Below are 57,252 nucleotides of genomic sequence, written 5' to 3'. Positions count from 1 at the left end.
TCCACCTAGCATTTCATTGAGTCTTGCGGTTGCTTCTGCTGATCGCGCCCGTGCAATAAACATATCTTTTTTCGATTTGGCTTCGGATATTTTGCTTTCTAGCATCTGCATATCCTTTTTCATGCGACTGATGATCGCATTTTGTTGCTCGATTTGCGATTGCATGGCGCTGGCAGTTTCTTGATAAGACTTGCGTTTTGTTAAAGCTTCGCGGGCTAAGGTATCATTTCCTTGTTGCAGTGCTAGTTGCGCGCGGCGATACCATTCTTCGGCGGTAAATTGAGCTTGTTGTGCTTGACGTTCGGTACGTTTTTGTGTGGCGATCGCACTTGCTACCGCTTGCCTGAGTTGCACGAGTTCATCCTGCATCTGTGCGACTGTCTGCTCTAGAATTTTTTCTGGGTCTTCCGCATTACTGACTAAAGAATTGACATTCGATCTAAACACCCGCCCGATGCGGTCAATCAATCCCATGATGGCTCTCCGTTTGGTTACAAAAGCTGCACCTTGCCCGTTCCGACCGCAACGCACCAACTGGTAACATCTTAGTCGGAGTATTAAAATCATGGTATCGTACCTTCTCTGTCGCTAACCTCCCCTTTTGAGCACCTATCAAAAATGTCTTTCAAATCGCTTGAGCAACTTGTGGGTGCTTTTATTGAGCAGAACGCTTTGCACGAGCAACCGTTGCCACGGGTCGTTAAGTGTTGGGCTGATGTTGTTGGTGCTGCGGTGGCGGCGCATACGCACCCGCTTTCGATTCAACGTAATATTTTGTGGGTGGCAACATCGAGCGCGGCTTGGGCGCAAAATCTTACTTTTGAACGCCAGCGCATCTTAACGAAACTCAACCCTTATTTACCACCAAATAATCTCTTAGTTGATATTCGCTTCTCTACAGCAGGATGGCAGCGATCGCCAACGATTAACCAAGACAATACCCCAATAAAAAACGATCATCCTAGCTATATTGTCACAGCGGCGACGCGTAAAAATCACCTCCGCGCTGTGCCAGAAAATCCACGTGCGGCATTTCAACATTGGCAGAATACGACGCGATCGCGATCACGCGGGCTACCCCTTTGTCCGCAATGTCAATCTCCTACACCTCCAGGAGAACTACAGCGCTGGCAAGTCTGCTCGTTTTGTGCTGCTAAAAAATGGTAAGCACGATCGCCATTTTATTTATTCGTAATCGTTGATAAGTTCAACGCGTGCGCCCTAACAATTAATCCTGAGAACGTCATTATTGTACTTACTGAATAGCACATTCTACCTCACAATATTTGTCTAAAGCCATCCATGTTTATACTGATTTTTAAGAAAATCGCACTCAGTTTATAAAAGATTTTATTTTGTTTCTTGCTGATCCCTTGTTGGTTTTAGTCAAAATCTATAACTTTCACTCTTGCTTTTGTATCGTAATATAACAAGATTATAAAGAAAACATGAACTTTCTGTTTTAAAAAAATAGCTGAAAGCTATACCAATTAATCATTATGCTGGCTTTAAGGGATCTTTTACAAAGCGGCACAATAACAATCGATGGATAATTGCTACACAGCATTCCTATGAAAAATGTAAACTTTCCAACTTCAGCCTGTCGTTACTGTCGTTATTATCAACCAGAAGGACGGCGCGGCGGGTGTTGTCAATTGTTGGGAGTACCAGTTCAAGGAAGTTGGAAAGCTTGTGAATTATCGCTTCCAGCTTTTGCCCCGTCGTGGGATCTCAATAAAGTTATGATTGTGCCAGATGAGCCAGCGCTTGTACCTACACCATCTCCAGTGTTTTCTGAATCAAACCATACTTCGTTAGAACTAAGTCGGCATTCGCTTTCCCTCACCCCTTCTTAAGGTAGCCAAGGGTATTGACGAAAATCAGGTTTACGCTTTTCTAAGAAAGCCTGTTTTCCTTCGGCTCCTTCTTCAGTCATGTAGTAGAGTAAAGTTGCATTGCCGGCAAGTTCTTGTAAACCTGCTTGACCATCACAATCAGCATTGAATGCAGCTTTAAGACAGCGAATTGCGATCGGGCTTTTTTCTAAAATTTCGTTTGCCCATTGAATTCCTTCGGCCTCTAGTTGTTCTACAGGCACAACGCAATTAACTAGACCCATTTCTAAAGCTTGGGCTGCGGTGTATTGGCGACAGAGAAACCAAATTTCTCGCGCTTTTTTTTGCCCGACAATACGGGCAAGGTAACTTGCACCAAATCCACCATCAAAACTACCCACTTTAGGACCTGTTTGACCAAAAATTGCGTTATCCGCAGCAATTGTTAAGTCGCAAATCAAATGCAGTACATGTCCGCCGCCGATCGCATACCCAGCAACAAGCGCGATGACGACTTTCGGCATCGAACGAATTAACCGTTGTAAATCTAATACATTCAACCGAGGAACACCTTCATCATCAACATATCCCGCAGTTCCCCTCACACTTTGATCTCCCCCCGCACAAAATGCGTATTTACCATCTGTATGTGGTCCTGCACCTGTAAATAAAACAACACCAATACTCGTATCTTCACGAGCATCAACAAAAGCATCGTAAAGTTCAAAGACAGTTTTGGGACGAAACGCATTCCGCTTGTGCGGACGATTGATGGTAATTTTGGCAATACCGTCGGTTTTGTGATAGAGGATATCTTCGTAGGTTTTAGCCGTTTGCCAGTTTTGCATAAAGTGTGCGATCGCGCTTCCAGTTTGAGAATTTTAACTCAATGTCTAGTATGTGTGCTGAATAGCATAGCCAAGATGTCAGAAGGTTAAGGTGTAATCACTATGCCATTATGACAATAGAACTAAGACGCACAGTTGATTATGACGCAGATTGAGAGTAACACTGATGTAGAAAATGAGGATTTAAATGTCCTATCAGCAGACAACCCTCTTAAAAATCCAGAACATGATCGACTAGGATATGCACCCTTTGCGAAAAATCTTGCAGATAGTATTTGCAAGATGTCACCACCTCAAGGTTTCGTTACGGCAGTCTATGTGCTCCTTGGGGTTTAGGTAAATCAACACTGTTGAACTTCATCATTCACTATTGTTATTGAATCACTCCGTGTGTTTTGCTCGGCAATGTATAACATAATCCAGAAGAATCCTGAAGCGTTTATTGGATATTTTGATACTGGGAGTACTCACACCTCTACAAGCGAAGCAATAAAATCTCTTTATAACTCATGCCTTGCTACAGTTCAAGAAGAAGACAGAGAGACAGCCAAAAAGTTACTTCTACGCCTTTTTCCTAAGTTCCAATCTGTGTGGAGAAATAATACTATTTTTACTGTTGTAAAATCTGAGTCACTATGGCGTAAGAGACTTCGTATATGTAGCCCAGAGATCTTTCCAAGATATTTTCAGTTAGCAATACCAGGAGGTGATTTCTCAAACTTTGAGCTAAAAGAGATTCTTGCTTTAGTAGATGATGTAAAAAAATTTAAAGAAAAGCTTGTGGAACTTAGCAAGCAAAAACACCCAGATGGAATTACTAGAGCTAGACTATTTCTTGAGCGGCTTGAAGATTACACTACAGAAGAAATTCCTCTGGAAAGAATTCCTTTAATTGTACAAGCTTTATTTAATATAGGCGACCAGCTTCTACTTCCTGAAGATGACAAGTGCAGAATGTTTGATTTTGGGAATGAAACTAGAATTGGTCGTGTTATTTACCAGATGTTACGTAGGCTGGATGAACAAGAACGCTTTAGTATTTTGAAAAAGGCAATCGAGAACGGCAATGCTCTTTCAATAATTGAGTACGAAGTTATAACATATGGTCAAGCACATGGAAAGTATGGGGTAGACAAGCCATATCCAGAAGATAAATGGATTGTCAGCGAACAGCATCTTCAAGAACTAGAAAAAATTACTTTAGAAAAAGTAAGTTTTGCTGCACAGCACGATCTCCTACTGCAAACACCAAAGCTTGCAAGTATTTTATATCGTTGGCAAGATTGGGCTGGAGAGAAAGAAGTCAAGCAGTGGGTTGAAAAAGTCGTTAGCAAAGATGAAAGCCTAATTGTCTTTCTAGAGAAGTTCCTCCAAATAACATTTAGTATTGCTTCATCAGATGTAGTTTCAAGGAAATCTTATAGACTTAACCTGAAACAGCTTGAGCATTTCCTTGATTTATCTAAGATTATTGAGCGTGTTAGAAAACTCTCGAAAGATAATTGGTTAACAGCTAATCAAAAAAACTGTAATCAACGAGTTTAGGCGCGAATACGAAGTGATCAGCAACCAGGGAAATATATCAGATCAAGTAGATTGGTCTAAGCTAACAGCAGAGCAATTCTTTGCTGGATATGAGCAGTCAGATAGTATCTACGACACGCTTTAACTAATGCAAAGCTATGAGTCGGGAGATATAATCCTGCGATCATTCCCTTTTGCTAATGCTACTGAGTTAAAACATGGGGTAAGACGGTGTTTTAAAAGTAAAATAAGTTACTCGCTCTGCCCCCTAATCTCCCAAATTTGGGGGAGTTTGAATGGAGATTGGTTTGGAAACTCTCAGGACTGTGGAGTAGAGAAATAAACGTATGAAAACCTCTAAGAGAAATAAAGTCACATAGTAATCGCTGCAAGATTTCCTAAATTCTCTTTCCGCCATTTGGCATCAGATTTTCTATTTGTTTTTAATTCCAAGACTCTAATTCCTGTTGCAGGAAGGGGATTTAATTTTTGTTGCAATTGTTCCCAAGATTGAATTAACTCATGCTCTACATTATAGGTAGCACATAATTGAGCAAAATCTATATTTTGTGGGGTGGCAAAAAACTCCTCAAAAGGTGGTTCAAATTTGGAGATAGGTAACATTTCAAAAATACCACCGCCGTTATTATTAATCAGAACAATTGTTAAATGTCCAGTAAACTTATTAGTAATTAAAAAACCGTTTGTATCGTGTAATAAAGCCAAATCGCCAGTTAGTAACACACTGCTGTGATTGCGATGTGCGACTCCTAAGGCAGTTGACAATGTGCCATCAATACCATTTGCACCACGGTTAAAAAATGGGCGGATATTAGAATTACTCGGTTTCCAGAAAAACTCCATATCGCGCACGGGCATACTATTAGCAATAAATAAGGGGGTTTCTGGTGGGAGAATTTGCGACAGTAACCAGGCGGCTTTACCTTCAAATAAATGGTCAATTTCTGCCATTGTGCGATCGCACGCTGACCTTACTTTAGCTTCCACATCACACCATAATTGTAAATATGGAGTTGGTGCTTTCGGTGCAATCGATTGCGCTAGTTGTTCTACTGTGGTGCGTAGATGAATTGTTTTTCCGTGTAAAGGATCGAGATTATGATCGCAGGGGTCAATAATCCAGCGCTGGGGTTGAGTCACGCTTAGCCATTGACGCAGATCTTTACTTGTGGGCAGTTCCCCAATTTGAATTACGATGTTTGGTTGTAGCTGTTGTGCTAACTGAGGATTGCGGACAATCAAGTCGTAGGTAGAAATGAGATAAGGGTTAAGATCTGCAAAGTTTCTGACTGGGGAAAGTGCTTCAGCGAGTACGGGAAATTTGAGTGTTTTAGCAAGTTGGGCGATCGCACCACAATATTCGCGTGGTTGTTGCGGTTGGGCAAGTCCGGCGATGATGATTCCACGATCACATTGTTTCCATTCTTCGGGATGGGTAATGGGTAATTGGTAATGGGTAATTGGTAATTGGATGCTGTTGAAAAAATCTTGTGAATTAAATTGTGATTGGAATACGGCGATGGTGGAGTCGGGGATGGGTGCTAAAGGATCGCGAAAGGGGATGTTGAGATGCACAACTCCAGCAACAGGATAGCGCGATCGCTCCCATGCATAAATCAGCGTTTGGCGGAGGTACGCTAGCATCTCAATTTCTAACGAGGGTAGTGCTAATTCAGCGTACCAGTTGGCGTATGTGCCATACAACTTTACTTGGTCGATTGTTTGTCCTGAATGACAGTCACGTAATTCAGGGGGACGATCTGCGGTTAAGACAATCAAAGGAACTTGGCTTTCTCGCGCTTCGATAATTGCAGGGTAGAAATTTGCAGCGGCGGTTCCAGACGTGCAAACTAACACGACAGGGTGTTTGGTTTGACGAGCAATTCCCAAAGCAAAAAACGCTGCGGAACGTTCGTCTAAAATGGGTATGGCTTCGACTCGATCAGTTTGGGTAAAGGCGATCGCCAGTGGTGTAGACCGCGAACCTGGACAAATCACGGCGGTTTTTAACCCTAGCCGCCCAAAAGTCTCTGCGAGTATAGAACCCCAAACGGTATTAGTGTTGCGAAAATCAAGCATGAGCAAGCAATGAGCGATGAGCCATTAGCTAATGATAAGGAAAATTGTATGGACTGTTTTCATTTAACAGGAATTCGTTGCTACGGTTACACAGGTTATTTGCCCGAAGAACAAGTTTTAGGTCAATGGTTTGAGGTAGACTTAACGCTGTGGTTAGATCTATCCGTAGCAGGTAAGAGCGATGCGATTGAGGATACTCTCGATTACCGTAGCGTAATTAATGACGTGCAGCACTTGGTAAAAACCTCTAAGTATGCGTTGATCGAACGCTTGGTAGATGCGATCGCTACATCTATTCTAAAAGCTGACCGCGTCCAACAAGTCCAAGTCCGCCTCACAAAACTCGCCGCCCCCATTCCCGATTTTGGTGGCAAAATTACCGTTGAAATCACACGCAGCCGCTAAAATTTCTCGAAAATACTTGGAAAAGACCATCTGCACTGCTAACTTAAGTAAGGCATATTAGAGATTTCACGAATGAACCGTCGAGAATTTATCAGTTTGGTAGGAGCAAGTGCAAGTGTTAGCATTGCGGCTTGTAATTCGCAATCAGCAGATGTTGCTTCTGATGTTCGCTCTGACGGGTTTGAAGTAGTAGGATCCCTCAGCGAATTGGATAAAACCGGGCAACTTCTCAATGAAGATTTAGCAGATGGCAAAGCATTAGTAATCCGCGATCCGGCTAATCCAAATCAAGCGATCGCGGTTAATCCTACTTGTCCTCATGCTGGGTGTAACGTTGCTTGGCAACAAGCCGAAAAAGCCTTTGTTTGTCCTTGTCATAATTCTAAGTTTGCCAGTGATGGCAGCGTGCAAAATGGTCCGGCGAAGGAACCTCTCGCGACTTATTCCGCTAAGTTTGAGGGTGATTTGGTGTTAGTGAAAAGTCGTTGAGTGCAGTAACGTTGATATTACGAATTATGACTTTAAGTTTTCTAACCAAGATAACAGTTCCAAAAACACTCCATTTGTCCAGCCAAAACCAATTTCGTTGGAACTATAGCCAAAGAGAATTTCGTCAGAAACGTTGGCAGAACATTTAACAACATCGTATTTCTCGACAATTGCACCGTATTTTTCAAATTCTTGCACAACCAACGTGATAAATCTTTTGGCAATGTCTTCGGCTTGCGGGAGATAATGATAACGGCTTAAACCTTGTACAGCAATGAGATGTAAAGGTGCCCAACCAAACGGTGCATCCCATTGATTTCCTGTGACAATAGTACTTGTGAGTAAGCCGCCTGGCGCTAAAAATTTTGCTAAGTTTTTTACGACTTTTTCAGTTTGTTTTTGCGAAGCTATACCAGCCCATAAAGGATAGAATGTTGTGACAAATTCGTACTGACTGCGTTGATGCGTGACAAAGTTGTAATCAAAATAAAGTCCTACTTGTTCGTCCCACATTAACTGATTGATTGTTTGGCTGCGTTTTGTCGCGCGATCGCACCAAAGTCTTGAATCTTTACCTAAAATTTGATAAATTTGTGCTATGTCTTGCTCCATTTGATAGAGTAAAACATTCAAACACACAGGTAAATATTGTGTAATTTCAAGATTAAATAACCCGAAGCGATGCGAACAATCAAAGCCTGATTCGCGCATTGAGCGATCGCCTTGATAAAATAATTCGGTGAAGCCACTTGTTGAATCGTAATACGCATCTAATCCGTTGATTCCGTATGTGGTATAATACGTTAGAACTCGGTCATAATGAGTTCTTCCCGCGTCATCTTTTTCATCACTAATAACTTCGGGTGCAGGTCCTTCGCCAGAGTCAAAAAAGCGTGAAAGTCCTGTTTCTGGATGTAAATGTGGCTCTGTAGTCCAAAAAGTGTAATATTTTTCAATTGCTGGAATTATCGATTGCAACCATTGTTTGTTTTGTGTATGGGCAAACAACGCTAGTACCATTAATGTTAATACTGGAGGTTGCGATCGCGTTAAAAAATAGGTACGATTAGCGTTTAAAATTGTACCATAATGCTCAATTTCGTAGATAAGTTGGTTGACTAAGCTTTGGGCAAGTTCTAATTCTTGATCTTGTAGTAAGCCTAATAAAATAAAATAACTATCCCAGCCAAACATTTCATTAAACCGCCCTCCAGGAACAACGTAAGAACCTGGAAGGTAAAGTAATCCGTGTTCTTGAATTGTTGAAATATTTGCGGGTAAAGTTCTAATTTCTAACTTATTAAATTCTGCTTGGCTCAGTATTTGTTGTAACGATTGTTCAACTTTTAAACGGTTTTCTTTAGCAGAGACGTAAACTAACCAAGGAGAATTTTCACGACGCTCAAGCTTTGGGTCATAAGCTGCTGCTAAAATATCCGCAGGCGATCGCGACAAAGTTTTCCAACTTTGTTTAATATAGGCTCTGACATCTGCAATTTGTTGAGCTGAGGGAAATTGTATTGATAAATGTTGCTGCATCACAATAAAAGTAGCTAGAGAAACAAGTCGTTTGGATATTATTACTCTAGCCACTAACCAAAGCGCCACTAACTCATCGTTTGTACTCTTTGTCTTCCTACTAATGAATCTCCTGACTCAACATCGAACCAGTGGATATTTTGTGGTGGTAAAGCAAGCTTAATTTCTTCATTACTCCAAACTTGGTCTGTAGGTAACAAGGCACGTACTGTCTGCGGTTCTGACTCTGAATGCGCACCATTAACACGGACACTGACTAAGTTGTGCATCCCCAAGTGTTCAACCAAAAAGACTCTACCTTGGATGATGTATTCATCTTCTGGTCGGGCAACACGGACGTTTTCGGGGCGAATTCCTAAAACAATTTGTGGGGGAACTGTAGGGATATCTAGTAGTGGAATTTGAAAGTTTCCGAGTAGTGCGTAACGCCCGCGACAAGGTAAGGTAAGGAGATTCATTTGCGGACTACCAACAAATCCGGCAACAAATAAGTTAGCAGGATGACTGTAAATGCGATCTGGTGGTGCGAGTTGTTGAACATAGCCATTGTTCAACACCGCAACTTTAGAAGACAGTGTCATTGCTTCGGTTTGGTCGTGGGTAACATAAACCACTGGGGCTTTTTGAGTTGCAAAAATTTGTTTGAGATCTGCACGGACGCGTTCTCTCAATAATGCATCGAGGTTACTTAAAGGTTCGTCGAGTAAGAATACTTGGGCTTGACGCACCAAAGCGCGACCAACCGCAACCCGCTGGCGTTGTCCTCCAGACATTTGACCAGGTTTGCGGTTGAGTAACTCTTCTAAGCCAAGAAGTTGGGCGACTTCAGCAACACGCTGCTTAATTTCTGCGCGCGGTACATTTTTAAGCTTGAGTCCCGACGCCAGGTTTTCGGCGACAGTCATGTGAGGGTACAGCGCATAGCTTTGGAATACCATTGCCATATTGCGATCGCCTGGTCGTCTAAACGTGATCTCTTCACCTCCGAGGACAACTTGACCGCGTGTTGGTTCTTCTAACCCCGCAATCATCCGTAGCACTGTAGATTTACCACAACCGGAAGGACCGAGTAAGGTTAAAAATTCTCCATCTTCGACCGTTAAACTGATGTCTTTAACGGGAACGACTTTCGGAGAAAAGGTTTTATTTAAATTTTTGAGTTCGAGTCTAGCCATTTTATTAGGAAATAGAGATTAGTGATTAGTGATTAGCAACTAGCTGCCAATTACTAACCTTTAACAGCCCCAGCGGTAAGACCTTGAACGATCTTGCGTTGGAAGAAGAGAACAAGTAACACGAGCGGTAACGTCCCGAGAACTGTCGCCGCGGCGATTGGTCCATAGGGAATTTCAAACACCGATGCACCCCCCAACTGGGCTGCTGCAACTGGAATTGTTTTGAGTTCTTCGCGCGTCATGAAGGTCAATGCGAAGATGAATTCGTTCCAAGCAAAAATAAAGGTGAGAATTCCTGTTGTTACCAAAGCTGGAAGCGTCATCGGTAGTAAGATTTGCCACAGCATTTGAAATGTGTTGTAACCGTCCACTCTAGCGGAATCTTCCAAGTCTTTTGGTAATTGCTCAAAAAAGCTGCGCAGTACCAAAATTGTTAATGGCAAATTGATGGCAGTGTAGGGCACAATCAGTGCTAGGTAGTTGTTACCCCATCCTAATTGTTGAATAATTTCTAAAAGTCCAATGAATAACAAAATTCCTGGGAATAAGGTAACAATGAGAATTCCTGCCAAAATCACCTTACCACCCCAAGGACGCAATCGCGCCAGCGCGTAAGAAGCCGGTGCGCCCAGTGCTAAAGCTAGTGCAGTAGACACAATCGACACAAACGCACTATTGAGGATATAGCGCCAAAAGGGGCGGCGGACAAATAACTCGATATAGTGGTCTAACGTATAGCGCGTTGGGAAATACACCGTGGGAACAGCCGCAATATCTTCATTGACTTTGAATGAAGTTAAAACTTGCCACATCACTGGCGCTAAACAAAAAATGACAACGAAGATGACGGCGATGGTTGTTAAAATCTTCCGCCAAGGAATCTTTTTGGCGCCGCCGGTTTGTCTAGGAGTAATGGGAACGACTTCAGGAGTTGCAGTCATGATTTTGGATTATGAGTTAAGTTGTACCTGTTCGGGCGCGAGTTTTGTTGAGGAGGAGACTGGCGATCGCTACAGCCAACACCAGCAATAAAAATGTCACGACGACTAGTGCTGAGCCATAGCCAAAGTCGAGGTAACGCATGACAGTCGAATAGATGTATAGTGATACCACTTCGGTTGCACCCCCAGGCCCCCCGCCCGTCATCACCTGAATCAGGTCGAAAACACCAAACGCCTGCGCAAAGCGAAACAGCATCGCAATTAAAATTTGTGGTAGCAGTAAGGGTAAGGTAATCTGGCGGAAATTCTGCCAAGGTGTCGCGCCATCAATCGAGTGCGCTTCATATAAATCAGGTGAAATCGATTGCAAGCCTGCAAGTAGCAAAATACTGATGAATGGCGTCGTTTTCCAAACGTCAGCAAAAATGACCGCAAACATCGCTAGCGTCGGATCTCCTAGCCAGTTAATTCCGGTATTGATAATTCCTAACCGCAGTAAAATATCGTTGACTATCCCAAATTGGTCGTTAAAAATCCACGCCCAAGCTAAACCAATCAAAGCGGTTGGCAAAGCCCAGGGAATAATCGCGGATGTTCGTACTAAACCGCGTCCAAAAAACTTTTGGTTGAGAATCAGCGCGATCGCTAATCCTAAAAGTAACTCCAAGAGCACTGAAGAAACCGTAAAGATAATCGTTACCCAAAAGCTTTGCCAAAAACGACCATCCCCCGCCATTCGCGAATAGTTGTCGAACCCAGAGAAAACAGGTTGCAGTCGTGTTCCCAAGTTTTGTGTAAATAAACTCAGCCAAAAAGCACGAATAATAGGATATCCAAAAACAAACAATAGCATCAGCAAGGCTGGTATTGTCAAAATCCATGCTGTGCGTTGTTCGCGTCCCCGAATTGTCTTTGTATTAAACATCGAAGTTTGCAAAAAAGATTCTAGACTTTAAACTTATCTTTACAGCTAGCCCCGCGCCCCTAACCCCTACTGAGTAAGCGGCGAGTTTCATTTGCAGCAGCTTGCATTGCTCGCTCTGGTGTCATCCGATTCGTTAATGCACCACTGAGGTAACGTTGTAGAATATCAGACGCTTGTGCATACTGTGCGATCGGTGGACGTAGCACAGCTTGTTGGACAACTTCGAGTAATTGCGGATAGTGAGGGTATTCAGCAACAATATCGGGATCGGTGAATAGCGATCGCCGACTTGGAACAAAGCCTGCATTCAAAACGAAGTTCTTCTGTGCTTCTTCAGAAGTGAAAAATTGAATCGCCCTCCATGCTTCTTCTGGATGCCTTGTCGTCGCTGAAATTCCTAAACCCCAACCCCCAAGACACGCACCGCCAGTTCTTCCTGCACTACCAACCATTGGCTTAATCGCAATTCTGCCTTGAATTTGCGAACCTTCTTCTTGGGCTAAAGGCCAAACATAAGGCCAATTACGTAAAAACGCAGCTTGACCACTTTGGAAAAAGCGCCGTGTTTCTTCTTCTTGATATGTTGTTACTCCAGGCGGTGAAATTCCTTGCGCTACGGTGTCTTTCAAGAAATTGATCGCTTGCACTGTTTCCGGTCTATCTAATCCTACTTCTAAGTTTTCTGGATTAACCCAAAATCCGCCAAATCCTTCGAGAATCTCAATGAACATAGCGACAAGTCCTTCATATTGCCGCCCTTGCCAAACATAGCCCCAGTTAACTAAGTCTTTTTGTTGCAATGTTTGTGAAGCTTGAATTAATTCTGCAAAGGTTTCTGGTGGTTCCAATCCGGCTTGTTCGAGTAAATCGGTGCGGTAATATAACATCCCTACATCAGAACGCATCGGAATGCGATATAACCTACCTTCGTAGCGACTACCTTCAACGTCTGCATCTGAAAATGCTTCTAATTCCTCAGGAGACATCCGATCAGTAAGATCCATTAACCATCCCGCCGCTGCAAATTTAGGTGTCCAAATGACATCCATGTTAATCAGGTCATAGGGAGAATCACCTAAAATAAACGCCGAAGTATACAGATCTTCTAATAAGTTAGTCGCGTTGGGACCTTCAATAATATTGATCCGAATATCAGGATTCTTCGCCTCAAAGTCTCTCACAATTCCCTGTTGCCAAGGTTGCGCATCAGGAGCGGTCATTAGTAGATTGAGTGTTACTGGTTGCTGTGATAGTGCTATCCAGCTATAAAGTACGATGCCTAGGAAAAAAGTACTAAAAACCCCTACGCGCAAAAAACCTTGTTTTCTTAAAAATCTTTGCAGCTTGTTTAATAGTTTGCGGTACAACATTTTTCAATCAACATTCACGATCAACTCATGAGTAGAGAGATAAATTTAACTATCTGATTGAGCAAATTTCGGTGTTTGTTAGCAAATCTACTAGTTTTAAAAAAATAGTAAAAAAAGTTCAGCTAACTTAACAAAAATTATTTCAGATTGTAAACATCAACAACTTTGAAGTTTAGTTGCAAGTATTACAGTAGCTCTTGATTGCCTGAAGACACATTTTTTCGTGCCCAACAACAGGCGTCTATCGAATAGAATATACCAAATTACTGTAATATGTATAACTTAATATTTATTTGATTTACGCCACATCTTTCTAAAGATATAGCAAGTAGTCAAAAAATAAATTTGTACAAAAATTAAACTAATTTATTATATGAATGATACGATAACCAATGATAAAATGTTTTGCAGTCGCTCACATAAAGCACTGCAACTTTGCTAGAAAGTTACTGATTTTATTTTTTTATCAATAAGTATTGAACTATATTAGGTAAGCTTACTTAATAAAGCTAGCTTGCTATCAAACCATTCTTCGGTAAACTCGCCGTAAGGTAGAACTTCTTCTACGACAGCGCAAGCAATTCCCATCACCCAGATGTGTGCTACTTGTATAAAAATAGGAATCGCGTTAACTTCAGCTTGGCTCAACTGCCGGATTTTTTGATATCCTTGCATAAAAGATTTAGTAATATTGGCATCTAATTGCCAACGGTGGATTGTATGAATAAATTTGGCAATATCAAATGACCGCCAACCGTAGCCGCATTGGTCAAAATCAAATAATGTTGGTTGATTTCCTACAAAATGGGCGTTTTCTGAATGGACATCACCAATACAAATTCCATAAGAGGGCGATGTTTGAGGTAACGCTAAATTGACTAACTGAGCTTTGATTTGCGCACTTAATTTGAGGAAATAATTAATATCACTATTGCGATGCTGGAATAGTAGTGAAATTGCTGCCATTGCCCAATCTAAAAGATACGCGCAATCTAACTCTGGGCGGCTAAAACGACTCGTGAAATTATCTGTTGCTTGATGAATACTTGCAACAACTTCTCCTAATTGTTGACTTTGTTCAGAATTAATATTTTTACCGATCGCCTGACCTGGTGCATAGGAAAAAACAGCAGCATAGCGTTGTCCTTCTGGGGATGCGATCGCTTCTGTAAATTCACCTGTTATTTTAGCAATTGGGTAAGCAACAGGCAAATTGCAATTATGCAGATAATGTAATAGTTCTAGTTCAAAATTAATTGCATCCAAGGTTCGCCATCCGTGGCGGTAAACGCGCAAAATGTATTGATGATTTTGTTCGGCTTCGACTAAATAAGTATCATTAAGACCGCGTTTGTATATCTTACACTTTTGTGTCGCTATAGAATAATGGCATAACACCCTTTCTACTAAAGCCTTTCCTGAAGGCAGCGAATGAATAACAGGAATAAATGGAGAACTCATTATTAGTAGTTAACTATTAGCGATTAGCTATTAGCGTATTTCTTCGCTGTACTATTTAGTAAATAAAAATCACAAACTGTATCAGCAACTGCATTTACCACTACCACGTATATCAAATTATAAGATTAAACCGAAGTTAAGGTCGTCAAATTGGCAATATTAACTTTTATAAAAGATTGCAGTTGAGCTTGAGTTTAAGGGTGTAGATAACGACACGAGGAAATACAGGAAGAAAAATATGCTCAAATGGAGTTCCCTGCTGTTGAGTGCAGCACTGTTGGCGGCTCCGCTATCGGGTTGTAGTCGGTTTTTATATCCCCAATTATCTGCCCAAGAAGATGGTGCGGCATCAGGGGCAGTATTGAATCGGGTGAAAACCCGTGGCAGGTTATCTTGTGGCGTGAGTGGTAATTTGCCAGGATTTAGCTATGTGACTCAACAAGGTAAATATAACGGACTAGATGTTGATATTTGTCGGGCGATCGCTGCAGCAATGTTTGACGATCCGCAAGCGGTAGATTTTCGTAATCTCAATGCCAAAGAGCGATTTACTGCATTACAAGCAGGGGAAATCGATGTCCTCAGCCGCAACACCACCTGGACAATCAGCCGCGATACATCTATAGGTCTAGAGTTTGCACCGACAGTGTTGGTTTTGCGCGCGAAGTAGCTGATCGCATCGCCCTGATGGATAGCGGGGTTATTGTCGAAGAAGCGACACCCCAAGAATTCTTCCAGAACCCGAAAGAAGAACGCACGCGCAAGTTTTTATCTCAAATTTTATAATTCAGCATTGATGCGACTATCCGGCTAAACTATGCGGCTGAACTCAAGCGATTAGCTAACTGACTTAAATAAATATAGGGCGTTTCTTCATAACTGAAGAATGCCCAAATGTAAGAATGATTTGCAATTTTGCCTTACAAAAATGAAGATAGCTTTTTGCAAGGCTGATTGTGGTTAATATACTAGGTTTGTTTTCCCTGGCTCATCGCCTCAGAGGTAAAATTGTGGAGTAATTAAATTAGTTAGTTGCGTTGAATGCTTCAGATTGCCACAAAAATACGTGTTTAGACTTAGCTCATCGTGGCTGAACTGCGGTCATATGTGCTGCGGAAGCTTGGATTTACTTTACCTTGGATGTCTTGAATATAGTCAAGATATTCGGTGCCATCTAGACCCATTTCGGATGCTGCACGGTTAAGCATCGATTGTTGACGATTTCTGATCAGGTGATGATGACGCATCATTAAGGCACGAGCTTGATCTTGAGCAGACATATCGGCTTCCTCTTTAAATAATTTGTTTACGTTTTTGCTTTACATGTTCACTATATCAGACAATTCTGTAGCTAAAAATACAAAATGACTTACTTTAACAAAAGTTTACATTTTCCTCATAATTTGAAGATGCGATCGCAATCGCTCTGCTTTGCATGATTGCCCTCGCTCAAGGTTAGGCTATGGTTGATACACAAGTCCTCAGGCTCAAATTTAAGGGGCACAGAAACTCCCTAAATCCTCCAATAGCGAACTTTTATCTACAAACCCTTAGAAGCGCCTCGGCTTGAGAGAAGAAGTTGAGAGATAAAGGCTGAATCCAGGTTGTAAAAAAGTGTGCCTTAATTTCTTCTAGGAATACCGCAGTGTTAAGTTGTTTATCTTTGGTAAAAAAGTGTGCCTTAATTTCTTCAACTGACAATCAGCGTTTTTCGGTTAATAGCTTTAGTGATAGCTAAGCATTTAACGTAGTAAGTAGACAAACAAATTGGCTGACACAATACTTATAGACGAATTATGTTTGATGCACTTGCTGACCGTTTAGAGTCTGCCTGGAAAAAGCTACGGGGTCAAGACAAGATTACCCAGTCCAACATTCAAGAAGCACTCCGAGAAGTGCGTCGCGCGCTGTTGGAAGCAGACGTTAATTTACAGGTAGTCAAAGACTTTATTGCTGAAGTCGAATCTCATGCGCAAGGCGCTGAGGTCATTGCTGGAGTACGACCCGATCAGCAGTTCATCAAAATTGTTTACGAAGAACTTGTGCAAGTCATGGGGGAAACAAACGTTCCTCTAGCACAAGCGGAACAACCGCCGACAATTGTCCTGATGGCTGGTTTACAGGGAACCGGAAAAACAACAGCAACAGCTAAATTAGCATTGCACCTACGCAAGTTAGATCGCAGTTGCATGATGGTAGCCACCGACGTTTATCGTCCTGCAGCGATCGACCAATTAGTGACACTAGGTAAGCAAATCGAAGTACCTGTGTTTGAAATGGGAAGTGATGCTAACCCTGTAGAAATTGCGCGTCAGGGAGTCGAACGCGCAAAAGCCGAAGGAGTAGACACCGTCATTATTGACACGGCTGGTCGCTTACAAATTGACCAAGACATGATGGCAGAGTTAGCCCAAATCAAAGAAGCGGTGCAACCCCATGAAGTTCTACTTGTTGTAGACGCGATGACAGGTCAAGAAGCGGCAAATTTGACGCGAACGTTTCACGATGAAATTGGGATTACAGGGGCAATTCTGACGAAACTTGATGGCGATAGCCGAGGTGGTGCAGCGTTATCAGTACGCCAAATTTCCGGTCAACCGATTAAGTTTGTCGGTGTTGGGGAAAAAGTCGAAGCACTTCAACCGTTTTACCCTGATCGCATGGCGTCGCGAATTCTCGGAATGGGTGATGTCTTAACGCTAGTCGAAAAAGCGCAGGAGGAAATTGACCTTGCGGATGCTGCCAAGATGCAAGAAAAAATTATGGCAGCAAAATTTGACTTTACCGACTTCCTCAAGCAGATGCGGCTGCTAAAGAATATGGGTTCGCTTGGCGGCATCATGAAGCTGATTCCAGGCATGAATAAGTTATCGGAAGATCAACTCAAGCAAGGCGAAACGCAGCTAAAGCGTGCCGAGGCAATGATTAATTCAATGACCGCGCAAGAACGCCGCGATCCTGATTTACTCGCTAGTTCTCCAAGTCGCAGAAAACGGATTGCAAATGGTTCGGGTTACAAAGAAGCCGATGTGAATAAGTTAGTGGGTGATTTCCAGAAAATGCGATCGCTCATGCAACAAATGACGCAAGGCGGCTTCCCTGGAATGCCTGGAATGTTCGGTGACGGTATGGGCAATCCTCTTGCCGCTGCTGGTAATCGTCCTTCCGCACCAGGTTGGCGCGGCTATAGCGGCGGTGGTACAGCCAAGAAGAAGAAAAAGGAAAAGAAGAAAAAAGGGTTTGGTACGCTATAGGGATCAAAGATCGGGAGTCGGAGGTTCAGAGGAAAAATTTGACAACTAAACTCTAGCCCCTCGCTCCTCGCTCCTAATGCATCTTGATGCGGATGGCGAGACTCGAACTCGCAAGGCGTAAGCCACACGCCCCTCAAACGTGCGTGTCTACCAGTTCCACCACATCCGCTTTCGACTAACTATAGATAGTAGCAGATTACGCGCAATTTCGTTGCAGATTTACTGTATGCTGAAGCTACGCGATCGCACTGCCGCTGTAGAGAAGTTCTAGGAGTTAGCGAGAGCAATTATTCTAACTGTTGGTATTGCTGACAAATGCACTTTTCTAAAATACTCATTGCCAATCGGGGAGAAATTGCCCTGCGGATTATTCGTGCCTGTGAAGAAATGGGAATTGCCACTGTTGCAGTTCATTCGACTGTTGACCGCGATTCTCTCCACGTCCAGCTTGCGGATGAAGCGGTATGCATCGGCGAGGCTCCAAGTAGCAAAAGTTATCTAAATATTCCGCGAATTATCGCCGCAGCTTTAACGCGCAACGCCACGGCGATTCACCCAGGGTATGGATTTTTAGCTGAAAATGCCCGATTTGCCGAAATTTGCAGCGATCATCAAATTACATTCATTGGTCCTTCTCCCGAAGCGATTCGCGCGATGGGCGATAAATCAACGGCGAAAGAAACGATGATTCGCGCGGGCGTGCCGATTGTGCCTGGTAGCGATGGCTTACTCAAAGACGAACTCGAAGCGACTGCGATCGCGCGTCAAATTGGCTATCCGGTCATCGTCAAAGCGACAGCAGGCGGTGGCGGACGTGGAATGCGTCTTGTCCGCGACGATAGTGAAATCACCAAACTTTTTTTAGCCGCCCAAGGAGAAGCTGAAGCTGCCTTCGGTAATCCTGGACTATATCTCGAAAAATTTATCGAACGTCCGCGCCATATCGAATTTCAAATTCTTGCAGATAGCTACGGTAACGTGATTCACCTCGGTGAACGCGATTGTTCGATTCAACGCCGTCACCAAAAATTATTAGAAGAAGCACCTAGCCCCGCACTCACTCCTGAACTCCGCGAAAAAATGGGAGAAGCTGCGGTAAAGGCGGCTAAGTCGATTGATTATGTTGGTGCAGGTACAGTGGAATTTCTCCTTGCTCCCAACGGCGAATTTTATTTTATGGAAATGAATACGCGGATTCAAGTTGAGCATCCCGTCACCGAAATGATTACTGGACTTGACTTAGTAGCTGAACAAATTCGCGTAGCCCAAGGTGAAAAACTTCAGTTGACTCAAGACCAAGTTATACTACGCGGTCATGCGATCGAATGTCGCATTAATGCTGAAGACCCAGATCATGACTTTCGTCCGTCTCCAGGTCGGATTAGCGGCTACTTACCACCTGGTGGTCCTGGTGTCCGCATGGATTCTCACGTTTACACCGATTATCAAATTCCTCCCTACTACGATTCATTGATTGCCAAATTAATCGTGTGGGGTCCAGATCGTGCCAGCGCCATTAAACGCATGAAACGTGCTTTACGCGAATGTGCCTTGACTGGCTTGCCCACAACAATCAACTTCCATCAAAGGATTTTAGAAACACCAGAGTTTTTAAAAGGCGACGTCTATACGAACTTTGTCGAACGCGTTATGTTCTCAAGGGGAAATTAGAGGTCAGTGTTCAAGGTTTGCAGGTCAGAAGAGCTTCAATCGCTATTCACTCACCCCTCTTTTCAGTGCAAACGCGTAGCCATTGTCAGTAGTCCTTGCTGACCTAACAGTAGCTCGCGCAGCAAGCTGACAATTCCAAGCCAAATCACAGGAGTAATATCGACTCCGCCGATTGGCGGTACTAGCTTGCGCAAAGGCGCTAAAAAGGGTTCCGTGGTTACAGCAATGACGTTGAAAGGAAAGCGTTTGAGATCAACTTGTGGATACCACGTCAGAACGATGCGGAAAAGAAATAACAAGATCATTAGTCCCAAAACAGAACCAAGAATCCAATTTGTCAGAGTAACAGCGCTCATATCGATATTAGCGGCGAAACAACTCAAAAATTGACTAGTAAGCTGCAAAAGTACCTAAATACTGAAGAAGCACTCCATCGAGACCGAGATGTAGCAACTGAAGTCACGACACTACGGCTACAACCTTTGTTTTTTAATTTTTGTAAATATTTTAGTATTTTAACTAAAAAAGGGTCGTTAGCAGTCTGTGGAGAAATTGTAGCGCGTAAAACTATTTCCACTGTGGCTCATTATTGCTTGTAAAGATGGAGTATTAATCTAAAACAGTACACGATGAGCTTCTCAATGGTGTGACAGAAGATTAAAATTAAGATCGAAGTGTGCAAAAAGGTTGCAAATCTATGACACCCTCTTTAATGAATTTCTTTTATAGTTTGCTTGCAGGACTTTTAATTGTTGTTGTTCCAGCAACAGTTGGTTTGATTTTTATTAGTCAAAAGGATAAAATCCAGCGCTCATAATAGATTTAGGGAGTCTCAACGACTCCCTATCAATTTTACTAACGCGTGCTGTAGTTGTGTCATAGATGTGTAGCGAGTAAATGAGTTGCATACAAGCGTATATTTAAATAATATCGATTGGCGTACGCAACAAAGACAATGCCCAGATCCCTATGGTGATTTTCGGCTGCACTCGTTAGGATAAGACATACTTGAGAGAACAGAAATGGTTAACTTTGGACTAAATTCAGCGAGTATCCTGGGCATCTTCTTAGCTGTAGCTGGTGCAGGGCTATATTTCCTGCGCTCAGTGCGTCCAGAGCTATCGCGAGATCATGACATCTTTTTTGCGGCTGTCGGGTTACTGTGCGGTTTTATTCTTCTATTTCAAGGCTGGCGATTAGACCCGATTTTGCAATTTGGTCAATTACTACTCACGGGTTCAGCAATCTTCTTTGCGGTTGAAAGCGTCCGACTGCGTGGTGTTGCTACTGAACAAGCCAAACGCAACACGCGAATTGTAGACGAAGAAAGACCAGTTAGTCCCGTTTATGAGTATCAAGCCGAGTTAGATGAACTTGAGCCACTTTACGAAGAACGCCCGACAATTAACCCTAGAAGAAGAATTCAGGGAACAAAAGAAACGCGCCCAGCACGAACCACCGACTATGAAGACGAAGGCCGTCGTAATTCGACCGATGACTACGATGATGAACCTCGGCGTCGGTACTCGAATCGCGGTAGCAGTTCTGAACGCTTAGCACCAGCAGATAAAGCAACTAAGCGCCGTCGTCCTTCTCGTCCGACAAGCCGTCCAACCACTGAGCGCCCAGAAGTTGATGAATGGGGATATCCTAAATCAGATAGTAGTTGGGATGATGTCGGTAGCAGCAGCGCGAGTAGACCATCGCGTTCTACAAGAAGTAGTGATTCTTCGTGGGAAGACAAAGATAGCTCTAGTACGACATCTCGACCAACGCGAAAGCGGCGTCCTGCACAAGGTACGTCTCGAAGAAGAGAGGATGTTGAGGCAACGCCAACAGATTATGTAGATTACAAGCCTGTTGATTCATCTGATAGTGATTTTGATAATTCAGTCAGGTTTGACGAACCTTAGTTCAATACTTTACTTATAGGTCAAACTAAAGCCATATATCTATACTTATGCGATTAGCCCTAATTGTCAGTTGCTAATTAGCTAATACTTTGAGTGAGTGTGGTCAAGTTATGCCCTAAAGATACTAAAATGCTGAATGTCAGCTTGGGCAGGGGCATAAAAGTAGACTTGAGGTGAGAAAATTTTTAGCAAAATGGTGGCTTCAGCACTGGATTTATCTTTGTCTAGGTTTGGGGTTATTGATTTTTGCGATCGCGTGTACTCCTATTGATCGCCTCAGCACTCCCGCTAGTCTAAACAGCCGATATACTGATGAACAACCGGCATTGAGTGGTGATGGTCGCTACGTAGCTTTTATCTCTAACCGTGACGGTAGTCGTCGTCTCCTCTTGTATGACCTGCAAGCGCAGGTTTTGCTACCTTTACCGCGCTTACAAGACCGCCCTGAAGCCGTTGCAGAAAGCCCTAGCATTAGTTATACAGGACGCTACATTGTCTGTATTATTAACGACCAAGGAAGACCAAGTTTAGTACTCTACGATCGCGTGACGCGACAGCGACAGATTTTAAGCCGATGGTATCAAGGATGGGTTCGCAATCCGAGCATTAGTCCTGATGGTCGCTACATCGTCGTTGAGAGTAGTATTAATGGTCAGTGGGATATTGAAGTCCTCGATCGAGGTTCTCGAATTGAACTAGATATTCCTGACGGTGTTCCTATTGAAGGTCGTAAATCGTAGATGCCTTCCGACTTTAGTCGGGGCTACCCGAACAAACAGTTGACAGCTGACAAAGTCTTCCCACACTCTCTTCACTGTCAACTGCTATCAAGCCTAATTTTGAGTCTATCAATCGGTTTGTGAAACGCTTAGTTATCTTAATCACAATTATCTTAACAGTATTACTGAGTAGCTGTGGCGGTTCCTCGCGGCTATTAAACTTTCCCTTTGATTCAGGAGGAAGAAGCCTGAATAGCCCTGCGGCTGAACTGACGCCGCGCGTCTCTGGAAGATACATCGTCTTTAGTTCGGACCGCTTTGGGCGTCAAGATATTTATTTGTTTGATATGGTGAGCCGTAGATTAGTTGACTTACCAGGATTAAATTCGTTTGATGCGATCGCCTCAAGTCCTGCTTTATCCAAAAATGGTCGGTACATTGTATTTGCTAGCAATCGTCAAGGAAAGTCTGGCATCTTTTTGTATGACCGCGAAACCCGCCAGTTACGGAACTTGACAACTAACTTACAAGCCGAAGTTCGTAACCCAACAATTAGCGCTGATGGCAATCGAATTGCCTTTGAATCAAGTGCTAACGGACAGTGGGATATTCTCGTCTATGATCGCGCCGGACAACCAATCAATATCCCAACTGAACCTCAATAAAAAGAGATAGGACAGGGGTAACTTTAGATGCAGGAAAGAAAACTATAGATAATCTTCTCTTTTCACTACCCACTAGTTACTAGCCACTCATAACTACTTCCTCACCCCTCACCTCTCTTTTGTTGTACCGATTCAATCAGCGATCGCACTTCTTCTGTACCCGTTGATGGTTCAAAATGAAGTGGAAATTTACCGCGAATGAGCATTTTGAAACCAAGCGGTGTAATTCGCAATAAACCTTCGAGGTCGCGGAAGTAATCGCCGACAACTTGAAGAACAAATTTCGGTTCATTAATCCAGCCGCCTTGCTTTACAAGTTCAATTAATCCTTTGCGGTGTCGAATCGGGATACTATCTGGTACTTCCTTATTCGCTAAGATTTCTTGTTTGATTTTGCTGATTTGATCCAAAGGTGCAACATCCATCGGACACACACTATTGCAATAAAAACAGCGCGTACAACCCCATACACCTTGAGTGCCAATATTATATTTTTCCAAGCGCGTTTCAGTTTGAGTATCGCGTGAATCTGTTACCATACGGTACGCTTTGGCAAGCGCATGAGGACCGACAAAATCGGAATTGATTTCCCGCGCATTGCATTCGGAATAGCACGCACCACACATAATGCAATTACCCGTTTGATCGAGACGCGATCGCTCTTGTGGAGTTTGTAAAAATTCGCGTTCTGGTATTTTTCTAGCGCTTGAACTGATATAAGGTTCTACCGCCTCTAAATGTTTCCAAAAACTATCCATATCTACCACTAGGTCTTTGATGACGGGCATATTTCCTAATGGTGCCAGCATAATTTCTGGAGTTATCGCGTCACCCTCGATGTTTTGTAATCTTTGAACTTCACTACCGACGTTTTCCTTACACGCTAAAGCCGAACGTCCGTTAATCCGCATTGCACAACTGCCACAAATCGTATTGCGACAATTTTTCCGAAATGCTAAACTTCCGTCTTGCTCCCACTTGATGCGATTTAGGCAATCTAAAATTGTATTACCTGGCTCAACTTCTAACTGGTATGTCTGGGCTTGGGCTGGAGAATTTTCTTTTTGCCGAATAACTTTAAAAATAACTTGCATCTTTACAAAGCCTTACAGTTTTTTTATGCGTACCTATAATTTGATCGTCTTGCTAGCATTTACTTGCTAAGATATTTTGCGATCACTTACTACACTTTGGTACTTAGTAGGTGATTTGGAGGTTACTTCTAGTTTAAAACCGATCTCAGAACTCTGGTTAGCTCAGCCCTTCTACCTACTTAATAATGTTTTGCTTGAAAGTTGATATACAGAGATGAGCCGAAGTCCACAGGAGAGGAGAAGGGAGAATTGTGATTTGTCGCAACTATTTTTTCAGTTGGTTTAACTAAGGTTGAGTTGTTGATTGGTGAATGACAAACCACAATGTTACAAAAAATATGTCTTAAGAATTATGTGTCTGGACTTGACATAATATGCTGGCTGGGATTGAGACCCTCGTGGATAAATCAGTAAACTGCTAGCCATTATTTGTAGCACAGACTAATAAAAGCCGAACAAAGAGGCATCTGCGTTTAATTTTTGATATCGCTAATCAATGGTTGCCTCACTGGCAAAATAAAAATATTTGCAAATTGCCAAAAACTTTACTCATTACCTCGCTGCTTCGCCACTACAATAAAAATTGTATGCAAATATAATTTAACAAGGGATAAGATGTAAATATTCCCAGATTATTTTGCTAAAAAGTAGAGAGAAGAGGATATATTTTTTATAATGTCATTGTTGTAAAAGACAATGAAACCAACTTGGAGAACGTAAGGATTTATAAGTGCGATGACTGAAACCGCAACTGCACCATTAACAGGAAAAGCATTACTGCAAAAGGTAAAAGAATTATCTGACTTACCAAGACGAGAAAGAGCAAAGCGCTGTGGTTATTACACAGTAACCAAGAATAAACAGACTCGCGTTAATCTCACTGATTTCTATGATGCATTATTAGCAGCTAGAGGAATTCCCCTAAGTCCAGAAGGACCAAAAGATGGACGCGGTCGCGAACCAACATATCGTGTTAGTGTTCACAAAAATGGTCAAATTGTCATAGGTGCAACTTACACTGAGGCAATGGGACTCAAACCAGGAGATGAATTTGAAATCAAGCTAGGATACAAACACATTCACTTGATTCAACTAGATAGTGATAAAAGTGCTAGCCAGGACGAAGATGCTGACGAAGATGAAGAATAATTTTCTCAAAAGGATTAAGGCTCATTCCTCAATATCGGAAACATAACTTTTAGCCTGACCTTTTTATTAATCTTCAATCAAAAAAAATCTGGCAAATTGACAGCGGTTTTGAACGAGCATCTTCAATATACAGCGCATAGTTTGCTGATAAATTTGGCAGCTACCCCAGTATCATTACTACAAGTAATAGGCTTTTTAACTGCTTGGGCTGGGTGTTGGTTGCCAATAGCAATTCCGCTGTTTGTCGCGCGTGGTGAGTCAAAGACTTTAGCTGCGCAGAAACTTCCGTTATTAGCATCACTCTATCTTCTTGCCCCAATTGTGCTTTGGAAAGTGAGCCAAATCACAAACAGAATTTTTTTAGACTATGGCTTGGTCTGGAATTTTGCAATTCTGCGATCTTTGGGCGTAGGTTTAGCGATCGCCATCCTCAGTCTCGCGATTTTGTTTGCGATTCAAACAATTTTGGGCTGGGTAAATTGGCAAAAGATATCGCTACAGCAAATCATGAGTGTCGTACTACCGACATTCGTTTTAGCGCTATGGGTAAGTGCAACTGAAGAATTAATTTTTCGGGGCTTTATGCTGACACAAATGCAGCAAGATTATCCATTGTGGATCGCCGCAGTTATTTCTAGCGGAATTTTTGCGGTATTGCATCTTGTGTGGGAACAACGCGAAACTGTACCGCAACTTCCTGGATTGTGGTTGATGGGGATGGTACTTGTGTTAGCGCGAGTTATTGATAGTGGAAGTTTAGGCTTAGCTTGGGGACTACATAGCGGTTGGGTGTGGGCGATCGCATCCATCGACACCACTCAAATTCTCACCTACACACAAAAAGTTCCTGACTGGGTAACAGGGAAATATGCGAAACCGCTGGCTGGCATTTTAGGAATTTTACTGTTACTCGCAACGGCGGGAATTTTATTGGTAATGGGTAATTGGTAATGGGAAACACATATTATCGATTACTTCGTGGTAGCACTCAAAATTGTTACAGGATTTAAGGGTGTAAACCGCGTTAAATCCGCAATTGGTACAGAACGCGATAGCTGTACTTGCAACATTTGATAATGCCATTGTTGATGTTTGAGCCAATCTAACGCGATCGCAAGGTGTTCTACCGTTGCTAAAGCAAGGACAATAACACCATTGGGGGAAAGGCGCACAGCCTCCAAAATAGCAACTAAATTACCGCCACTACCACCAATAAACACGCGATCTGCGGTGGGAAGTTGTGATAAAACTTCTGGCGCCCTACCGTGAATCGAAACAACATTCTTTACACCAAAGCGATCGCAATTTTGTTGAATTAAAGTTGTCCCTGCTGCGGTTTTTTCGATGGCATAGATGCAAGATGTCGGAAACAAGCGGGCGATTTCGATCGCAACGGAACCCGTACCTGCACCAATATCCCAGACAATTTGCCCAGGTTGTAACGCTAACTCTCCCAAAACTAACACGCGGATTTCGCGCTTGGTCATTAATCCTGGGCGATCGCTAAAACTTAAAAATACGCGATCGGGTAAACCAAACTGTGGTAAAGTTGCTAAATCTAAGTCTTTTGAGTCACTTTGACGCAGTAAAACAACGACATTCAACGGTGCAAACGTTGTTGATGCAACTTGTTCGAGTGAGCAAGATTGTACGCGTTGTGGCTGACTCCCTAAATTTTCGCAAACCCAAAACTGATAATCGCTTGGTAAATCTAACGACTGAAGCAAACGCGCGATCGCACTCGGAGTATTTGTGTTATCTGTCAACACAGCAATCTTCTCAACGCCTTGCTGTAATGCTTGAATTAATTCTGTTAACGAACGTCCGTGAACGCTAATGATTTTAGCATCGTGCCAGGGAACCTTGATCGCGTTAAATGCTAATTGTACTGAACTTAAATGCGGGTGAAAAGCGAGTTTTTCGGACGGAAATTCTGCTACTAAAAGTCGCCCTAAACCAAAAAATAGCGGATCGCCGCTGACCAAGACAACGATATTGCCTGTATTTTGCTGTCGAATGCGCTCAATCGCTGCGGTAAAATCACCAAGTACCCACTTTTGGGCGGGATGCTTAGGAAAATAGCTTAAATGGCGATCGCTTCCCATTAATAATGTCGCTTGGGCAACGATTTGCTGTACATTCTCGCTTAACCCTGCTTTACCATCCAAACCGATTCCGACAACATGAACTACGCTCATCAATCATCCTGATTTCTACTTCTGTAGTGCTAGCATAATGAGAGCATTGAGAATTGCCGCAGCAACAGCCGATCCTCCCTTACGACTTTCAACGCGAATTTGATGAACGGGTGTTTGGGCTAATGCGGCTTTCGACTCCAAAACCGAAATAAAACCTACCGGAGCGCCAATCGCCAATGCGGGTAAGATAGAAGTTGTTGTGATGCGATCGCACAACGCTAGTAAAGCGGTTGGGGCATTACCAATGACATAGATAGCGTGCGGATATTTCTCGTAACATTGAAGTATACCTGTTTCGGTGCGCGTTTTTCCTGGTAAAGCAGTACTAACTTGTTCTACCGCGCTGATTAGTGGGTTATTAAATGTCTTTGTTACCAATCCGATAACACCCTGTTTCACCATGCTGACATCGGTAACAATCGGAACACCACACCGCAGCGCCGCGATTCCGGCATGAATTGCTTTTGGACTAAAGGAAATCAGATGTTTAAACTCAAAGTCGGCGGTAGTGTGAATCACGCGGCGGATGATCGCATATTCCGCATCACTCCAATTATGCGCGCCGATTTCGCGGTCAATGACGGCAAAACTTTGCTCCATAATGGGATGGATTTGGATCGTACTTTCGTTTTGTTCGCGCTTCACGAGTGATTTTTATGCCAATTTATGTTTACTGGGGTGAAGATGATTTCGCGATGCAAACAGCAATTTTTCGCTTACGCGATCGCTTTGTTGATTCCCAATGGCTCAGTTTTAACTATACCGTAATTCCAGCGACGCAACCTGACGCAGTTATCCAAGGACTTACACAAGCTATCACACCTCCTTTTGGCGCTGGTCATCGCTTGACATGGCTTGTTGATACAACAGTATTTCAGCAGTGTTCCACTGACTTATTAGCCGAGTTACAACGCACATTACCCGCGATTCCTGAAAACTCAGTTTTACTACTCAGCTGTCGCAATAAACCGGATGGACGTCTCAAATCTACGCAGCTAGTCCAAAAATTTGCACAAATTCAGGAATTTTCCTTGATTCCTCCGTGGAAAACCGAGCAACTCATTGACAAAGTACAACAAGCGGCGCGGGAATTGAATATCAAACTGACGTTGCAAAGTGCGCAGATGCTAGCGGAAGCTGTCGGCAATGATACACGTCAAATGTATAACGAATTAGAGAAATTACGCATATTTGCCAGTTTTGACTCAAAACCCATAGATAAAGCCGCAGTCGCTGCCTTAGTTAGTAATAATACTCACAACAGTTTGCACCTAGCCGCCGCAATTAAAGATGGCGATTCGGCGAAAGCGTTAGAATTGATAACACAACTGATCGAGCAAAATGAGCCTGCTTTGCGCATCGTTGCGACTTTAATAGGACAATTTCGTATGTGGTTGTGGGTGAAGCTGATGAGTGAGACAAGGCAAGATAATGCAGCGATCGCGCAAGCGGCTGAAATTGCAAATCCTAAGCGCGTTTACTTTTTACAACAAGACGTTAAAGGCGTTTCCGTGAAGCAACTCGCTTCTACATTGCCAGTATTACTCGAACTCGAAGTCAGCCTAAAACAAGGAATTGAGGAAATTTTAGTTTTACAAACGAAGATTATGGAACTTTGCCAACTTTTTTGCTAAATCTGTTAGTAATTGATTGGGTGTGGTAAGGACATTAAGAATTTCTCCTCTTGACTGCTCAACTAAAGAACTTCAGTCAAGTTCAGGAAAAATACGGAGAAGTCTGAAAAAATTAAGTTCGGAGATTTTGGTGATCGCTCAGCGATTAACTTGAGAATAATTTGATTTCTGGAACTTATAAGCAATAAATTACTTCAAAACAATTGTTACTCTAAAGTACTGTTCTCGTTGCTTGTTGTATGATATCTTATCGGCATATCGTTTCTGGTCATCACTTCCGCCGAATGCTATCGCGATCGCTTGTTATCGCTACTTTAAGTAGTGTAAGTGTCGTATCTGGATTAGTTCCTAATTTAGCTGGATCGCGAAAAGTGGAATTTTCTTCTGTAGCTTATGCCCAAGCTGTGAGCAATGCAGAGGTGACAAACTATGCTCGCTCAGTTCTCGTCATGGAACCTGTGCGACAAACCGCGTTTAACGAAATCAAAAGAATCATTTCTTCAGACAATATTCCACCAATTGTTTGCAACCAACCACGTAGCTTTAGTTCGCTACCTACAGATGCACGTAATATTGCAGTCGAGTTCTGCAAGCGATCGCGGCAAATTGTCGAAAGTAATGGTTTAACGATTAATCGCTTTAATGCAATCACAGTCAACTTGCAAAGCGACGCGCAACTCGAACGACGAGTGAAAAATGAGTTATTGCGGCTGCAAAATGCCTCGGCTAATTAGTTGTAGCGAAATTATATAATATTGATGATCAGGTGCGAGCGCAAGTAAGCTTAAACTTGCAATATTTCTTTTGTGTCATCTATAGCAGTCTCGTTGGGGTAGTTAGGACATCGAACACGCTAAGTTGACAGTTGGTAGTTGATAGTTGACAAAGTCTTCCCACACTCTCTTCACTGTCAACTGATCTCTGACCTCTGACTCCTGCCATAACCCATGTTCCAAAAAACAAATGGCTAGTATTAGCCTGGCATTAACTCTATCTTAATCTTGCAAGAGTAATGTAGTTACCCGTAATAACGTGAGTTTGCAGTACCGTGGGACTTACGCGAGAACTCGGATTTTTTGTTTGAATGCCTACGGATAGCAGCTAACGCTTAGATAGTGCACTGTGATATCAGGGCATAAGTGTTTCATGTTTTCATGATTTGCGTAAGTCCTGACGATATCTTTACTCATGCTCACATCAGTACAGGGCAAGCAATACAAGAGGAGAACTTATCGTGAGTAGTAAACGCAGTCTCAGGCAGAAGTATTCCCGCATTGCTAGAGGAGGAGCATATGAGGAGGCTACGCACCATGCCAAGCAGTTTGATAACGATGGCGAACCGATCTCTAATCGTTCTAGCAATCCCTTCTTTTCATCAATCTTGAACTCTCGCTTACAACGTCGTCAAGTATTAAGAGGTACACTTGCAGCAGCCGTAACCTCAATGTTTGCAGGACCAATTATGGATGGATTGAAGGCTCGTCCTGCCAGTGCCAACAATACTAAGTTGGGGTTTAAACCGGTTCCTATTAGCGAAGCCGATACCATTGTCGTTCCAGAAGGTTATACCGCCCGCGTTCTCATACCTTGGGGAGAACCGATCAGTGGCAGTTTTCCCCGTTATAGCTTGAAAAATACAGGAGCAGAGCAGGGAATGCAAGTCGGTCAGCATCACGACGGCATGCACTTCTTCCCCATTGAAGGTAAATCACCTTACGAGGGTAGCTCAGTCGATGGACTCTTAGTCGTAAATCATGAATATATCGAGCCGCGTTATACTCATGCAGCAGCAGTCGGGCAAGCATTAGGTCCTGATGGTTTTCCGCAGAAAGAAGACGGTACTCGTGAAACCGATCAAGTTCTCAAGGAAATGAATGGACATGGAGTCACTATTACACGGATATCTCGTCAATCTGATGGTAGCTGGCGTGTAGTGCGCGATCAGCGCAATCGTCGGATTACAGCCTTGACTCCTATGGAAATTCGAGGACCTGTACGCGGATCTGATTTAGTTAAAACGAAATACAGTCCAGATGGGACGAGAACTCGTGGCACAATCAACAACTGCGCTCACGGTGTCACTCCTTGGAATACATATCTCACTTGTGAAGAAAACTGGGCGAGATATTTCCTCAACAACGATGAAGACGTACCTCGCGATCACGAGCGTTACGGAGTTTCTACCGATGGCACTTCACGCTACGGCTGGGAATTGGCAGATAGCAAGGCAGACGAGTATATTCGCTTTGGTGCTTCTGCAAGCGGTGCCAGTGCTACTGAGGACTATCGCAACGAGCCGAATGCCTTTGGCTGGGTGGTAGAAATTGATCCTTTCAATCCCAATAGCACTCCTGTAAAGCACACTTACCTTGGACGGTTTGCGCATGAGGGAGTTGTGTTTCAGTCACCTGTAGAAGGTCAGCCAATCGTTTGCTATTCTGGCGATGATGCTCGGTTTGAGTACATTTACAAATATGTTTCCGCACAGCCCTATTGCCAGGCAACAGCCAGTGGGGCTTTATTGGATGACGGAACGCTCTACGTGGCTCGGTTCAATGAAGATGGCACAGGTAACTGGCTCGCACTCAAGTTTGGTGAGAATGGACTGACTCCTGAAAATGGCTTTCAAGATCAGGCAGATATTCTGGTTAATACACGCACTGCTGCTGATTTTGTAGGTGCAACCAAAATGGATCGTCCGGAGTGGGGAGCAATTGATCCTCGCAATGGAAACGTTTACTTCACGCTAACGAACAACTCCAATCGCAAATCTGAGCAAGTGGATGCTGCGAATCCCCGTCCTGAAAACGATTGGGGGCATATCATTCGCTGGAGTGAAGCTGGTAAGAACCCAACTGCTACCTCGTTCCAATGGGATATATTTGTACTGGCTGGACCAGAAGATGATAGCCGCAAGCTATCTGGTCGCCCTCTCAATGCCGATAACATTTTTGTGAATCCGGATGGATTGTGGTTTGATGCTGACGCTCGCCTGTGGATTCAGACTGATATTGGTGAAAGCTCTCAGAACCAAGGTGAGTTTGCACAGTTTGGCAACAACCAAATGTTAGCAGCTGATCCGGATACTGGTGAAATTCGCCGCTTCTTAACAGGACCCATCGGACAAGAAATTACGGGTGTAGTGACAACGCCTGACCAGCGCACAATGTTCATTAACGTCCAGCACCCAGGAGCAACGACTTCTGAAGAGGAGTTTGCGGCAGGTAAAATTAACTCACGCTGGCCTAACCAAGATCCAAAAATTTATCCTCGATCCGCGACGGTCGTGATTACTAAAGATGATGGTGGCATCATTGGAACTTAGCGATCGCTCAATTTTCAATCGTGATGTCATTCGCAACTAAATACTAAACTTAAGTTATTTTGGGGGTCACATTGACCCCTTAAACATTCTTGACACGCTATCATCTCTGTATGAAGTTTTAAACCAAAAAATACTATTCTTTTCTAAAGATATTTCAAAATAATTATTACTTAACGCTTGTCTAATTAGGTTTTAGCTATATAGCTAATATTAACAATTAAAGTACTTACGCATACGTACACCAATCTAGAAAATAATTTTTGTAAAAACTAACTCCTCAATTTAGATTGCTTGATTTGAGCAGTATTAACCACACTATTAACTCACCTTAATGTTGTACAGGTACTGTATTTAACCGGAATACTGCGAATAAATTCGCCGATCTACAAACGCCGTAGCTAGCAAACAATTGCATAGCAATTCTGACAAGAAGGGGAGTTTCATGTCTAAGCTTACTCGCAGACAGCTACTTGTGTTCTTTGGAGCCAGTGCTGGTACTGCTGTATTAGCGCCTGTCGTAGGAGAAAGATTACTGGGTAATGGGTCTACCTATGCCCAAACAGTTGTACCTTTAAGCTTTACGCCTGTACGTTTACCACATCCTTTACCAATATATCAACAGCAAGTCAGTTATTTACCAACAGGAATTGGCAAAGGAAATATATTACAGCCAGCCTCGGACGCGAAGTTAACAACTTACACCGTTTTTGATGATGTGATTGTGCCGCCAGAGTATGAGCGGTATGTGATTGTGCGCTGGGGCGATCGCGTTTTCCCCAATCCAGATGAATACTTTGGTTACAACTGCGACTACACGTCCTTTGTTCCTATTGAGGGAAATCTCAACGATGGGTATCTTGTCGTTAACCATGAATACGTAGGCTATCCTTTTTCGCAACTTGCACCTGATACCCCAGAGGATCTAGTAGATACAGCGCAATTTCCCATAGCTTATCCTTCGGCAGTAGGACGCAGTCTACCCAATGAAAAAAACCGCGAATTACTCGGCGAGTTTTTCTACAATTTAGGACTTTCTGTTATTCGTATTACACGGAATAACCAGGGATACTATGCGGTTGTTCGCGATCCAAACAACTGTCGCCTTCATGGTCTTTCCGGCTTAAAAATCAATAGCCAACGTACAGATCAGTACAAAGATGTCACTTCTTGGGGAACTCGCAGTTACCAAAAAGGAGATAATAACTATATCATTGGTACTGGACCTGCTGCCAAAGAAGTTTTTAATTTGAGTTCTGATGGGTTAGGTAACAAGATTATTGGCACTGGCTTCAACTGCTCTGGCGGTACTACCCCTTGGAATACAATTCTATCTGCTGAGGAAAACTTTCAAGCAAGTTCCAGATTCTTTAATGGGGTAACAGAAGCAGTAAAACCCGATGGCACACAACTTGATTATATCGAGGGTACAGTCGGAGCCGAATTTGGCTTAGTTGGCGAAAAATACGGTTGGATGGTAGAAGTAGATCCCTACAATCCTAATTTTCGTCCGCGCAAACATACTGCACTAGGTCGCTTCCGTCATGAAAACATTGCCTTCCGTGCAGAAGTTGGCAAAAAGCTAGTCGGTTACATGGGTGATGATCGGCGTGGCGGTCACACTTGGAAGTTTGTCAGCAAAGGAACTGTTGTTAAGCCCGTCGATGGCAATGCGAAGAAAGATAATAGCGCCTTGTTTGAAGAAGGTACGTTGTATGTAGCTAAATATAATCCGCCTAAAGACCCAAGCAAAGCTGAAGGAACAGGGGAATGGATTCCGCTTGTATTAAGTACTGCAACGAATCCAATTCCACCATCTGTTCTAGCCTCTGTTGAATTAGCAGCATTGGGTACAGCTTCCAGAGACGGTTTAATCAAGTTACCTAGCCGGATTAGCACAGGTCAAGAAGTAGACGGTGGTGGTTTTGATGTTACTATTACCAACGAAGCTACCGCGCTGCCACCTTACAAAGGCAAAAAGCTATCCGATTTCTACACCAGTCAAGGTGCAATACTTGTTGACGCTTTCATTGCGGCTAACTTAGTTGGTGGAACTCCCACAGCGCGTCCTGAAGACTTGGAAGTTAATCCCCGCAATCCGAGAGAAGTCTTTATTGCTTATACTGACGGTGCGCCAGGAAGTGACGGTTATCCTGATTCGCGGATTTTTGTCGTTTCTAAGTACAGTGAAGCTATAACTGCGGCGCAGCCTTCGGGAGAACTCTTTAAGATTATTGAAGATAGTGAAGATGGTACAGGCACGACTTTCCGTTGGGAACGCTTTGTTAAAGGTGGAGAAGCAGGCGCAGAACCTGGAGATGGTTTTGCTAATGTGGATAACTTAGCATTTGACAACCAAGGCAATATCTGGGGTGTTACTGATATGTCCACTAGCGCGCACAACGGTTTTGATGTTGGTGCTGCGGGTACCCCATTGGATATAGAACACACTGTAGTTGGTTCAAATTCGCCTAGTATCATCGATTCCGACAAAAATGTAGAAACTTCAAACCTTGTTGGTGTCTTCGGTAATAACTGGTTATTCTTCATTCCTACAAGTGGTTCTGATGCTGGAGAAATCGTACCTTTTGCATATGGTCCACCGCGCTGCGAGATGACAGGACCAACCTTTATTGGCAACGATACCTTAATTATCGCCGTGCAGCATCCTGGTGAAGATTGTCCTTATACTCCGCAAGAAACTCTCAATCGCGAAATTGAGATGCTCAACTTAGATGGTACGCTCTTCAAGCAAAAGCGTCATGTCCCGCGCGGTAGCAATTGGCCTAGCAATATTGAAGGCAGACCTCAGGGCGCACCTCGTCCATCAGTTATCGGTATTCGCCGCAAAGATGGCAAAGGAACATTTGTGTAAATTGTTACCTTAATTGCATGGATTAATTGTGGTTATTTCGAGAGATATTTGCTGCTGGAAATAACCATTTTTTTCTAGCTTGGCGAATTTATTCGCAGCTATATAAACAAAGTCCACCTCCTTAGTGTTACTCGGTTCCTAGCATCTGTAAATTGTGTAGACTAGCATATAAACCACCTTGCTGTAGCAATTCCTCATGCGTGCCTGATTCGACAAGCTGACCGCGCTTGAGAACAAAAATGCGGTCTACATTACGGATAGTTGATAGGCGGTGCGCAATGATAATTGCTGTGCGATTTACAAGTAACTGATCCAAGGCATCTTGAATTAAAGCTTCGGTACCAACATCTAAATTAGCTGTCGCTTCGTCTAATACTAAAATATGCGGATCGCGAATGGCAGCGCGGGCAAACGCGAGAAGTTGCTTTTGACCACTTGACAGGTTTGTACCGCGTTCTCTTAGTTGAGTGTCGTAGCCTTGCGGTAATTGTTCGATAAATTGAGCAATATTCGTTTTCTTTGCGGCTGCGGTAATTTCTTCAAAAGAGTAAGAATCACCTAGGATGATATTACCTTTAACATCTCCCGCGAATAAAAAACCCTCTTGCAAGATCACTGCCATGCGACTTCTGAGTTCTGCTTGTGGTAAATCACGAACATCAATACCGTCTACTAGAATCCGCCCGCGACTTGGTTCATACAAGCGGCACAATAGTCTGATAATAGAACTTTTGCCTGCACCTGTGGGACCTACTAAAGCAACTTTTTCACCAGGATGAATGACAAAGTTTAAATCTTTGATAACGTAATCATCATCTTTGTAAGCAAACCAAACGTTTTCAAAGCGAATTTCTCCTACTGAGGAGCGAGGAGCGAGGGGCGAGGAGCGGGGAAAATCATTTTGATTGTTGCGTGCTTGCAGATTTTTAATGTGTTTTGGATCGCGAATTTCAATTGGTTCATCAAGAATATCACTGACACGTTCTACAGCGGTGAAGCCTGCTTGAATCGCCGTAAATTTTTCGGCAAATTGTCTTAAAGGATCAAATAGACGTTGTGCAAAGAGAATAAATGCAGATAATGTCCCAAATGTCAACTGTTCGCGTAGGACCAGAAAGCCTCCTAGCCAAAGAACAGCTGCGATCGCAACCAATGCAACCCATTCTAACGTTGCAGACACGGCTGAGTCGTGAAAGATAGTTTTATCAACTTCACGAACATATTGTTTGTTGGTTGTCCGAAACAGTTGCGCGTTGAATTTCTCGCGTCGAAATAATTGCACCACATTGATACCAGTAATATTTTCTTGCAATGTGGAATTCAGCACCGAAAGTTCTTCTCTGGCTTTGTAGTTTGCTTTGCGGTACTGTTGCTGAAAATAAATAATTAACGCTGTCACTGGAAACAGCATCAACGTCAGCATCAAAGCAAGTTGCCACTGCAAGGCGAACATTGTGATTAAAATTACCAGCATTGAGAAAACATCACTGATAATCCCAATCGCCCCAGTAGCAAAGACATCACCCAAAGCTTCGACATCGCTCGTCAGGCGAGTAATCAACTTACCTACAGGGGTACGGTCAAAAAACCGCACTGCTAGTGATGTGACGTGTTCAAATAAGTCATTCCGGATATCAGCCGTAATTTGTTGTCCGACTTTTTGGACAAGATAACCTTGAAGTCCTGTAAAGATTAATCGAAAAATGACCGTTAGTAGCAACAAGCCCTCTAGTATTCTCAATCCTTCAGATAAAGGACGATTTTGGAGAAACTCATAGACATTTGGTTCTTGGCGAATTAGAGAAATTGCCTGTCCAATAATCAATGGTTGTACCGCGCCAGCGATCGCCACCGGAACAAGCAACAACATAGATACTATTAACAGCCGCCCGTGACGCCTTCCATAAGGCACTAACCGTAAAAATAATCGCCAGTCATTTTCGCGGCGACGATTTGTCACTAGCGGCGATTGTGGCGCCGAAATAGTCATGCTAAAACCTAATAACGTAATCTTCAAAGCGCAAGGCACGCTTATCGAGTTTAGCGCTAGCGCATCCTAAATCACCATGCTTAAGATGGAAAGTCGATAATAGATGAATACAAATTGACTAGGCGAATGGCAATATTTAAGATTTAGCGATCGCACAGCGAAAAGCAGAGATATTTGGCAAGGAACTGGGCATATTAAAGTTTGTAGATTTGCTCAGTTATTGTCAAAAAAATGTTGAAAAAACTCGTTATCTGGATATTAGTTACCAATGCAGTTTTGTTTAGTCTTGCGGCCAAATCTTCTCCGGTATGGTACAAAGACGATCCTTGGAAACTCGCGTCAGCTATTGTTCATTACCCAACGACAGCAGCAAATTATTACAAACACGTTGTTTACAGAGGTACAGAAACCTCTTTAGATGAGTATCTTTTTTATTGGGGTATTAAAGCTAAAGTTTACAAGCAAGATATTTCTCGCACTGAAGTAGAGATAAAAGGTGAATCTCTTATGCTTGATAACGTTAAACAAAATCCTTGGGCTATATGTCATTTAATTTATTTTAATAACGGCGAAGATCTGCCAGAAGTGACTTGTGTAGCTACGAATAATAAAGGTGAACCATTAGATAGAAATATACTTAATAGCGCTTATCGTCAAACTGTGTATCAAAAGACTACTGGTTTATAAATTAACAAGCTGAAGTGCGATCGCATCCTAAAATATAAAGTGAAGTTCTAATCCCAGTGCGTTAAGAAGCTTAGTTTTTAGCGGCTACCCAACCACCAGTTCCGAGTCCTGTATAAAATCTAACAATATTATCAAAGCCGGTTTGCTGTAACAACTCAATTGTGCGTGACTCAGTAATAGGATAAACACGATTATTACTAGATGCTGAGATTTCCTCTCTCTGTTCTAGTGGTATTCCCCTTTCTTCCCAGTAGTGTTTAACAATCGCCGTGAGTTTCTCAAATTCAGGCGAACCTTTTTCGCCAAATATATCTACTAAAATAAGTGGGGCTGCTGATTGTAATCGTTGTGCAATACTTTGAAGTAACGCGAGTTTGCTACCATCATCAGGCAAAAAATGCATGACCAAAATACACGTTGAGCCGTCATAAAGCAGCATATCGGGTAAATCGTGGGTGTATCCTTGGAATAGCTTGATGCGATTTGATGAGTCGTCTTGAGTGATTTTTTGTTGGGCGATCGCCAACATATTACTCGATGGATCGACACCTAGTAATTGCCACTGTGAGTTACTTTTACTAAACTTCACCAACTCCATCCCTGTACCCGCACCCACAATCAAGACATTTGCGGTTTCTGGTAAATGAAATTTTAGAGATGACAATGCCATTGTGTGCATTGCTTCATACCCAGGAAGTGCCTGACGCGCACGATCGTCGTATTCTGTACTAAAAACTGGCGGATTAGCATCAAAGTCAACCGTTTGTTTGTGCATATCCATATATAGCAGTCCTAAGTCATTTATTAAAAACTCTCCCTATCTCTTTGCTCAGCGTCCTCTGCGTACGCCAGTTCTCTCAACGGAGGACACCTCCGCACGAGACTGGCTCCTCAGTGGTTCGTTTAAAAAACAGTTTTCACAAATCCAACTTTCGTCTAACGAGATTCAATATTCACGTACAAATACAACAATTCAAACATTATTTATCTGACATTAAACTGTCGCTAAAGTCTTAGAACGGATCTTCTCTATGATTTCACTCAAATTATCTGTATTTAGCCGATAACTTAATGGATGCGCAATCAATCGCGCGGTGCTTTCGTAAAGTACTTCAATTTCAATTAAGCCATTCTCACGTAAAGTCCGCCCAGTAGAAACTAAATCAACGATCGCCTCAGACATTCCGGTAATTGGTCCTAATTCTACCGAACCGTATAAAGGCACAATTTCTACAGGTAAATCAATACTATCAAAGTATTCGCGCGCGCAATGCACAAATTTAGACGCTACTCGACTATTGGTTGGTAATTCTACCGCTGAACGATACGGACTCGATGCTTTCACTGCGACTGACATCCGACAGCGCCCGTATCCTAAATCGATTAAATGTGCAACTTGGGGTTTCTTCTCGCGGAGTACGTCGTAACCAGCGATTCCCAACTGTGCTTGACCATATTCTACATATACAGGAACATCATGCGTTCGCACGAGTAATGCTTGTGCTTTTCCTGTCGGATCTTGAATTTGCAGTTGCCGATTAGCAGAATCCAAAAAGGCACTAAAATCTAATCCTACAGATTGCAATAAGCTAATGCTATCTTTCAAAAGAGCGCCTTTCGGCAATGCCACAGTAAGCATAAGAATCAAATAGAGTTGCTAACACTAACACAAATTCTATACCCTTGCTCCTCGCTCCTCGCCCCTATTTCATATGAGAATTCTTTTGGTTGACGACGAAGTTGAACTGACTGATCCTTTGAGTCGCGTTCTTAGCCGCGAAGGTTACAGCGTTGACGCTGCTTATGATGGCGCAACTGGTAGTGAATTAGCAGCACAAAAAAGCTACGATCTCTTAATTTTAGACTGGATGCTGCCGTTTAGAACTGGTTTAGAAATTTGTCAAGAAGTACGCCGTAAGGGACAAACAACGCCTGTGCTGTTTCTCACGGCTAAAGACACTGTAGACGATCGCGTTCAAGGTTTAGATGCAGGTGCAGATGATTATCTCGTCAAACCGTTTGAATTACGCGAGTTACTTGCAAGAGTTCGGGCTTTGTTGCGGCGATCGGGGACTGAGGTGACAACATCGACATCTCAAAAGCTGCAAGTCGCTGATTTGGAACTAGATTGCGAAAATCAGCTAGCGTATCGTCAAGAACGAATGATTGAATTATCAGAAAAAGAAAGTCAGTTACTTGAATACTTTATGCGTAATGCTGGCCACTTGCTAACGCATACACAAATTCAACAACATTTATGGGGTGATGGCGAACCACCGAGTAGTAATGTCTTAGCTGCTTTAATTCGTTTGCTACGCCGTAAAGTTGAAGCCCCAGGAGAGACGCCATTAATTCACACTGTTTATGGTAAAGGTTATCGTTTTGGAGAAAATAACTGAATGTAGCTTTAACTCGATGAATAAATTCTATACTCCAGTAAATAAAGGGTATTTCCATCTATTTGTATATACTCGTATTCTCTGCTAATTTGACCTCCTAATGCTTCTGGAATTTTTCGACTAGCAATATTTCTGCGATCAACAGGATAACTCAGATATTCATAAATTATATTAGTATCGGTCCAATCTTTGAGCGCTGTAATTACCTCTAGTCCGTATTTATTACCGTGTGCTGCTTTTTTTAGCCAAATTCCTAATTCAGGATGTTGCTGTTTAATATTGTGTATACCAGCACAACCTAGAAATTCTTGTGTTTCCTTTTTTAAAATGACAACTCTCAGATCGCTACCGATTTTCAGTTGAGTAATTCCTTCTTGAATAAATGCTTCGGTTTCTGAAATTTCTCTAGGAGATTGCGGACACATATAAGTAGTAATTTCTTCTGTGAACTCTAAAAAGGTATTGTCTTTATACTCCATTGAGATAGGTTTTAATACTAATCGGTTTGTCACTATTCCTACATCAAGTAAATTCATTTCAATTACGATCGGTGAGGAGTTGGTTAATGAAATGTGAAGAAACTTTCGGGCTTAGGGTACCTCAAAGCAGGAACGAGTAGAGAGCATATTAGCGACGGTACTCTGCTAGATATTGCTCTAGGACAACTAACTGAGGCAGATTGAGACTGTAGTAAATCCAGCGTCCATCTGCCCTTGCACGAACCAAACCCACTTCCTTCAAGGTTTTGAGGTGGAAAGACAGTTTCGACTGCGTAACCCCTAGATATTCGCATTCGCATACGCATAGCTCTTGTATTCGCAGCAGTTCTAAGACCTGAATCCGCAGGTGGTCAGAAAGGGCATGAAAGCCAGAAGTAATAAAAGCTGGTGTAATTGTGGATGTTGCATGCATCAAGTTGTGTTGAACGATGAATCTAAGTTTTGACAATTCAATCTTTTAATTGTGTTTAGTAGAAACCAAACTAACCTCTGCTCACACCTTTGCGCTACCTAACTGAGTAACTATATATCCATAACAATAATACTGTACAGAATTTTTGGTAATACTGTACGTAATTATAAAATCCCGTTACACTTGATAATACATACGTTTAGGAAATTAAATATGCAGCCTTCCAAGCATAGAGACTCACGGCAACGAGCTGGCGCTCCTAGTAAATGGAATCACCCACCCTCAGTAGCGATTAGAGTTCCAAAGTGTTTTACATCCCAGATCCTCCAATTTGCTAGGAAATTAGACAGTGGCAAGATAGAAAACCCACAAACTCAAACTGATACACACGAAACTAAAAACATTGACAAACTTCAATACATTGAATATTATCAAAATATGGTTCCAAAAATCTCACCCGCAGAGGTTTTCAAGGCGCTAGGTGACGAGCATCGCTTGAAAATTATCGAGTACCTCGCCTCCAGCCAGTCTTGTTGTGAACCTAGTGACGGGATCTGCGCCTGCGATATTCAAGACCTCGTTGGTCTTTCTCAAGCCACGGTTAGTCACCATATGAAAATCCTCGTGCAGGCTGGACTCGTCACATCTGAGAAGCGTGGCAGGTTAGTCTACTACAGCATCAATCCTGAAGGGTTCGCGATCGCTCTCGAACTAGCACGGAAATATTTCGATTTTGCGCTCTTACCCAAACCTATTCAATTAGAGGTCAAAGGATGACAAACACACTGATAGAAGCCAGTCGTTGGTTTCTGTTCCTATCAGTAGAGCTGATGGCGCTGTTTTTAGGGGTCAGTTTTCTGGTGGGTCTGCTCCAAGCTTGGATTCCAGACGAGAAAGTGAGTGCCTTTCTTAATCGTAAGAATCCTGTCATTGGCTACGTCATGGGAGCCGCACTAGGTGCGGCTACTCCTTTTTGCTCGTGTTCAACTGTGCCGATAGTTGCCGGACTGCTATCAAGTGGTGCTCCCTTCGGTCCAGTGATGTCGTTTCTGATAGCCTCGCCGATCCTCAATCCCGTGATCTTATCACTCCTTTTCATTGTTGTCGGCTTTCAAGGGACACTCGTTTATGCAGTGATTACCTTTCTTGCCTCTATAGTTGTTGGTGCACTTTGGGCAAGACTCGGATTGAAAGCAGACGTCAAGCGAGTGCGAGTGCGAGGAGGAAAGTCACTCAGCCATTCATCAAAGGGTTCAATTTGGCAACAGGCATGGGAGCAGGCATGGAGCTTTTTTACACCAATGATTCCTTACCTGCTGCTCGGTACAGCCATCGGTGCTTTTATCTATGGTTTCGTGCCTAGTGATTGGATTGTGGCGATCGCCGGTCCGCAACAACCGTTTGCCATCCCTGTTGCTGCGGTAATTGGTGTTCCCATTTATGTTCGTGCTGAAACTATGATTCCGATTGCTCAAGCGTTGTTGACTAAAGGTATGGGGACAGGTGCGGTGATTGCACTGATTATTGGTGGTGCTGGGGCAAGTATTCCAGAGGTATCTCTACTTGCAGGACTATTCCGCCCCCGATTGGTAGTAGCTTTTGTTATCAGTATCTTTATCATCGCCACAGCCAGCGGTGTCATCTTCGACCTTACCACTGTCTAAGCAGATAGCAACTTATACACGCTTATTTCCCTCACAATTCGCTTTCTATTTACTCTAGGAGGAAATTATGTCAAAGCAAGAACAAAAGAAAGGAATTTTTGGCGCTATCGCTAATTTATTCAAGTCGGAGAAAGAAGACTGTTGCTCGGTCAGCTTTGAGGAGATAGAGGACAACACAGCAGTAGAGCAGAACCCGACTGAAGGGCAAATAGAAGCTAAAAAACCCTCACAAGCAAAAAATCAGAGCAAAGGGTGCTGTGGTTAAAGGAAGCCTTCTTGAATAGCAATACTCCAAGGAGATACTCAGGAAACAGCAGACTAACAACTAGTTTTATAAAGTACTTTATCAGATCTACTGTTTTTTATAACCAGGTGCTTACTCTCCTCAAATTAATGGCTTTTGTTCATTAGGTACAAGACAGTCTTTGTAAACTTATTAAAAGGAAGTTGAGTTATGTCAACAGGTTTATTATGCCGCGATCGCTGTGGTTGATGCTAGTGTCTTTAATGTAGAAATCCGACGGGTCGAATACGATTATCTTGACTGGGTTAGCACCTTGGAGTGCGAAGGTATCGAACCCATTTTCATCGAGCCGATTCGGACAGAAGTTTGGACATTTGGCGTGGACAGTCTTCCGCTGACAGAACGTAGTAGATACTTAATCACTAGCCATAGTCATATGGTTCAGGTAAGACCTAAACCAAACTGAAAATGCGAAAATCGGAAGTTTCAATTTTGCTGCCAGTTTCTCTATTAGCTGGCTTTTGTTTGCTCGGCATTTTAAAACTAGCTTTTTTTGACGACTCTGGCTCAAAAAAGATAGACAACTTTACAGGGGAAAAGTAATGAAGGTGTTATGAGATGCAATTTAGAACTCAATTTTTGAGTGTGTAATATTAATCCAACCATGTTTGCAACAGATAGAACATATCGAAGCAACCTGTTGCACAGTCAAATTCTGGATGAGTTGATTTCTATTGTTATGTAATTGTTGACGAACAAGCATCTAGTAATTGCTATCAAAAGCGAGTGAGACGTTTATTGTAGTAATTGATTTATTAAAGTTTGCATTTTATCACGCAAAGATTGTGCTTCTTGATAAGCACGCGATCGCATTTTTCTCGAACTATTAAATTCGGCTTTCAACTCAGTTTTATACACAGGTTGAATAAAGTAGCGCAAGCGCGATCGCATTGCCCAAACGCCCATTGAAGGAAAAAGAGCAAATAGCGGTATTAACGGAGAAAGTGGTAAGAAGGGTAGATAAATTTTCTTAGCTAAATTTTTGAGATTGATTGCCCAAAGATGTAAATATTCATTACCAAGACAAACGACTGGAAGAATCGGGATATTGTAGCGATCGCTCAGTTGAACAAAGCTTAAATCAAACGTTTCTAATTGATATCTTTTGAACCATCCCTTGGCTGGACCGCGTAAGCCTTCAGGAGCATATAATAAAACAGTTTTTTGAGCCAATGCAGCCTCAAACTCGTTGCGTTCTGCTCTTACTCCGCCTAAAGTTTGCGACCATCCGTGTGGTAGCCACCACATCATCCAAGGATGATCGAATAATGCCACACCTGCGAGTGGTTGTACAGTCCAATCGCGGTTTTCTGCTAAAAGGTAGCCGAGTACAAGAAAGTCCCACGGAAAGCACATTCCCGCATGATTCATTGCGACAAGTAATGGTGCTGTTTTCGGTAAATTTTCTAATTGTTTTAGCTCGGCACGAAAGTAATATTTAACGATAGGTTTAAGAATCTCTTCGCGGAATGCTTGCTGATAGCGAGGATCGAATGAATAACCTTGATTTCTAGGAAAGCGACAACCCAGACGTAACCAGCGAATTAACAACGCCAGATAAAAGCCGCAGGGAATGAGACATAAAACATACTCTAGCCAATGCCAACCATCAGGATCGGCATGATAATGTTGCCAGTGGCGGTTGAATAGAATTAACCACCCTGGAGGATACCACAAGCAGAACCAGTCAAACCATGTGAATTGATAGGTATCAAGTGCAGATTTCCTCATTTGGTTCTACCTTGTACAACACAAATCTGATTGAAGTTCAAAATGTGAGGAACTTCCAAACTTCAAAGTCCCCCAATCTTGGGAGATTTAGGGGGCTGAGAGAATTTGTGTGTACACCGTAACTGATTTTGTCGTATTATCGTCTCTAAGTATATTGTATTTTCTTTTGTACTCAAAGACTGAACTACCGCTACTGTTATTGTGCCTTAACCCAAGCTTGTGCGCTCATTTGTACAGGATCCCAAGGGCTACTAAACGGAGGTGTGTAGCTGAGATCGAGTTTATTTAATTCATCTACCTTCATACCATGAAACAAAGCAGTCGCAAAAATATCAATTCGCTTAGCGACTTCTCCTTGATAATGCCCTACAATTTGCGCGCCTAGTAAGCGTCCAGTATGGCGATCGCCTGTCACGCGAATTCGGAGTTTGTGCGCGTGGGGATAATAAACTTTATGATCCCATGTTTCTAGCTCAACGGTAACTGCGTCTATTCCTGCACTTTGGGCTTCAGAATCGCGTAAACCAGTCCGCGCGATTGCCAAATCAAAAACCTTTACGACTTGCGTACCTAGCGTCCCCGCAAATTCTTGATTTCCACCTACTGCATTTTCACCAGCAATTCGCCCCTGTTTGTGTGCGGTTGTCCCTAGCGGTAAATAAGTAGATTGATTTAAAATTCGATGCCAAGTTTCCACACAGTCGCCTGCTGCATAGATATCTGGAACATTTGTTTCCATTTTTCGCGTGACTTGAATTGCGTTTTTAATACCGCAATTGACACCTGCTGTTTTTGCAAGATCGGTATTCGGTTTGACTCCTACAGCCACTAACACCAGATCAACAGTTGTATGATAGTTTTCGCCTTTGACTAATAACTGCGTTCCTTTTGATTCAATCGTTTCAATTGCCACACCGTTGACAGCTGTAACATTATGACGCTGTAGTTCTTCACCAATGATTTGACCTAAAGTAGGGTCAACAGTTTTCATTACCGTTTGGGAATGTTCAATTACCGTAACAGCGATACCTCGGTGCGTCAAAGCATCAGCCATTTCTAAGCCAATGTATCCACCGCCAATAATCGCAGCTGATTGTGGTTCATCGGTGGTTAGATATTGATAAATAGCAAAACTATCTTCCATCGAGTGCAACAAAAAAACTCCAGGAAGATCGAGTCCAGCAATTTGAGGGCGAGTTGATACCGCACCTGTGGCAATAATTAAGCGATCATAGTTCAAATTGTGCGATCGCATTTCGCGATCAACAACTGTAACAATTTTTTGCTGTGGAGCGATCGTCTGAGCCGTACAATTGAGTAAAAGCTGAATACCTTTGTCTGTAATCTCCTCAGTGGTGCGATGCGCTAAATTTCGCCAATCGGGAACTTCACCACTCAGGAAAAACGGCAATCCACAAATGCTGTAATTAGGAAAACTATCCGCGACAACAACTGTCAAATTAACTGTAGAATCCAACTCACGCGCTCGCAACGCCGCACTGATACCTGCGTCGCTACCACCGATAATAAGTAAATTCATGATTGTTACGCAGTAGTTTTAGTACTGAGAGACTCAATCAGTTTTTCGACTCTTTGTTTAACTTGTTCGCGCACTTCACGGAATTTTTCGATGGATTCACCTTCCGGATCGTCAAGTTGCCAATCTTGAAAGACTTCACGCAGTACCCAGGCTTCGGGTAAGTTGACACCGCAGCCACACAAAGAAATGACTGCATCGTAATCTTCAGGATTAAAATCGCTTAAAGGTTTGGATGTCTGATTGCTAATATCGATACCAACTTCTGACATGACTTCTACGGTTGTTGGATCGACTGCACTTGCTTCTAATCCTGAACTTGTGACGGCAATTTTGCCTTCTCCTAGTGTACGGGCAAATCCTTCTGCCATTTGGGAACGGCGTGAGTTTTTCTTGCACACAAACATGACTTTTTTCATGGTTTTACTGATTGTTCGTTTTGACTTCTAAAGCACGATTGGCGATTTGGATAACTTCTTTTGCCGCTTTTTCTTTGCGTTCGCTGTATCTATCGGTGAGATAATCAACTTTGTCGCGCAGTAGTAGAGTGAATTTGTAGAGTTCTTCCATGACGTCAACAACGCGATCGCGATATGGTGAATCTTTCATTGTTCCGTCGTCGTTAAACTCTTGATACGCTTTTGCTACTGAAGACTGATTGGGAATCGTAAACATCCGCATCCATCGCCCTAAGATGCGTAGTGTATTGACTGCGTTAAATGACTGCGAACCACCGCTGACTTGCATCACAGCTAGCGTTTTACCCTGTGTTGGTCTAACTGCACCTAAATTTAGAGGAATCCAATCAATTTGATTTTTCATAATGCCGGTGATATTACCGTGCATTTCAGGACTCGACCAAACTTGTCCTTCTGACCATAAACTTAATTCTCGAAGTTCTTGTACCTTATGATGTGTGTCAGGTACGCTGCTATGAACAGGTAACTCACGCGGATCGAAAAACCGCACTTCTGCACCAAATTCTTCAATAATTCTGGCAGCTTCTTCTGCTAACAGACGACTGTAAGAACGTTCGCGTAAAGAACCGTACAAAAATAAAATGCGTGGTTTGTGATTAAATGTCATCTCTTCAGACTTATTACTTGTAAGCACTGACACAACGAGGATCTCTTAAAGTTGCTTTTTCGGGTTCTCTGGGGAACCATGCGGCGGTTCGCTTACATACTTCAACTAACATCAGCATCACGGGAACTTCGATTAAAACACCCACTACTGTGGCAAGGGCTGCACCTGAATTTAAACCGAAAAGGGTGACTGCTGTAGCGATCGCAACTTCAAAATGATTACTTGCACCAATCAACGCCGCTGGTGCAGCATCTTCATAAGACAATTTCATTTTCAGTGCAGCAACGTATGTGATTAAGAAAATGAAATTTGTCTGAATAAACAGCGGAACTGCAATTAGCAAGATGTGCAGTGGATTGTTAACTATGAGATCGCCTTTAAAGGAAAACAACAGCACTAAAGTAACAAGTAATGCAGTAATTGCAATCGGACTCAAATATTTGAGAAACCTACGCTCAAACCACTCTCTACCTTTATGTTTAAAAATCCAGTAGCGGCTGTACATTCCTGCAACCAAAGGTAAGCCTACGTAAATCAATACCGATAAAACAATTGTTTGCCAAGGTACTGTTAAATCATTTGCTGCAAGTAACCATCGCCCCAAAGGTGCGTACAAAAACAGCATTGCCAGCGAGTTTACCGCTACCATGACTAGGGTATGTCCTTGATTGCTGTAAGATAAGTATCCCCACATCAGCACCATTGCTGTACAAGGGGCAATTCCAAGTAAAATCGTGCCAGCAATGTAAGAATTGGCTAAGGTAACTTCAGTACCGCGAATTATTTCTGTACCTGTGAGGAAGTTACGAAATAACCAACCTAAGAAAAACTGAGCAAACGCTACCATTGTGAACGGTTTAATTAACCAATTCACTACTAAAGTTAAAATGACAGGTTTTGGGGCACGAATTGCATTTTTTGCCTGGGTAAAGTCAATCTTTACCATGATCGGATACATCATGAAAAAGAGACATATCGCGATTGGAATTGACACTTGATAGATACTCATCGCATCTAACGCAACCGCAACCCCAGGAAATAACCTACCGAGTAAAATTCCGGCAATAATACACAAGAATACCCAAACGGTAAGGTATTTTTCAAAAAAGCTTAGATGACTACCAGCTTTAACAGCAGTGCGATTTGCTTGAGGATTCTTTGTACTCATCAGGTTTGTTTATATGGTAACTTTATTTTGAACGAACCACAGAGGAGCCAGTCCCGTGCGGAGGTTTCCTCCGTTGAGGGAACTGGCGTGCGCTGAGAACGCAGAGGAAAGAGGTAGGGAGATATCTCATAAATGATCTGGGTTTGTTCTAGTCAGATAGATGTGGGATAGTTGCTGAAAATAATATCTATGACCCATTACCTTGAATAACTAAAATTTCGCTTGTCTACGCAATAATTCGCTAATTGTGATGTTGAGTTCTGCTTCTCCCTCGAATACTGTTCCAACTTTTCCGGTGTAGAAATGTCTTTCGTTTAAGTCGTAGGCTTCTTCGGGTAAAGGTACATAACCTACTGAACTTACCAACGTTGGGGCTTGCTTGTTGTAGAAATTGACAAAATCTCTGACTGCGGGTTTCTTCTGCGCGTACTGTGCATTAACATAAATGAATAAAGGACGCGATAGTGGTTGATATTCATTGGCTTCTACCGTTTCGCGCGAGGGAATCACCGCACCTTTGCCGTTATCAACTGCTAGGGCTTTTAATTTATTTTGATTTTCTTCTAAGTAGGAAAAACCGAAGTAACCTAGTGCGTTAGGATCTTTGCTGATTCCTTCGACTAAAACATTGTCGTCTTCACTCGCTATGTAGTCGTTGCGGCTAGCTCTTGTTTCGCCGACTACTGCTTCAGTAAAGTAATCAAATGTACCCGATTGTTTACCTGCTCCGTACAATTTTAATGGGCGATCAGGCCATGCAGCGCGTACTTGGTTCCAGCGAGTAATCTTACCCTCTGCGGCTGGTTCCCACATTCTTTTTAACTCAGCAACAGTAATATCTTGCGCCCAATCGTTTTGTGGATGTACAGCAATTGTTAGTGCGTCAAAGGCAATAGGAAGCTCAATGTATCTTATAGAATTTTTATTACAAGCTTCCATCTCTGCGGTTAAGATGGGACGCGAAGCGCCAGCAACATCAATTTCGCCCGCACAGAACTTTTTAAAGCCGCCGCTTGTTCCTGAAAAATCAACTGAGATTTGCGCTTGACTACCTTCTTGAGTCGATTGAAATTCTTTGGCTACCGCTTGTGTAATTGGATAAACCGTACTCGATCCATCAACTCTCACTGATGTATCTATGGTATTTGTTGCTGCGGTTAGCTGTGGTGATTGCGTTTGTGTTGAGGAATTGGGTGTTGTTGTGCAAGCTGTTAAAGCCAACGTCCCCAGTGTGATCGCCAATTCTTTGAGCGTAACGTTCATTGACCTCACCTAGATGGCAGGTGTTGATAGTATATCTCTATCATTTCAAAAAAAATTGATTTGTCAAGTAAAAATATTTTACAGAACGTAAATAATCAGGCGGGAGATTTATAAAGCTAATCTGGACACGAACGACTCGGCATAATAGCACTAAAACGCCGGAATTCGGCTAAATACTGCTCTAGCATAACGAATTGCGGTAAATTCAAGCTGTAGTAAATCCAGCGTCCTTCTTGACGCGATCGCACTAAACCAGCTTCTTTCAAAGTTTTGAGGTGAAAAGAAAGTTTCGACTGTGTAACGCCTAAAGCATCACACAATTCGCAAACGCACAACTCGCGATCGCGCAATAGTTCAATGACGTTAATCCGGATAGCATCGGATAAAGCATGAAAGCCTAAAAAAACTGAGTCTGGAGAGATAACTTGCATCAACTTAAATTGAAATGTAAAGAAACGATGTTTAAATGGCAAGCGATCGCAAAAACACTAGAGATGCTTGTGAAAAGCAAGAGAAGTTTTAATGTAGCTGTAGCCCATCTTTTCATAAAAAATGTGTGCCTGCGTGCGGACAACATTTGAGCGGAGATACACACTTTCGCATCCTTGCTGACTTGCCCACTGTTCTATTTGTAACAATAATTGCCGACCGATACCACTACTACGATATCTTTCATCAACAACTAAACCACCAATTTCGGCGTGTAAGTTTGTTTGGAAAAGTAAACATAGGTGGGCGTGAATCCAGCCAACTACACCAATATCAGAAATCTCTGCGACATAAACAGCATGATTCGCTGAGTGCATTTGTGCTAAACGCTGTCGTACAGCACTTGTAGTTGTGGGATAACCCAACTGGTGAGATAGGTTCGCAATGGCGTTTGCATCGTGGGCGATCGCTTGTCTGATTGTGCAATCGGTGTTACTCAACTAATCCCTAACGAATAGAATTCGTGGCTACACAAACATATTAAGCGATAGATTAGGACATTTTTAAAATCTCAACATCAGTTATTGATTTGGTTTTCAACTCCTGCCTTTTGCTACTTTATATATTTATCGCTTGATTGCCAGTGTCAAACCATCAGCGATTGCTATTAAGCTAATGACTACTCGCGGATCGTGATGCAGGAATTGATTCAAGTCTCGAATGGCGATCGTACATTCATCATCATCAAAATCAGGATCGATGACTCTGCCACACCAAAAGACGTTGTCAATCGCGATTAACCCACCACGACGGATGAGTTTTAGGGATTTCTCATAATAATCTCTGTACTCAACTTTATCAGCATCAATGAAGACAAAATCAAATGTTTCCGCTTGTCCATCGCTTAAGAGTTGATTTAGTGTTTTCAGCGCTGGGGCAAGGCGCAAATCGATTTTATGTAAAACTCCTGCGGCTTGCCAATAACGACGGGCGATCTCTGTATCTTCTTGACTCACATCACAGGTAATCACAGTTCCATCATTAGGTAATGCCAGAGCGATCCATACTGTACTATAGCCAGTAAATGTACCAATTTCCAACACTTTCTTGGCTAGCATCAGCTGCACAAGAAACGCCATAAACTGTCCCTGATCGGGAGAAACTTGCATATCACCTTCAGGATGCTGTGCGGTTTCTTGACGCAGTTGGGTCAATATTTCAGGTTCTTGTAGGGAAACAGATAGTAGGTAGTTATAGAGATGGGGTTGCAGTTGCTCAGCCGCATCATTTAGAACTGGGGTTTTAGTTGACATGGTGGTGTTCTCTGATAAACAACTAAAGATTTCGTGCTTTACCATTTATGGATAGACGGTAGCAGAAGACATAGTACGGCAGGAAGCGCAGTCAAGCAGTCGTACGACAATAGAAATCGTATTTAGCGTATTGGTTTGTTCAGTAAAGTTAAATGCCCAAACAGAAACCGAATGACTTTATGGATTCTAGATACCGACCATGTTTCGCTGTTACAACGAGGTCATCCAGTTGTTGTACAGAAAGTAGCAACTGTCAATCCTGATGAGATTGCAGTAACAATTGTGACGATGGTTGAGCAGATGTATGAGCGATTAGAGGTTATCAAGCGGGCAAAGACAAAGGAAACCATGATACTTGCTTATACTCAACTGCGGCAAACTTTTGATCGCCTGTGTCAAGCCAATATTCTTGATTTTGACCGAGGTGCTTATGATCGCGAATCGGTGAGACAAAAGATTCGTATTGGGACATAGGATTTACGAATTGCAGCGATCGCGCTTTCGATAAATGAAGTTGTAGTGACGCGCAATCAGAAGGACTTTGCTCAAATACCGAATTTGATAATTGAGGATTGGTCACAATCGTTCTAAAGGTGCCGGTGAACATAAACTTAACTACCTTTAAGATCAGGATTATTGACTAGATATTTGAAGAGGTCGTCAAGGATGAGGTTAGCAGCGAGGGGACCATTGCCATGCCATCGATTTATATCCACTTGATAAACTTGATTATTTTGAACAGCCTGGAGAGTAGACCAAATTGGAGAGTTCAAATAATTTGAAGTGTTTGCCTGACGATCGGTGATGAGCAAGATGACATCTGCGTCATGCTCTGAAATTACTTCTAAACTTAGCGGCGGACTATCACTTGAGGAGTTCGCTAACCGTTCTTGTATAGGAGGGCGACGTATTCCAATATCAACAAGTACTTTGCTACAGGTCAGTTCGCTACTTGGCGTAGCCATCATTCCCCATGCGAACACAAGTACAGATACTTCTGTTACATCCAGACGTTGACCCATTGCTGTCTTAAATTGTTCAACTCGATGCCAATACTGATCGATAACTTGTTCTGCTACAGCTTCCTTGTCAAAGATTTGAGCAATAAAGCGCAATCTTTCTTTAAAGGAAATTAGCGTTTCAGGAACAGCAACCGTAGGAGCAATACCTGATAACTGACTATAAATTTCTGATTGGGACTCGCGAGCTAAGATTAAATCGGGTTTGAGTGCCAGAATTTTTTCCAAATTGGGTTGATGTCCGTCACCCACGATTTCAACATTGGCAATTTGCTCAGCTTCAATGCCGCGCACTGGCGATCCCACATCTGCGGCAAAGGTTGTAATCCCGGTCGGTTTAATGCCAAGTGCCAACACTGGATCTAGCAGAAATGTATCATGTAAAACAATGATTCGCTGTGGGTGGGTCGGAATTTTTACTTCTCCTAGAGCATGCTCAACCGTTTGACTCGCAGATGGAGGAAGCGAATAGGGCGAAGATGAAAGAGTAGGTTCAGATAGATTAGGATTACAGGCTGTCAGACTGCTGGTGAATACCATAGCTATCAGTCCCTGCCTCCAGTATCGAGAGGTCTTGAAAATTCGGGAGATGGTTAGCTGTTGAAGGTGTCCCATAATCCGCTAAGTACGAAGATGTTTCATAATCTGTTGAATAATTTATCTAGAAAGTGGTGCGATAGATTAAGCTGAGAGTCCTCCCTCTAGCAGCAGGAGCACGAGTAGGATCGAATCCCAAAAGAGTTTGACTCTCAAGGTCAAGATATTGATTGTTGAATAAGTTTTCAATCCCAATACTGATTGTTCCTCCAAATGCCTCGATTTGGCTGATCAGATCTACAACGATGTAACCCTCAATAGGTATGACGTCGATGCCTTCTTCAAATGCGCGATTGCGATCGCCCACTGCTAAGACTTGGAGACGGTTACGCCAACCCGGAGTGGTTTGATGCTCGACATAAACTGTCGCTTTGAGAGGCGAGATTCCTACATCTCCAGAGAAAAGGGGCACAAAGTTACCACTATCCTCAAAATCAGCTTCGCCCTCTTGCCAACTCACAGCACTGCCAAGTCGCCAGTGATTGCTAGGTTGCCAATCGAATGCTGCTTCAATACCGTAAGTGCGTTGAGGGGCACGAGCGATTGTTACTTCTCCAGTTCCGCCAAATCCAACAATAAATTCGCCCAAATCAGATTCAGTAAAGAAACCAGCAATCGATGCCCGAAAATCAGACCACTGTCCTCGAATGCCAATTTCATAATTGTTGACCTTGACGGGTTGAAGTTCTTCAAAATCTTCTTCTAATGAAAAGTTTTCCGGTGGATCACTAAAAAGTTCAGCAAAATTGGGCGGGGAAAATCCTTGTGAGAAATTAGCAAATATCCCAATATTGTTTGTTACTTCATAGAGCACACCAACATTAAAGATGACATCATCAAAGTTTATCGTTCCCCCTCCGACAGGATCACCAAATCGGCTGATATAGTCAGGCGCGTTCACTCTAAAGTTTGCATAACGTGCTCCACCACTCAACTGAAAATTGTCGGTGATGTCCCATTGAAGCTGAGCAAATATTCCTAGCTCTTCTAAATCGTAAGAGGGGGCTGAGAAAAGCTCTCCAATTTTACGCAATGTTCGTCCATTGCTTTCATCAAATGCAACTGGATCTAGAATATCGGTAGTATCATCACTTCGTCGGTTATCATAGTCGATCCCCCATAACGCGTTGGAACCTTGCCACAAAGGGGACTCAATCTGTATGCGCCCACCCCAGTTTTGCTCGTCAAGCCGCGAGTTGTTAATCACAACTCCTAACTCATCATCTCGACGATCTTGAACACCCGCTGTCAGTGCAGAATAATCTCGAAAATAAGCTTGTGCTTGTAGTGAATTGCCCAGCAGATTGGCATGAGTATAGGTCAGATTAAGAAGTAGATTGCGATCAAAATATGGGTCAGTATCAATGAATTCTTGTCTACCCACTTTGATCGCCCGAGCCTTGTCTTCACTCTCTGGATCAGCAATAATTTCGTTCTCGACCCGTTCACTATCATAGTAATTGACAGTGAATTGCAGCCGTTGATTGCTGTCAATATCGACTCCAATCGTGCCTAAGACACCATAGGACTCGTTTTCATCAATGGGTCGGGCTAGAAAGATGCGATCGCCTTCAGCATCAAAGAAAGCGGCTGATCTTTCTCTGGAAAGCGCCAGAATATAATCAGCTACACCTAAATCACCAGAAAATATGGCGCTTTGGCGATTGCCAATACTGTCATTTGTAAAAAATTCTCCTCTATCTCCGATGTAGGCATTTGCCCCTGCTTCTAATGTCACGACGAATGGTTCATCAGCAGGTCTACGGGTGATAATGTTTATGGTTCCACCCGTTGCCTCAGAGCCGTAAACCGCGTTTGAGCCACGCACAACCTCGATTCGTTCGATCGCCTCAGGCGCAATGGTTTGTAATTGGCGTCCAAAGGTGCTTTCAACGGGTACCCCATCAATCAAATAGGAAACTCCCCGACCTCGGATAGTGCCTCGGTCATTACGACTGAGAGAGGGCGGATTAAAGCCGGGAATTTCGCGCCCTAGAATCTCTCGCAACGTAACTGGTAGATTTCTCTGCGTCTCTAGTTCCTCGCGATCGATCACCGTGATTGAACGAGGAATTCTCGTTTCCTCTTCTTCCGTTCGCGTACCCGTCACCACCACTTGAATCACGTCGTCATCGACTGCATCGGCGGTTTCTATCCCTGGTGCTACACTCAGCACTAAACCCTGTGCCTGTGTACGCACTTCAGCGATAGGTGGTGCCTCTGTTCCCGTAATCGCCACCCGAATGCCGTTTCCTGTTGGTATCACCGAAACCAGCGCAATTCCTTCCGTCGGACTAGCCGCCTGAAATTCACCCTCCGGCAGTGCCAGCACTGCGTTGGGAATATCTGCAATCAACGCATTGCCTACCACAGAAGTGGCAGGAGCCGCCAGTTGTCTCTCGGCGGTTTCCAGAATCACCTCAACTCCAGTTTCAGTCGGATTAACCTGTACCCCTGTGACCTGAACCAGCGACTGAGCAATTTGCTGCACCCATTCGTCAACGGTTGTCGCAGGATGGTCGAGATCGCTGAGTTGAGTAGGTGGTTCATTAGTCGGATGTTCTTGGCTAGTGAGTAAATGATCATTTTCTAATGACGACTGACGGTTATTGCCGATAGACTCTGCCCCCGCAGGAGCCGCCAGTACCAGCAACGGCAACACTCCAGCAACCAACCAACCTTGCAACCACCATCCACGATTCATAAATCCCTCACACCAAATCCTCATTGAGCATCTGTTACAAGCATCTTCACAAGTAGCTTGTGGTTGTCTATGCAGTCAAATACTAAATATTCTCAATAAAGACTACGATAGAGAAGTTGGCGATCGCTACTGCTTTTTAGTTCGAGATGGATTTTTTTTAGTTCGAGACGGATTATTTTTGCGGTGACAGATATCACTGATATTGGCTAACGATGCGGTGAGTAGGCAAAATATAGTATGCGTATTTCTAGGAGACGCTCATGGGGCAGCAGACCCAGTAAAATAGAAACATTCAATTATTTCCATTGTTTTATGGTTGCTCAGCTGACAATCAATTATCCAGAAAGTCTGCCAGATGTTTTGCAGCAAACGCCAGCGCAATTTGAGCAAGAAGCAAAATGGGCAATGGTTGTTAAGCTATTTGAAATGAAACGCATTTCGTCTGGGATTGCGGCTCAAATCCTCAACATTGATCGGGTGAGTTTTTTGCTGAGTTTGTATCGCTACAATGTCCCCGTAATCGACCTGGATGAAGCCGACTTGCTATCTGATTTAGCCAATGCCTGATGCTAAACGCATAGTGATCAATACTAGTCCGCTAATTGCTTTGGTGGCGGCTATGGGTGATTTTGCTGTTTTGCAGAGGCTCTACGTTGAAGTGCTAGTACCTTACGAAGTAAGTCAAGAGATTTTAGTCGATAATGCTTCTCGTTTTGCGGCAGCGGAATTCGATGCAGCCAAGTGGCTTACCAAGCAGCCTCAACCCATAGAAGTATCCCCACTCCTGAGCAATGCTCTAGGTCGGGGTGAGGCATCTGTCATTCAACTTGCTCTTGATGCAAAAATCCAAACGGTTTGTATTGATGAAGCCTTGGGTCGGCGCTTTGCTCGGTTAAGTGGATTGTCACAGGCAGCATTGGAATTCTGCTACGGGCAAAGCAGCAGGGAGAACCCATTGTGATGAAAGATGCGATCGCACGAATGCAGTCTCGCGGTATCCGCTTAAGTCAATCAGTGGTGGATTTTGCTCTCCAGCAGGCAGGTGAGAGGTTTTGAAATCATCCAATTAGGGGTAATGCCAAACTGACGACGAAATGCTGCGGTGAAGCTACTGTGGCTTCGATAATTCACAGCGATCGCTACTGCTTTTTGGTTCGAGACGGATTATTTTTGCGGTGACAGATATCACTGATATTGGCTAACGATGCGGTGAGTAGGCAAAATATAGTATGCGTATTTCTAGGAGACGCTCGTGGGGCAGCAGACGCAATGAACTACCCCGCCGCAAGCGGACGGGGTATCAGAATCAAAAAAGAGTCAATTGCTCATCTCGGTGCAGTTTG

56 protein-coding genes, 1 tRNA gene and 2 pseudogenes (1 of these 59 only partly in view) are annotated in these 57,252 nt (G+C 43.0%); 28 read left to right on the top strand and 31 right to left on the bottom strand.

All coding sequences use genetic code 11. From position 1 onward, the window contains the following. Positions 1–474, bottom strand: partial view of a PspA/IM30 family protein gene (locus NIES1031_RS06795; protein ID WP_073548726.1) — the 5' portion only. Its footprint begins 252 nt before the window's first position; 474 of the gene's 726 nt are visible here — the first part of the coding sequence; the start codon lies at positions 472–474; the stop codon falls past the left edge of the window. A gap of 144 nt (positions 475–618) precedes the next feature. On the opposite strand from NIES1031_RS06795, the gene NIES1031_RS06790 reads away from it, so the two are divergent. Continuing rightward, positions 619–1,167 (top strand): DciA family protein, encoded by a 549-nt coding sequence (locus NIES1031_RS06790; protein WP_073548725.1) that lies wholly within the window; start codon positions 619–621, stop codon positions 1,165–1,167. A gap of 404 nt (positions 1,168–1,571) precedes the next feature. Further along, entirely contained in the window at positions 1,572–1,856 is a 285-nt protein-coding gene (locus NIES1031_RS06785; RefSeq protein WP_073548724.1) for a hypothetical protein, read from the top strand. Here the strand turns inward: NIES1031_RS06785 and menB are convergent. After that, positions 1,853–2,683: a 1,4-dihydroxy-2-naphthoyl-CoA synthase gene (gene menB, locus NIES1031_RS06780; protein WP_073548723.1), complete on the bottom strand. Its 831-nt coding sequence runs from the start codon at positions 2,681–2,683 to the stop codon at positions 1,853–1,855. The genes NIES1031_RS06785 and menB overlap by 4 nt on opposite strands. Positions 2,684–3,088: 405 nt before the next feature. Here menB and NIES1031_RS06770 point away from each other — a divergent pair, with 405 nt between their 5' ends. Continuing rightward, positions 3,089–4,228: a hypothetical protein gene (locus tag NIES1031_RS06770; RefSeq protein ID WP_073548721.1), complete on the top strand. Its 1,140-nt coding sequence runs from the start codon at positions 3,089–3,091 to the stop codon at positions 4,226–4,228. Between the two features lie 351 nt (positions 4,229–4,579). Here the strand turns inward: NIES1031_RS06770 and menD are convergent, their stop codons facing one another. Next, positions 4,580–6,307 carry a 2-succinyl-5-enolpyruvyl-6-hydroxy-3-cyclohexene-1-carboxylic-acid synthase gene (gene menD / locus NIES1031_RS06765; protein ID WP_073548720.1) on the bottom strand — a complete coding sequence of 576 codons (1,728 nt, stop codon included), beginning with the start codon at positions 6,305–6,307 and terminating at the stop codon, positions 4,580–4,582. Between the two features lie 48 nt (positions 6,308–6,355). Here menD and folB point away from each other — a divergent pair, with 48 nt between their 5' ends. Next, a complete protein-coding gene (gene folB, locus NIES1031_RS06760) occupies positions 6,356–6,712 on the top strand; it encodes a dihydroneopterin aldolase (protein ID WP_073548936.1) in 357 nt (118 codons plus the stop codon). A 72-nt stretch (positions 6,713–6,784) separates the two neighbouring features. Further along, positions 6,785–7,201 carry a QcrA and Rieske domain-containing protein gene (locus NIES1031_RS06755; protein WP_073548719.1) on the top strand — a complete coding sequence of 139 codons (417 nt, stop codon included), beginning with the start codon at positions 6,785–6,787 and terminating at the stop codon, positions 7,199–7,201. Positions 7,202–7,225: 24 nt separating this feature from the next. On the opposite strand, the gene NIES1031_RS06750 is transcribed toward NIES1031_RS06755, so the two are convergent. From NIES1031_RS06750 to NIES1031_RS06725, 6 genes are all read right to left on the bottom strand, one after another. Next, positions 7,226–8,740: a trehalase family glycosidase gene (locus NIES1031_RS06750; RefSeq protein WP_073548718.1), complete on the bottom strand. Its 1,515-nt coding sequence runs from the start codon at positions 8,738–8,740 to the stop codon at positions 7,226–7,228. A gap of 68 nt (positions 8,741–8,808) precedes the next feature. Further along, on the bottom strand, positions 8,809–9,915 hold the full coding sequence (locus NIES1031_RS06745) for an ABC transporter ATP-binding protein (protein WP_073548717.1): 1,107 nt from the start codon (positions 9,913–9,915) through the stop codon (positions 8,809–8,811). 53 nt (positions 9,916–9,968) lie between these two features. After that, positions 9,969–10,856, bottom strand: a complete 888-nt coding sequence (locus tag NIES1031_RS06740; RefSeq protein WP_073548716.1) for a carbohydrate ABC transporter permease — start codon at positions 10,854–10,856, stop codon at positions 9,969–9,971. A gap of 16 nt (positions 10,857–10,872) precedes the next feature. Continuing rightward, a complete protein-coding gene (locus NIES1031_RS06735) occupies positions 10,873–11,781 on the bottom strand; it encodes a carbohydrate ABC transporter permease (RefSeq protein WP_073548715.1) in 909 nt (302 codons plus the stop codon). A gap of 59 nt (positions 11,782–11,840) precedes the next feature. Next, positions 11,841–13,001 (bottom strand): ABC transporter substrate-binding protein, encoded by a 1,161-nt coding sequence (locus NIES1031_RS06730; protein ID WP_236738741.1) that lies wholly within the window; start codon positions 12,999–13,001, stop codon positions 11,841–11,843. A 636-nt stretch (positions 13,002–13,637) separates the two neighbouring features. Next, positions 13,638–14,612, bottom strand: a complete 975-nt coding sequence (locus NIES1031_RS06725) for a phosphotransferase (protein ID WP_073548714.1) — start codon at positions 14,610–14,612, stop codon at positions 13,638–13,640. 238 nt (positions 14,613–14,850) lie between these two features. Here NIES1031_RS06725 and NIES1031_RS06720 point away from each other — a divergent pair, with 238 nt between their 5' ends. Together NIES1031_RS06720 and NIES1031_RS06715 are read left to right on the top strand one after the other, a co-directional pair. Beyond that, positions 14,851–15,282: a transporter substrate-binding domain-containing protein gene (locus NIES1031_RS06720; RefSeq protein ID WP_407919485.1), complete on the top strand. Its 432-nt coding sequence runs from the start codon at positions 14,851–14,853 to the stop codon at positions 15,280–15,282. Further along, positions 15,246–15,398: pseudogene (locus NIES1031_RS06715) on the top strand (amino acid ABC transporter ATP-binding protein); the annotation flags it as partial. The gene NIES1031_RS06720 and the pseudogene NIES1031_RS06715, both read left to right, overlap by 37 nt. A gap of 290 nt (positions 15,399–15,688) precedes the next feature. On the opposite strand, the gene gifA reads toward NIES1031_RS06715, so the two are convergent. Next, positions 15,689–15,892 carry a glutamine synthetase inactivation factor IF7A gene (gene gifA, locus NIES1031_RS06710; protein WP_015188280.1) on the bottom strand — a complete coding sequence of 68 codons (204 nt, stop codon included), beginning with the start codon at positions 15,890–15,892 and terminating at the stop codon, positions 15,689–15,691. 516 nt (positions 15,893–16,408) lie between these two features. Here gifA and ffh point away from each other — a divergent pair. Next, positions 16,409–17,866: a signal recognition particle protein gene (gene ffh / locus NIES1031_RS06705; RefSeq protein ID WP_073548713.1), complete on the top strand. Its 1,458-nt coding sequence runs from the start codon at positions 16,409–16,411 to the stop codon at positions 17,864–17,866. Positions 17,867–17,953: 87 nt separating this feature from the next. On the opposite strand, the gene NIES1031_RS06700 is transcribed toward ffh, so the two are convergent. Continuing rightward, positions 17,954–18,035: transfer RNA gene (locus NIES1031_RS06700), tRNA-Leu, on the bottom strand. A 146-nt stretch (positions 18,036–18,181) separates the two neighbouring features. Here NIES1031_RS06700 and accC point away from each other — a divergent pair. Beyond that, a complete protein-coding gene (gene accC / locus NIES1031_RS06695; RefSeq protein ID WP_073548712.1) occupies positions 18,182–19,537 on the top strand; it encodes an acetyl-CoA carboxylase biotin carboxylase subunit in 1,356 nt (451 codons plus the stop codon). 62 nt (positions 19,538–19,599) lie between these two features. Here accC and NIES1031_RS06690 read toward each other — a convergent pair whose 3' ends face one another. Then, positions 19,600–19,893 (bottom strand): YggT family protein, encoded by a 294-nt coding sequence (locus NIES1031_RS06690; protein ID WP_073548711.1) that lies wholly within the window; start codon positions 19,891–19,893, stop codon positions 19,600–19,602. Between the two features lie 341 nt (positions 19,894–20,234). Here NIES1031_RS06690 and psbX point away from each other — a divergent pair, with 341 nt between their 5' ends. From psbX to NIES1031_RS06670, 4 genes are all read left to right on the top strand, one after another. Further along, positions 20,235–20,354, top strand: coding sequence for a photosystem II reaction center protein PsbX (gene psbX, locus NIES1031_RS06685; protein WP_015188284.1), 120 nt, complete (start codon positions 20,235–20,237; stop codon positions 20,352–20,354). A gap of 205 nt (positions 20,355–20,559) precedes the next feature. Further along, the gene (locus tag NIES1031_RS06680) at positions 20,560–21,450 is read left to right on the top strand and encodes a Ycf66 family protein (protein ID WP_073548710.1); all 891 of its coding nucleotides are present in this window, start codon (positions 20,560–20,562) and stop codon (positions 21,448–21,450) included. 173 nt (positions 21,451–21,623) lie between these two features. Continuing rightward, complete coding sequence (locus tag NIES1031_RS06675) at positions 21,624–22,190, top strand: TolB family protein (protein ID WP_073548709.1); 567 nt, start codon at positions 21,624–21,626, stop codon at positions 22,188–22,190. A gap of 119 nt (positions 22,191–22,309) precedes the next feature. Beyond that, positions 22,310–22,834 (top strand): TolB family protein, encoded by a 525-nt coding sequence (locus NIES1031_RS06670; RefSeq protein WP_073548708.1) that lies wholly within the window; start codon positions 22,310–22,312, stop codon positions 22,832–22,834. 101 nt (positions 22,835–22,935) lie between these two features. Here NIES1031_RS06670 and NIES1031_RS06665 read toward each other — a convergent pair whose 3' ends face one another. Next, on the bottom strand, positions 22,936–23,928 hold the full coding sequence (locus NIES1031_RS06665; protein ID WP_073548707.1) for a succinate dehydrogenase/fumarate reductase iron-sulfur subunit: 993 nt from the start codon (positions 23,926–23,928) through the stop codon (positions 22,936–22,938). Between the two features lie 735 nt (positions 23,929–24,663). On the opposite strand from NIES1031_RS06665, the gene NIES1031_RS06660 reads away from it, so the two are divergent. Both NIES1031_RS06660 and NIES1031_RS06655 read left to right on the top strand, forming a co-directional pair. Further along, on the top strand, positions 24,664–25,077 hold the full coding sequence (locus NIES1031_RS06660; RefSeq protein ID WP_015188289.1) for an AbrB family transcriptional regulator: 414 nt from the start codon (positions 24,664–24,666) through the stop codon (positions 25,075–25,077). Positions 25,078–25,230: 153 nt separating this feature from the next. Next, positions 25,231–26,028 carry a CPBP family intramembrane glutamic endopeptidase gene (locus NIES1031_RS06655; protein ID WP_407919484.1) on the top strand — a complete coding sequence of 266 codons (798 nt, stop codon included), beginning with the start codon at positions 25,231–25,233 and terminating at the stop codon, positions 26,026–26,028. Positions 26,029–26,048: 20 nt separating this feature from the next. On the opposite strand, the gene cbiE is transcribed toward NIES1031_RS06655, so the two are convergent. Beyond that, positions 26,049–27,275 (bottom strand): precorrin-6y C5,15-methyltransferase (decarboxylating) subunit CbiE, encoded by a 1,227-nt coding sequence (gene cbiE, locus NIES1031_RS06650; protein WP_073548706.1) that lies wholly within the window; start codon positions 27,273–27,275, stop codon positions 26,049–26,051. Positions 27,276–27,290: 15 nt separating this feature from the next. Beyond that, positions 27,291–27,920: a cobalt-precorrin-8X methylmutase gene (locus NIES1031_RS06645; protein ID WP_073548705.1), complete on the bottom strand. Its 630-nt coding sequence runs from the start codon at positions 27,918–27,920 to the stop codon at positions 27,291–27,293. An 11-nt stretch (positions 27,921–27,931) separates the two neighbouring features. Between NIES1031_RS06645 and holA the strand changes: the two genes are divergently transcribed. The 4 genes from holA (at position 27,932) to NIES1031_RS06625 (ending at position 35,106) form a co-directional block, all read left to right on the top strand. Beyond that, positions 27,932–28,909: a DNA polymerase III subunit delta gene (gene holA, locus NIES1031_RS06640; protein WP_073548933.1), complete on the top strand. Its 978-nt coding sequence runs from the start codon at positions 27,932–27,934 to the stop codon at positions 28,907–28,909. A 239-nt stretch (positions 28,910–29,148) separates the two neighbouring features. After that, positions 29,149–29,643 carry a DUF4168 domain-containing protein gene (locus NIES1031_RS06635; protein ID WP_073548704.1) on the top strand — a complete coding sequence of 165 codons (495 nt, stop codon included), beginning with the start codon at positions 29,149–29,151 and terminating at the stop codon, positions 29,641–29,643. Between the two features lie 500 nt (positions 29,644–30,143). Further along, complete coding sequence (locus NIES1031_RS06630) at positions 30,144–32,234, top strand: PhoX family protein (RefSeq protein ID WP_084544265.1); 2,091 nt, start codon at positions 30,144–30,146, stop codon at positions 32,232–32,234. A 442-nt stretch (positions 32,235–32,676) separates the two neighbouring features. Next, positions 32,677–35,106 (top strand): PhoX family protein, encoded by a 2,430-nt coding sequence (locus tag NIES1031_RS06625; RefSeq protein ID WP_073548703.1) that lies wholly within the window; start codon positions 32,677–32,679, stop codon positions 35,104–35,106. A 127-nt stretch (positions 35,107–35,233) separates the two neighbouring features. Here the strand turns inward: NIES1031_RS06625 and NIES1031_RS06620 are convergent, their stop codons facing one another. Further along, the gene (locus tag NIES1031_RS06620; protein WP_073548931.1) at positions 35,234–37,096 is read right to left on the bottom strand and encodes an ABC transporter ATP-binding protein; all 1,863 of its coding nucleotides are present in this window, start codon (positions 37,094–37,096) and stop codon (positions 35,234–35,236) included. A 231-nt stretch (positions 37,097–37,327) separates the two neighbouring features. Between NIES1031_RS06620 and NIES1031_RS06615 the strand changes: the two genes are divergently transcribed. Further along, a complete protein-coding gene (locus NIES1031_RS06615) occupies positions 37,328–37,783 on the top strand; it encodes a hypothetical protein (RefSeq protein WP_073548702.1) in 456 nt (151 codons plus the stop codon). Between the two features lie 70 nt (positions 37,784–37,853). On the opposite strand, the gene NIES1031_RS06610 is transcribed toward NIES1031_RS06615, so the two are convergent. After that, the gene (locus NIES1031_RS06610; RefSeq protein WP_236738740.1) at positions 37,854–38,564 is read right to left on the bottom strand and encodes a class I SAM-dependent methyltransferase; all 711 of its coding nucleotides are present in this window, start codon (positions 38,562–38,564) and stop codon (positions 37,854–37,856) included. 213 nt (positions 38,565–38,777) lie between these two features. Beyond that, a complete protein-coding gene (gene hisG / locus NIES1031_RS06605; RefSeq protein ID WP_073548701.1) occupies positions 38,778–39,422 on the bottom strand; it encodes an ATP phosphoribosyltransferase in 645 nt (214 codons plus the stop codon). Positions 39,423–39,495: 73 nt separating this feature from the next. Here hisG and rppA point away from each other — a divergent pair, with 73 nt between their 5' ends. Next, entirely contained in the window at positions 39,496–40,182 is a 687-nt protein-coding gene (gene rppA / locus NIES1031_RS06600) for a two-component system response regulator RppA (RefSeq protein WP_073548700.1), read from the top strand. Between the two features lie 8 nt (positions 40,183–40,190). On the opposite strand, the gene NIES1031_RS06595 is transcribed toward rppA, so the two are convergent. Together NIES1031_RS06595 and NIES1031_RS06590 are read right to left on the bottom strand one after the other, a co-directional pair. Beyond that, on the bottom strand, positions 40,191–40,718 hold the full coding sequence (locus tag NIES1031_RS06595; protein ID WP_073548699.1) for a GNAT family N-acetyltransferase: 528 nt from the start codon (positions 40,716–40,718) through the stop codon (positions 40,191–40,193). 91 nt (positions 40,719–40,809) lie between these two features. Further along, on the bottom strand, positions 40,810–41,094 hold the full coding sequence (locus tag NIES1031_RS06590) for an ArsR/SmtB family transcription factor (protein ID WP_073548698.1): 285 nt from the start codon (positions 41,092–41,094) through the stop codon (positions 40,810–40,812). Positions 41,095–41,307: 213 nt separating this feature from the next. Here NIES1031_RS06590 and NIES1031_RS24795 point away from each other — a divergent pair, with 213 nt between their 5' ends. From NIES1031_RS24795 to NIES1031_RS23665, 4 genes are all read left to right on the top strand, one after another. Continuing rightward, on the top strand, positions 41,308–41,871 hold the full coding sequence (locus NIES1031_RS24795; RefSeq protein WP_218596689.1) for an ArsR/SmtB family transcription factor: 564 nt from the start codon (positions 41,308–41,310) through the stop codon (positions 41,869–41,871). Further along, on the top strand, positions 41,868–42,758 hold the full coding sequence (locus NIES1031_RS06580) for a permease (RefSeq protein ID WP_073548697.1): 891 nt from the start codon (positions 41,868–41,870) through the stop codon (positions 42,756–42,758). The genes NIES1031_RS24795 and NIES1031_RS06580 overlap by 4 nt, the downstream gene beginning before the upstream one ends. Positions 42,759–42,825: 67 nt before the next feature. Continuing rightward, complete coding sequence (locus NIES1031_RS06575) at positions 42,826–43,023, top strand: hypothetical protein (RefSeq protein ID WP_073548696.1); 198 nt, start codon at positions 42,826–42,828, stop codon at positions 43,021–43,023. A 220-nt stretch (positions 43,024–43,243) separates the two neighbouring features. Then, positions 43,244–43,468, top strand: coding sequence for a hypothetical protein (locus NIES1031_RS23665; RefSeq protein ID WP_143167721.1), 225 nt, complete (start codon positions 43,244–43,246; stop codon positions 43,466–43,468). Positions 43,469–43,797: 329 nt separating this feature from the next. On the opposite strand, the gene NIES1031_RS06570 is transcribed toward NIES1031_RS23665, so the two are convergent. From NIES1031_RS06570 to NIES1031_RS06530, 9 genes are all read right to left on the bottom strand, one after another. Then, positions 43,798–44,793, bottom strand: coding sequence for a 1-acyl-sn-glycerol-3-phosphate acyltransferase (locus NIES1031_RS06570; protein WP_073548695.1), 996 nt, complete (start codon positions 44,791–44,793; stop codon positions 43,798–43,800). A gap of 196 nt (positions 44,794–44,989) precedes the next feature. After that, entirely contained in the window at positions 44,990–46,333 is a 1,344-nt protein-coding gene (locus NIES1031_RS06565) for an FAD-dependent oxidoreductase (RefSeq protein ID WP_073548694.1), read from the bottom strand. A 5-nt stretch (positions 46,334–46,338) separates the two neighbouring features. Next, on the bottom strand, positions 46,339–46,749 hold the full coding sequence (gene arsC, locus NIES1031_RS06560; RefSeq protein WP_178378063.1) for an arsenate reductase, glutathione/glutaredoxin type: 411 nt from the start codon (positions 46,747–46,749) through the stop codon (positions 46,339–46,341). Between the two features lie 4 nt (positions 46,750–46,753). Next, positions 46,754–47,416 carry an arsenical resistance protein ArsH gene (gene arsH, locus NIES1031_RS06555; protein ID WP_073548693.1) on the bottom strand — a complete coding sequence of 221 codons (663 nt, stop codon included), beginning with the start codon at positions 47,414–47,416 and terminating at the stop codon, positions 46,754–46,756. Positions 47,417–47,429: 13 nt separating this feature from the next. Further along, positions 47,430–48,584 (bottom strand): ACR3 family arsenite efflux transporter, encoded by a 1,155-nt coding sequence (gene arsB, locus NIES1031_RS06550; RefSeq protein ID WP_073548692.1) that lies wholly within the window; start codon positions 48,582–48,584, stop codon positions 47,430–47,432. A 210-nt stretch (positions 48,585–48,794) separates the two neighbouring features. Beyond that, a complete protein-coding gene (locus NIES1031_RS06545; RefSeq protein ID WP_073548691.1) occupies positions 48,795–49,847 on the bottom strand; it encodes a PstS family phosphate ABC transporter substrate-binding protein in 1,053 nt (350 codons plus the stop codon). Between the two features lie 116 nt (positions 49,848–49,963). Beyond that, on the bottom strand, positions 49,964–50,278 hold the full coding sequence (locus tag NIES1031_RS06540; RefSeq protein WP_073548690.1) for an ArsR/SmtB family transcription factor: 315 nt from the start codon (positions 50,276–50,278) through the stop codon (positions 49,964–49,966). A gap of 57 nt (positions 50,279–50,335) precedes the next feature. Next, positions 50,336–50,776 (bottom strand): GNAT family N-acetyltransferase, encoded by a 441-nt coding sequence (locus tag NIES1031_RS06535; RefSeq protein ID WP_073548689.1) that lies wholly within the window; start codon positions 50,774–50,776, stop codon positions 50,336–50,338. A gap of 126 nt (positions 50,777–50,902) precedes the next feature. Further along, positions 50,903–51,589 carry a class I SAM-dependent methyltransferase gene (locus NIES1031_RS06530; protein ID WP_073548688.1) on the bottom strand — a complete coding sequence of 229 codons (687 nt, stop codon included), beginning with the start codon at positions 51,587–51,589 and terminating at the stop codon, positions 50,903–50,905. Between the two features lie 171 nt (positions 51,590–51,760). On the opposite strand from NIES1031_RS06530, the gene NIES1031_RS06525 reads away from it, so the two are divergent. Continuing rightward, positions 51,761–52,063, top strand: coding sequence for a type II toxin-antitoxin system VapC family toxin (locus NIES1031_RS06525; protein WP_218596688.1), 303 nt, complete (start codon positions 51,761–51,763; stop codon positions 52,061–52,063). Between the two features lie 137 nt (positions 52,064–52,200). On the opposite strand, the gene NIES1031_RS06520 is transcribed toward NIES1031_RS06525, so the two are convergent. Next, positions 52,201–53,148 (bottom strand): ABC transporter substrate-binding protein, encoded by a 948-nt coding sequence (locus NIES1031_RS06520; RefSeq protein ID WP_178378062.1) that lies wholly within the window; start codon positions 53,146–53,148, stop codon positions 52,201–52,203. A gap of 121 nt (positions 53,149–53,269) precedes the next feature. After that, positions 53,270–55,909, bottom strand: a complete 2,640-nt coding sequence (locus NIES1031_RS25950) for a TonB-dependent receptor domain-containing protein (protein WP_073548686.1) — start codon at positions 55,907–55,909, stop codon at positions 53,270–53,272. Between the two features lie 312 nt (positions 55,910–56,221). Here NIES1031_RS25950 and NIES1031_RS06510 point away from each other — a divergent pair, with 312 nt between their 5' ends. After that, positions 56,222–56,476, top strand: coding sequence for a UPF0175 family protein (locus NIES1031_RS06510; protein WP_073548685.1), 255 nt, complete (start codon positions 56,222–56,224; stop codon positions 56,474–56,476). Beyond that, positions 56,469–56,965: pseudogene (locus NIES1031_RS06505) on the top strand (PIN domain-containing protein). Before NIES1031_RS06510 ends, NIES1031_RS06505 begins: the two are co-directional and overlap by 8 nt. Positions 56,966–57,252 lie beyond the last annotated feature (287 nt).

This window comes from Chroogloeocystis siderophila 5.2 s.c.1 (assembly GCF_001904655.1).
Taxonomy (GTDB): domain Bacteria; phylum Cyanobacteriota; class Cyanobacteriia; order Cyanobacteriales; family Chroococcidiopsidaceae; genus Chroogloeocystis; species Chroogloeocystis siderophila.
This window is presented reverse-complemented; position numbering and strand designations above follow the sequence as displayed.

Excerpts from the sequence above, each read along its gene's own strand:
- NIES1031_RS06790 (WP_073548725.1), top strand. The coding sequence starts at position 619 with ATGTCTTTCAAATCGCTTGAGCAACTTGTGGGTGCTTTTATTGAGCAG.
- NIES1031_RS06785 (WP_073548724.1), top strand. The coding sequence starts at position 1,572 with ATGAAAAATGTAAACTTTCCAACTTCAGCCTGTCGTTACTGTCGTTAT.
- menB (WP_073548723.1), bottom strand. The coding sequence starts at position 2,683 with ATGCAAAACTGGCAAACGGCTAAAACCTACGAAGATATCCTCTATCAC.
- NIES1031_RS06770 (WP_073548721.1), top strand. The coding sequence starts at position 3,089 with ATGTATAACATAATCCAGAAGAATCCTGAAGCGTTTATTGGATATTTT.
- menD (WP_073548720.1), bottom strand. The coding sequence starts at position 6,307 with ATGCTTGATTTTCGCAACACTAATACCGTTTGGGGTTCTATACTCGCA.
- folB (WP_073548936.1), top strand. The coding sequence starts at position 6,356 with ATGGACTGTTTTCATTTAACAGGAATTCGTTGCTACGGTTACACAGGT.
- NIES1031_RS06755 (WP_073548719.1), top strand. The coding sequence starts at position 6,785 with ATGAACCGTCGAGAATTTATCAGTTTGGTAGGAGCAAGTGCAAGTGTT.
- NIES1031_RS06750 (WP_073548718.1), bottom strand. The coding sequence starts at position 8,740 with ATGCAGCAACATTTATCAATACAATTTCCCTCAGCTCAACAAATTGCA.
- NIES1031_RS06745 (WP_073548717.1), bottom strand. The coding sequence starts at position 9,915 with ATGGCTAGACTCGAACTCAAAAATTTAAATAAAACCTTTTCTCCGAAA.
- NIES1031_RS06740 (WP_073548716.1), bottom strand. The coding sequence starts at position 10,856 with ATGACTGCAACTCCTGAAGTCGTTCCCATTACTCCTAGACAAACCGGC.
- NIES1031_RS06735 (WP_073548715.1), bottom strand. The coding sequence starts at position 11,781 with ATGTTTAATACAAAGACAATTCGGGGACGCGAACAACGCACAGCATGG.
- NIES1031_RS06730 (WP_236738741.1), bottom strand. The coding sequence starts at position 13,001 with ATGACCGCTCCTGATGCGCAACCTTGGCAACAGGGAATTGTGAGAGAC.
- NIES1031_RS06725 (WP_073548714.1), bottom strand. The coding sequence starts at position 14,612 with ATGAGTTCTCCATTTATTCCTGTTATTCATTCGCTGCCTTCAGGAAAG.
- NIES1031_RS06720 (WP_407919485.1), top strand. The coding sequence starts at position 14,851 with ATGCTCAAATGGAGTTCCCTGCTGTTGAGTGCAGCACTGTTGGCGGCT.
- gifA (WP_015188280.1), bottom strand. The coding sequence starts at position 15,892 with ATGTCTGCTCAAGATCAAGCTCGTGCCTTAATGATGCGTCATCATCAC.
- ffh (WP_073548713.1), top strand. The coding sequence starts at position 16,409 with ATGTTTGATGCACTTGCTGACCGTTTAGAGTCTGCCTGGAAAAAGCTA.
- accC (WP_073548712.1), top strand. The coding sequence starts at position 18,182 with ATGCACTTTTCTAAAATACTCATTGCCAATCGGGGAGAAATTGCCCTG.
- NIES1031_RS06690 (WP_073548711.1), bottom strand. The coding sequence starts at position 19,893 with ATGAGCGCTGTTACTCTGACAAATTGGATTCTTGGTTCTGTTTTGGGA.
- psbX (WP_015188284.1), top strand. The coding sequence starts at position 20,235 with ATGACACCCTCTTTAATGAATTTCTTTTATAGTTTGCTTGCAGGACTT.
- NIES1031_RS06680 (WP_073548710.1), top strand. The coding sequence starts at position 20,560 with ATGGTTAACTTTGGACTAAATTCAGCGAGTATCCTGGGCATCTTCTTA.
- NIES1031_RS06665 (WP_073548707.1), bottom strand. The coding sequence starts at position 23,928 with ATGCAAGTTATTTTTAAAGTTATTCGGCAAAAAGAAAATTCTCCAGCC.
- NIES1031_RS06660 (WP_015188289.1), top strand. The coding sequence starts at position 24,664 with ATGACTGAAACCGCAACTGCACCATTAACAGGAAAAGCATTACTGCAA.
- cbiE (WP_073548706.1), bottom strand. The coding sequence starts at position 27,275 with ATGAGCGTAGTTCATGTTGTCGGAATCGGTTTGGATGGTAAAGCAGGG.
- holA (WP_073548933.1), top strand. The coding sequence starts at position 27,932 with ATGCCAATTTATGTTTACTGGGGTGAAGATGATTTCGCGATGCAAACA.
- NIES1031_RS06635 (WP_073548704.1), top strand. The coding sequence starts at position 29,149 with ATGATATCTTATCGGCATATCGTTTCTGGTCATCACTTCCGCCGAATG.
- NIES1031_RS06625 (WP_073548703.1), top strand. The coding sequence starts at position 32,677 with ATGTCTAAGCTTACTCGCAGACAGCTACTTGTGTTCTTTGGAGCCAGT.
- NIES1031_RS06620 (WP_073548931.1), bottom strand. The coding sequence starts at position 37,096 with ATGACTATTTCGGCGCCACAATCGCCGCTAGTGACAAATCGTCGCCGC.
- NIES1031_RS06615 (WP_073548702.1), top strand. The coding sequence starts at position 37,328 with ATGTTGAAAAAACTCGTTATCTGGATATTAGTTACCAATGCAGTTTTG.
- NIES1031_RS06610 (WP_236738740.1), bottom strand. The coding sequence starts at position 38,564 with ATGGATATGCACAAACAAACGGTTGACTTTGATGCTAATCCGCCAGTT.
- hisG (WP_073548701.1), bottom strand. The coding sequence starts at position 39,422 with ATGCTTACTGTGGCATTGCCGAAAGGCGCTCTTTTGAAAGATAGCATT.
- rppA (WP_073548700.1), top strand. The coding sequence starts at position 39,496 with ATGAGAATTCTTTTGGTTGACGACGAAGTTGAACTGACTGATCCTTTG.
- NIES1031_RS06595 (WP_073548699.1), bottom strand. The coding sequence starts at position 40,718 with ATGAATTTACTTGATGTAGGAATAGTGACAAACCGATTAGTATTAAAA.
- NIES1031_RS06590 (WP_073548698.1), bottom strand. The coding sequence starts at position 41,094 with ATGCATGCAACATCCACAATTACACCAGCTTTTATTACTTCTGGCTTT.
- NIES1031_RS24795 (WP_218596689.1), top strand. The coding sequence starts at position 41,308 with ATGCAGCCTTCCAAGCATAGAGACTCACGGCAACGAGCTGGCGCTCCT.
- NIES1031_RS06580 (WP_073548697.1), top strand. The coding sequence starts at position 41,868 with ATGACAAACACACTGATAGAAGCCAGTCGTTGGTTTCTGTTCCTATCA.
- NIES1031_RS06575 (WP_073548696.1), top strand. The coding sequence starts at position 42,826 with ATGTCAAAGCAAGAACAAAAGAAAGGAATTTTTGGCGCTATCGCTAAT.
- NIES1031_RS06570 (WP_073548695.1), bottom strand. The coding sequence starts at position 44,793 with ATGAGGAAATCTGCACTTGATACCTATCAATTCACATGGTTTGACTGG.
- NIES1031_RS06565 (WP_073548694.1), bottom strand. The coding sequence starts at position 46,333 with ATGAATTTACTTATTATCGGTGGTAGCGACGCAGGTATCAGTGCGGCG.
- arsC (WP_178378063.1), bottom strand. The coding sequence starts at position 46,749 with ATGAAAAAAGTCATGTTTGTGTGCAAGAAAAACTCACGCCGTTCCCAA.
- arsH (WP_073548693.1), bottom strand. The coding sequence starts at position 47,416 with ATGACATTTAATCACAAACCACGCATTTTATTTTTGTACGGTTCTTTA.
- arsB (WP_073548692.1), bottom strand. The coding sequence starts at position 48,584 with ATGAGTACAAAGAATCCTCAAGCAAATCGCACTGCTGTTAAAGCTGGT.
- NIES1031_RS06545 (WP_073548691.1), bottom strand. The coding sequence starts at position 49,847 with ATGAACGTTACGCTCAAAGAATTGGCGATCACACTGGGGACGTTGGCT.
- NIES1031_RS06540 (WP_073548690.1), bottom strand. The coding sequence starts at position 50,278 with ATGCAAGTTATCTCTCCAGACTCAGTTTTTTTAGGCTTTCATGCTTTA.
- NIES1031_RS06530 (WP_073548688.1), bottom strand. The coding sequence starts at position 51,589 with ATGTCAACTAAAACCCCAGTTCTAAATGATGCGGCTGAGCAACTGCAA.
- NIES1031_RS06525 (WP_218596688.1), top strand. The coding sequence starts at position 51,761 with ATGACTTTATGGATTCTAGATACCGACCATGTTTCGCTGTTACAACGA.
- NIES1031_RS06520 (WP_178378062.1), bottom strand. The coding sequence starts at position 53,148 with ATGGTATTCACCAGCAGTCTGACAGCCTGTAATCCTAATCTATCTGAA.
- NIES1031_RS25950 (WP_073548686.1), bottom strand. The coding sequence starts at position 55,909 with ATGAATCGTGGATGGTGGTTGCAAGGTTGGTTGGTTGCTGGAGTGTTG.
- NIES1031_RS06510 (WP_073548685.1), top strand. The coding sequence starts at position 56,222 with ATGGTTGCTCAGCTGACAATCAATTATCCAGAAAGTCTGCCAGATGTT.